The 57,671-nt window shown below is 39.0% G+C and carries 62 protein-coding genes, 1 tRNA gene and 1 pseudogene (2 of these 64 running past the window's edge); 20 read left to right on the top strand and 44 right to left on the bottom strand.

The window, feature by feature from the left end; translation table 11 throughout:
* The 5 genes from ACSAZL_RS06620 to ACSAZL_RS06600 all read right to left on the bottom strand — a co-directional run.
* Positions 1-1,340, bottom strand: the 5' end (the start) of a protein-coding gene (locus tag ACSAZL_RS06620; protein WP_440947915.1) for a DEAD/DEAH box helicase. Its footprint begins 1,387 nt before the window's first position; the window shows 1,340 of its 2,727 coding nt (coding positions 1-1,340); the start codon lies at positions 1,338-1,340; its stop codon lies off the left edge, out of view.
* A 221-nt stretch (positions 1,341-1,561) separates the two neighbouring features.
* The gene (locus tag ACSAZL_RS06615; RefSeq protein ID WP_440947914.1) at positions 1,562-1,861 is read right to left on the bottom strand and encodes a hypothetical protein; all 300 of its coding nucleotides are present in this window, start codon (positions 1,859-1,861) and stop codon (positions 1,562-1,564) included.
* Positions 1,862-2,319: 458 nt separating this feature from the next.
* Positions 2,320-2,535, bottom strand: a complete 216-nt coding sequence (locus ACSAZL_RS06610) for a type II toxin-antitoxin system HicA family toxin (protein WP_440947913.1) — start codon at positions 2,533-2,535, stop codon at positions 2,320-2,322.
* Positions 2,528-2,734, bottom strand: a complete 207-nt coding sequence (locus ACSAZL_RS06605; RefSeq protein WP_440947912.1) for a type II toxin-antitoxin system HicB family antitoxin — start codon at positions 2,732-2,734, stop codon at positions 2,528-2,530. The genes ACSAZL_RS06610 and ACSAZL_RS06605 overlap by 8 nt, the downstream gene beginning before the upstream one ends.
* Before the next feature lie 187 nt (positions 2,735-2,921).
* Positions 2,922-3,221, bottom strand: a complete 300-nt coding sequence (locus ACSAZL_RS06600; RefSeq protein ID WP_440947911.1) for a hypothetical protein — start codon at positions 3,219-3,221, stop codon at positions 2,922-2,924.
* 470 nt (positions 3,222-3,691) lie between these two features.
* Here ACSAZL_RS06600 and ACSAZL_RS06595 point away from each other — a divergent pair, with 470 nt between their 5' ends.
* Positions 3,692-3,850: a type II toxin-antitoxin system HicB family antitoxin gene (locus ACSAZL_RS06595; RefSeq protein WP_440947910.1), complete on the top strand. Its 159-nt coding sequence runs from the start codon at positions 3,692-3,694 to the stop codon at positions 3,848-3,850.
* A 79-nt stretch (positions 3,851-3,929) separates the two neighbouring features.
* On the opposite strand, the gene ACSAZL_RS06590 is transcribed toward ACSAZL_RS06595, so the two are convergent.
* Positions 3,930-4,082 carry a type II toxin-antitoxin system HicB family antitoxin gene (locus ACSAZL_RS06590; protein WP_440947909.1) on the bottom strand — a complete coding sequence of 51 codons (153 nt, stop codon included), beginning with the start codon at positions 4,080-4,082 and terminating at the stop codon, positions 3,930-3,932.
* Between the two features lie 393 nt (positions 4,083-4,475).
* Complete coding sequence (locus ACSAZL_RS06585) at positions 4,476-5,858, bottom strand: hypothetical protein (protein WP_440947908.1); 1,383 nt, start codon at positions 5,856-5,858, stop codon at positions 4,476-4,478.
* Positions 5,859-6,892: 1,034 nt separating this feature from the next.
* Between ACSAZL_RS06585 and ACSAZL_RS06580 the strand changes: the two genes are divergently transcribed.
* The 6 genes from ACSAZL_RS06580 to ACSAZL_RS06555 all read left to right on the top strand — a co-directional run bounded on the left by ACSAZL_RS06580 (position 6,893) and on the right by ACSAZL_RS06555 (position 9,274).
* Positions 6,893-7,195 (top strand): hypothetical protein, encoded by a 303-nt coding sequence (locus ACSAZL_RS06580; RefSeq protein WP_440947907.1) that lies wholly within the window; start codon positions 6,893-6,895, stop codon positions 7,193-7,195.
* Positions 7,180-7,359, top strand: a complete 180-nt coding sequence (locus ACSAZL_RS06575) for a PDDEXK nuclease domain-containing protein (RefSeq protein WP_440947906.1) — start codon at positions 7,180-7,182, stop codon at positions 7,357-7,359. The genes ACSAZL_RS06580 and ACSAZL_RS06575 overlap by 16 nt, the downstream gene beginning before the upstream one ends.
* Positions 7,334-7,567 carry a PDDEXK nuclease domain-containing protein gene (locus ACSAZL_RS06570; RefSeq protein ID WP_440947905.1) on the top strand — a complete coding sequence of 78 codons (234 nt, stop codon included), beginning with the start codon at positions 7,334-7,336 and terminating at the stop codon, positions 7,565-7,567. Before ACSAZL_RS06575 ends, ACSAZL_RS06570 begins: the two co-directional genes overlap by 26 nt.
* A 187-nt stretch (positions 7,568-7,754) precedes the next feature.
* The gene (locus ACSAZL_RS06565; protein ID WP_440947904.1) at positions 7,755-8,051 is read left to right on the top strand and encodes an AlbA family DNA-binding domain-containing protein; all 297 of its coding nucleotides are present in this window, start codon (positions 7,755-7,757) and stop codon (positions 8,049-8,051) included.
* Between the two features lie 92 nt (positions 8,052-8,143).
* A complete protein-coding gene (locus tag ACSAZL_RS06560; RefSeq protein ID WP_440947903.1) occupies positions 8,144-9,076 on the top strand; it encodes an SAM-dependent methyltransferase in 933 nt (310 codons plus the stop codon).
* Between the two features lie 39 nt (positions 9,077-9,115).
* Positions 9,116-9,274: a type II toxin-antitoxin system HicB family antitoxin gene (locus ACSAZL_RS06555; RefSeq protein WP_440947902.1), complete on the top strand. Its 159-nt coding sequence runs from the start codon at positions 9,116-9,118 to the stop codon at positions 9,272-9,274.
* 65 nt (positions 9,275-9,339) lie between these two features.
* Here the strand turns inward: ACSAZL_RS06555 and ACSAZL_RS06550 are convergent, their stop codons facing one another.
* From ACSAZL_RS06550 to ACSAZL_RS06535, 4 genes are all read right to left on the bottom strand, one after another.
* Complete coding sequence (locus ACSAZL_RS06550) at positions 9,340-9,963, bottom strand: type II toxin-antitoxin system VapC family toxin (RefSeq protein ID WP_440947901.1); 624 nt, start codon at positions 9,961-9,963, stop codon at positions 9,340-9,342.
* Complete coding sequence (locus tag ACSAZL_RS06545) at positions 9,956-10,327, bottom strand: STAS-like domain-containing protein (protein WP_440947900.1); 372 nt, start codon at positions 10,325-10,327, stop codon at positions 9,956-9,958. The genes ACSAZL_RS06550 and ACSAZL_RS06545 overlap by 8 nt, the downstream gene beginning before the upstream one ends.
* A gap of 267 nt (positions 10,328-10,594) precedes the next feature.
* Entirely contained in the window at positions 10,595-11,053 is a 459-nt protein-coding gene (locus tag ACSAZL_RS06540) for a DNA polymerase ligase N-terminal domain-containing protein (protein ID WP_440947899.1), read from the bottom strand.
* A 156-nt stretch (positions 11,054-11,209) separates the two neighbouring features.
* Positions 11,210-11,404 (bottom strand): ferritin family protein, encoded by a 195-nt coding sequence (locus ACSAZL_RS06535; protein ID WP_440947898.1) that lies wholly within the window; start codon positions 11,402-11,404, stop codon positions 11,210-11,212.
* A gap of 789 nt (positions 11,405-12,193) precedes the next feature.
* Here ACSAZL_RS06535 and ACSAZL_RS06530 point away from each other — a divergent pair.
* Positions 12,194-14,407 carry a lectin like domain-containing protein gene (locus tag ACSAZL_RS06530; protein ID WP_440947897.1) on the top strand — a complete coding sequence of 738 codons (2,214 nt, stop codon included), beginning with the start codon at positions 12,194-12,196 and terminating at the stop codon, positions 14,405-14,407.
* Positions 14,408-14,561: 154 nt separating this feature from the next.
* Here ACSAZL_RS06530 and ACSAZL_RS06525 read toward each other — a convergent pair whose 3' ends face one another.
* Positions 14,562-14,801, bottom strand: coding sequence for a KEOPS complex subunit Pcc1 (locus tag ACSAZL_RS06525; RefSeq protein ID WP_440947896.1), 240 nt, complete (start codon positions 14,799-14,801; stop codon positions 14,562-14,564).
* A 159-nt stretch (positions 14,802-14,960) separates the two neighbouring features.
* Positions 14,961-16,298 carry a DHHA1 domain-containing protein gene (locus ACSAZL_RS06520; RefSeq protein WP_440947895.1) on the bottom strand — a complete coding sequence of 446 codons (1,338 nt, stop codon included), beginning with the start codon at positions 16,296-16,298 and terminating at the stop codon, positions 14,961-14,963.
* A 173-nt stretch (positions 16,299-16,471) separates the two neighbouring features.
* Between ACSAZL_RS06520 and ACSAZL_RS06515 the strand changes: the two genes are divergently transcribed.
* Positions 16,472-17,746 carry a tyrosine-type recombinase/integrase gene (locus ACSAZL_RS06515; protein ID WP_440947894.1) on the top strand — a complete coding sequence of 425 codons (1,275 nt, stop codon included), beginning with the start codon at positions 16,472-16,474 and terminating at the stop codon, positions 17,744-17,746.
* Between the two features lie 384 nt (positions 17,747-18,130).
* Here the strand turns inward: ACSAZL_RS06515 and ACSAZL_RS06510 are convergent, their stop codons facing one another.
* From ACSAZL_RS06510 to ACSAZL_RS06475, 8 genes are all read right to left on the bottom strand, one after another.
* Positions 18,131-19,039, bottom strand: a complete 909-nt coding sequence (locus ACSAZL_RS06510) for a hypothetical protein (RefSeq protein WP_440947893.1) — start codon at positions 19,037-19,039, stop codon at positions 18,131-18,133.
* A gap of 95 nt (positions 19,040-19,134) precedes the next feature.
* The gene (locus ACSAZL_RS06505; RefSeq protein WP_440947892.1) at positions 19,135-19,293 is read right to left on the bottom strand and encodes a hypothetical protein; all 159 of its coding nucleotides are present in this window, start codon (positions 19,291-19,293) and stop codon (positions 19,135-19,137) included.
* Between the two features lie 375 nt (positions 19,294-19,668).
* Complete coding sequence (locus tag ACSAZL_RS06500; protein WP_440947891.1) at positions 19,669-20,088, bottom strand: hypothetical protein; 420 nt, start codon at positions 20,086-20,088, stop codon at positions 19,669-19,671.
* Between the two features lie 10 nt (positions 20,089-20,098).
* Positions 20,099-20,536 (bottom strand): hypothetical protein, encoded by a 438-nt coding sequence (locus ACSAZL_RS06495; RefSeq protein ID WP_440947890.1) that lies wholly within the window; start codon positions 20,534-20,536, stop codon positions 20,099-20,101.
* 12 nt (positions 20,537-20,548) lie between these two features.
* A complete protein-coding gene (locus ACSAZL_RS06490; RefSeq protein WP_440947889.1) occupies positions 20,549-21,559 on the bottom strand; it encodes a hypothetical protein in 1,011 nt (336 codons plus the stop codon).
* Entirely contained in the window at positions 21,560-23,611 is a 2,052-nt protein-coding gene (locus tag ACSAZL_RS06485; RefSeq protein WP_440947888.1) for a hypothetical protein, read from the bottom strand.
* A 16-nt stretch (positions 23,612-23,627) separates the two neighbouring features.
* On the bottom strand, positions 23,628-23,999 hold the full coding sequence (locus ACSAZL_RS06480) for a hypothetical protein (RefSeq protein WP_440947887.1): 372 nt from the start codon (positions 23,997-23,999) through the stop codon (positions 23,628-23,630).
* 11 nt (positions 24,000-24,010) lie between these two features.
* Positions 24,011-24,319 (bottom strand): hypothetical protein, encoded by a 309-nt coding sequence (locus tag ACSAZL_RS06475; RefSeq protein WP_440947886.1) that lies wholly within the window; start codon positions 24,317-24,319, stop codon positions 24,011-24,013.
* 281 nt (positions 24,320-24,600) lie between these two features.
* On the opposite strand from ACSAZL_RS06475, the gene ACSAZL_RS06470 reads away from it, so the two are divergent.
* On the top strand, positions 24,601-25,029 hold the full coding sequence (locus ACSAZL_RS06470; RefSeq protein WP_440947885.1) for a hypothetical protein: 429 nt from the start codon (positions 24,601-24,603) through the stop codon (positions 25,027-25,029).
* A gap of 462 nt (positions 25,030-25,491) precedes the next feature.
* On the opposite strand, the gene ACSAZL_RS06465 is transcribed toward ACSAZL_RS06470, so the two are convergent.
* Complete coding sequence (locus tag ACSAZL_RS06465; RefSeq protein ID WP_440947884.1) at positions 25,492-26,481, bottom strand: YVTN family beta-propeller repeat protein; 990 nt, start codon at positions 26,479-26,481, stop codon at positions 25,492-25,494.
* A gap of 215 nt (positions 26,482-26,696) precedes the next feature.
* The gene (locus ACSAZL_RS06460; RefSeq protein WP_440947883.1) at positions 26,697-27,377 is read right to left on the bottom strand and encodes a hypothetical protein; all 681 of its coding nucleotides are present in this window, start codon (positions 27,375-27,377) and stop codon (positions 26,697-26,699) included.
* A gap of 344 nt (positions 27,378-27,721) precedes the next feature.
* Here ACSAZL_RS06460 and ACSAZL_RS06455 point away from each other — a divergent pair, with 344 nt between their 5' ends.
* On the top strand, positions 27,722-28,645 hold the full coding sequence (locus ACSAZL_RS06455; protein WP_440947882.1) for a hypothetical protein: 924 nt from the start codon (positions 27,722-27,724) through the stop codon (positions 28,643-28,645).
* Positions 28,646-28,886: 241 nt separating this feature from the next.
* Here ACSAZL_RS06455 and ACSAZL_RS06450 read toward each other — a convergent pair whose 3' ends face one another.
* Positions 28,887-29,462, bottom strand: coding sequence for a tyrosine-type recombinase/integrase (locus ACSAZL_RS06450; protein ID WP_440947881.1), 576 nt, complete (start codon positions 29,460-29,462; stop codon positions 28,887-28,889).
* 600 nt (positions 29,463-30,062) lie between these two features.
* Here ACSAZL_RS06450 and ACSAZL_RS06445 point away from each other — a divergent pair.
* Positions 30,063-30,743 (top strand): hypothetical protein, encoded by a 681-nt coding sequence (locus tag ACSAZL_RS06445; protein WP_440947880.1) that lies wholly within the window; start codon positions 30,063-30,065, stop codon positions 30,741-30,743.
* Positions 30,744-31,156: 413 nt separating this feature from the next.
* The gene (locus ACSAZL_RS06440) at positions 31,157-31,894 is read left to right on the top strand and encodes a hypothetical protein (RefSeq protein ID WP_440947879.1); all 738 of its coding nucleotides are present in this window, start codon (positions 31,157-31,159) and stop codon (positions 31,892-31,894) included.
* Positions 31,895-32,081: 187 nt separating this feature from the next.
* On the opposite strand, the gene ACSAZL_RS06435 is transcribed toward ACSAZL_RS06440, so the two are convergent.
* A complete protein-coding gene (locus tag ACSAZL_RS06435) occupies positions 32,082-34,262 on the bottom strand; it encodes a tetratricopeptide repeat protein (protein WP_440947878.1) in 2,181 nt (726 codons plus the stop codon).
* 640 nt (positions 34,263-34,902) lie between these two features.
* Positions 34,903-36,021 carry an outer membrane lipoprotein-sorting protein gene (locus tag ACSAZL_RS06430; protein ID WP_440947877.1) on the bottom strand — a complete coding sequence of 373 codons (1,119 nt, stop codon included), beginning with the start codon at positions 36,019-36,021 and terminating at the stop codon, positions 34,903-34,905.
* Between the two features lie 383 nt (positions 36,022-36,404).
* Between ACSAZL_RS06430 and ACSAZL_RS06425 the strand changes: the two are divergent.
* Positions 36,405-36,734, top strand: a pseudogene (locus ACSAZL_RS06425) (IS701 family transposase); the annotation flags it as partial.
* A 432-nt stretch (positions 36,735-37,166) separates the two neighbouring features.
* Here the strand turns inward: ACSAZL_RS06425 and ACSAZL_RS06420 are convergent.
* The 12 genes from ACSAZL_RS06420 to ACSAZL_RS06365 all read right to left on the bottom strand — a co-directional run bounded on the left by ACSAZL_RS06420 (position 37,167) and on the right by ACSAZL_RS06365 (position 44,666).
* Complete coding sequence (locus ACSAZL_RS06420) at positions 37,167-38,591, bottom strand: S1 family peptidase (protein WP_440947876.1); 1,425 nt, start codon at positions 38,589-38,591, stop codon at positions 37,167-37,169.
* 1 nt (position 38,592) lies between these two features.
* The gene (locus tag ACSAZL_RS06415; protein WP_440947875.1) at positions 38,593-38,931 is read right to left on the bottom strand and encodes a CU044_2847 family protein; all 339 of its coding nucleotides are present in this window, start codon (positions 38,929-38,931) and stop codon (positions 38,593-38,595) included.
* A gap of 798 nt (positions 38,932-39,729) precedes the next feature.
* Entirely contained in the window at positions 39,730-40,359 is a 630-nt protein-coding gene (locus ACSAZL_RS06410; protein WP_440947874.1) for a DNA cytosine methyltransferase, read from the bottom strand.
* Between the two features lie 4 nt (positions 40,360-40,363).
* Positions 40,364-41,503, bottom strand: a complete 1,140-nt coding sequence (locus ACSAZL_RS06405) for a rolling circle replication-associated protein (RefSeq protein ID WP_440947873.1) — start codon at positions 41,501-41,503, stop codon at positions 40,364-40,366.
* A gap of 247 nt (positions 41,504-41,750) precedes the next feature.
* A complete protein-coding gene (locus tag ACSAZL_RS06400) occupies positions 41,751-42,185 on the bottom strand; it encodes a DUF6011 domain-containing protein (RefSeq protein WP_440944980.1) in 435 nt (144 codons plus the stop codon).
* A complete protein-coding gene (locus ACSAZL_RS06395; protein ID WP_440944981.1) occupies positions 42,182-42,673 on the bottom strand; it encodes a hypothetical protein in 492 nt (163 codons plus the stop codon). Before ACSAZL_RS06395 ends, ACSAZL_RS06400 begins: the two co-directional genes overlap by 4 nt.
* A 163-nt stretch (positions 42,674-42,836) precedes the next feature.
* Entirely contained in the window at positions 42,837-43,025 is a 189-nt protein-coding gene (locus tag ACSAZL_RS06390) for a hypothetical protein (protein WP_440944982.1), read from the bottom strand.
* Positions 43,026-43,406, bottom strand: a complete 381-nt coding sequence (locus tag ACSAZL_RS06385; protein ID WP_440947872.1) for a hypothetical protein — start codon at positions 43,404-43,406, stop codon at positions 43,026-43,028. It lies immediately after the preceding gene.
* 240 nt (positions 43,407-43,646) lie between these two features.
* The gene (locus tag ACSAZL_RS06380) at positions 43,647-43,832 is read right to left on the bottom strand and encodes a hypothetical protein (RefSeq protein WP_440947871.1); all 186 of its coding nucleotides are present in this window, start codon (positions 43,830-43,832) and stop codon (positions 43,647-43,649) included.
* Between the two features lie 106 nt (positions 43,833-43,938).
* Positions 43,939-44,115, bottom strand: a complete 177-nt coding sequence (locus ACSAZL_RS06375) for a hypothetical protein (protein WP_440947870.1) — start codon at positions 44,113-44,115, stop codon at positions 43,939-43,941.
* Positions 44,112-44,294, bottom strand: coding sequence for a hypothetical protein (locus tag ACSAZL_RS06370; RefSeq protein ID WP_440947869.1), 183 nt, complete (start codon positions 44,292-44,294; stop codon positions 44,112-44,114). Before ACSAZL_RS06370 ends, ACSAZL_RS06375 begins: the two co-directional genes overlap by 4 nt.
* 96 nt (positions 44,295-44,390) lie before the next feature.
* The gene (locus ACSAZL_RS06365) at positions 44,391-44,666 is read right to left on the bottom strand and encodes a hypothetical protein (protein WP_440947868.1); all 276 of its coding nucleotides are present in this window, start codon (positions 44,664-44,666) and stop codon (positions 44,391-44,393) included.
* Between the two features lie 275 nt (positions 44,667-44,941).
* Between ACSAZL_RS06365 and ACSAZL_RS06360 the strand changes: the two genes are divergently transcribed.
* Positions 44,942-45,259, top strand: coding sequence for a hypothetical protein (locus ACSAZL_RS06360; protein WP_440947867.1), 318 nt, complete (start codon positions 44,942-44,944; stop codon positions 45,257-45,259).
* A 439-nt stretch (positions 45,260-45,698) separates the two neighbouring features.
* Here ACSAZL_RS06360 and ACSAZL_RS06355 read toward each other — a convergent pair whose 3' ends face one another.
* Positions 45,699-46,139, bottom strand: a complete 441-nt coding sequence (locus tag ACSAZL_RS06355; RefSeq protein ID WP_440947866.1) for a very short patch repair endonuclease — start codon at positions 46,137-46,139, stop codon at positions 45,699-45,701.
* Between the two features lie 101 nt (positions 46,140-46,240).
* On the opposite strand from ACSAZL_RS06355, the gene ACSAZL_RS06350 reads away from it, so the two are divergent.
* From ACSAZL_RS06350 to ACSAZL_RS06340, 3 genes are read left to right on the top strand one after another with little or no spacing between them, the layout of a single operon-like run.
* On the top strand, positions 46,241-47,449 hold the full coding sequence (locus tag ACSAZL_RS06350) for a DNA cytosine methyltransferase (RefSeq protein ID WP_440947865.1): 1,209 nt from the start codon (positions 46,241-46,243) through the stop codon (positions 47,447-47,449).
* A 16-nt stretch (positions 47,450-47,465) separates the two neighbouring features.
* Positions 47,466-50,177 (top strand): ATP-binding protein, encoded by a 2,712-nt coding sequence (locus tag ACSAZL_RS06345; protein ID WP_440947864.1) that lies wholly within the window; start codon positions 47,466-47,468, stop codon positions 50,175-50,177.
* Positions 50,178-50,179: 2 nt separating this feature from the next.
* Positions 50,180-51,115, top strand: a complete 936-nt coding sequence (locus tag ACSAZL_RS06340; RefSeq protein WP_440947863.1) for a hypothetical protein — start codon at positions 50,180-50,182, stop codon at positions 51,113-51,115.
* Between the two features lie 397 nt (positions 51,116-51,512).
* On the opposite strand, the gene ACSAZL_RS06335 is transcribed toward ACSAZL_RS06340, so the two are convergent.
* Entirely contained in the window at positions 51,513-51,728 is a 216-nt protein-coding gene (locus ACSAZL_RS06335) for a hypothetical protein (protein ID WP_440947862.1), read from the bottom strand.
* A gap of 771 nt (positions 51,729-52,499) precedes the next feature.
* Between ACSAZL_RS06335 and ACSAZL_RS06330 the strand changes: the two genes are divergently transcribed.
* Positions 52,500-52,850: a hypothetical protein gene (locus ACSAZL_RS06330; RefSeq protein WP_440947861.1), complete on the top strand. Its 351-nt coding sequence runs from the start codon at positions 52,500-52,502 to the stop codon at positions 52,848-52,850.
* 209 nt (positions 52,851-53,059) lie between these two features.
* Here ACSAZL_RS06330 and ACSAZL_RS06325 read toward each other — a convergent pair whose 3' ends face one another.
* On the bottom strand, positions 53,060-53,788 hold the full coding sequence (locus ACSAZL_RS06325) for a class I SAM-dependent methyltransferase (RefSeq protein ID WP_440947860.1): 729 nt from the start codon (positions 53,786-53,788) through the stop codon (positions 53,060-53,062).
* A gap of 849 nt (positions 53,789-54,637) precedes the next feature.
* Here ACSAZL_RS06325 and ACSAZL_RS06320 point away from each other — a divergent pair.
* A tRNA-Gly gene (locus ACSAZL_RS06320) sits at positions 54,638-54,709 on the top strand.
* 806 nt (positions 54,710-55,515) lie between these two features.
* Here ACSAZL_RS06320 and ACSAZL_RS06315 read toward each other — a convergent pair.
* The 3 genes in view from ACSAZL_RS06315 to ACSAZL_RS06305 are tightly spaced (at most 54 nt apart) and all read right to left on the bottom strand, a layout consistent with a single transcriptional unit that may run on beyond the window.
* Complete coding sequence (locus ACSAZL_RS06315; RefSeq protein WP_440947859.1) at positions 55,516-56,634, bottom strand: PGF-pre-PGF domain-containing protein; 1,119 nt, start codon at positions 56,632-56,634, stop codon at positions 55,516-55,518.
* Positions 56,631-57,449, bottom strand: a complete 819-nt coding sequence (locus ACSAZL_RS06310; protein ID WP_440947858.1) for a hypothetical protein — start codon at positions 57,447-57,449, stop codon at positions 56,631-56,633. The genes ACSAZL_RS06315 and ACSAZL_RS06310 overlap by 4 nt, the downstream gene beginning before the upstream one ends.
* A 54-nt stretch (positions 57,450-57,503) precedes the next feature.
* A protein-coding gene (locus ACSAZL_RS06305; protein WP_440947857.1) for a hypothetical protein crosses the window boundary here: on the bottom strand, positions 57,504-57,671 show its end. The gene runs 525 nt beyond the window's last position; 168 of the gene's 693 nt are visible here — the last part of the coding sequence; its start codon lies beyond the right edge, outside the window; it ends in the stop codon at positions 57,504-57,506.

Raw genomic sequence — 57,671 nt, 5'->3', positions numbered from 1 at the left:
TCTTTTAAGGTAAGGTTGGTCTCATACTCCCCAAAGATTTCCTCAAGCTTTTTCTTATCAAGCCTTTCAGGCGTTGCAGTCAGGCCAAGAAGAGTGTTGGGATTAAAATACTGAATTACTTTTTTAATTGTGGGAGCAACAGAGTGATGGGCTTCGTCAATTGCAATATATTGAAAATGGTCCTGCCTGAACTTTTGGTATCTTCTTGCCATTCCTGCATATGTCTGAACCATTATTTTACAGTCTTCAGAATCCCCTATGCTAATTGAGTAAGTCTCTTTTTCCTCGGTCACCAGAACCTGCTCAGCCTTGTTTGTAGTTAAAAAAGGAGATGGAACAGTTAGGTTCTGTTTGTTCCAGTTCATATACCCCTTAAGAAAATTATCAATCGTTTGCTCCTTCAAGGAAATTGAAGGAGCAAGTACAAGTGCCTTTATGGACAGATCCTTCTCATATTCCCTGAAAAAATCCGATATAAGTATGTGCGTTTTCCCGGTCCCGGTTGGGAGGTGTACAAGAAATACCTTTTTCCCAGCCTTCCTTTCCTTTTCTATCGCTTCAAGCACATCTTCCTGGTGTTCAAAAAGCTCAAACTCTCTTTTTGCAAAGACGTGATGGGAATCGAGTATCTCTTCAGGAGCTGGAAAATACCTTTTAATCTCCTCACAAAAAACATCCCTGAACTGCATGGACCCAAGGGACCACCTGTAAACCTTTCCTCCCTGTGAGACTATGGAGTTTTGCTTCAAAAGCTGGTCTTTATACTTCTCTTTTCCGATAATTAGGGGATGATGGAAGCTTTCCCCATTTTTCTCGATTCCTATAAATCCGTCTTCAGTGTGGATAACATAATCGATCCATCTTATCCTCCCGTTTACATCGATCACGGAGTATTCCCTGCTTATCTGGAAGAGGATTTCCCTTCCGAAAACCTCGCAAAAGGCATCCTCAAAATAAGATTCAGGAACAGTAGGATCTATGCACCGGATCTCGCGATCCGGTCCTTTTAAAATTGGAACGGTGTCATCACAGAACTCGCCGGAAATCAGAAGAGGGAGAGTTTCCTTCATTTCAAGAAAATCAGCCTCATCGTCAATAACAAACCTGAAAACCCTGTCACAGGAAAAAACGATCTCATTTTGCTCTTTTGTGTATTCACTGTAGCTGAAGGGGTGTTCCCGATTGCAGATATCCTGGTCCACTATTACGGAAATTTCCATTTCAGCGGTTGAATACAGAAAACCTCTGAGGAGAGGCTTTGTTTTTGTAAGATTGAAGGTTGAGAGAAAATCGTCTATCAGGTTGGTAAGGTTGTTATTTTTGCAGAGAGATTCAGGCATACTCTTTTCTGTTAAGGGTTTGTAATTTAAAAACTTTTGTAAGTAAACCTATTGAATTCTTTCAATTAATTTTTACGCAGAACAGTTAAGAGTTAAAGAAAAAAACTATTTTTTAGTTAGAAATGGAAAAGGCAACTTAATCATTTTTTAAAAATAGGTTTGGAAAAACCTAATATCAGCTATCTTAACTTCCATCCTTTGCCCTGAAAAGCCAACCAATTTCACATCTTTTCTTTTTCTTTTTTCAATGCATCTATTTTTGCCTCTATCTCATCCTTCTGCTGTTTGTACCTGATTTTGATTTCTTTAACCTCTTTGTAGATAAACATGCTTTCGTCACTGATTCCTGTCATTGCCTCTATGTGTATTATGAGTTCATCTACCCCTTCATCCAGTCGCGGTTCTACTTTCCGCCATTCTGCGTATTTAATCTCTAACTCTTCTTTGCTTTTGTCTTCAAGGTCAAAGATCTCGTCCCAGAGGTCCATAATCTGGCTTTCTATCTCTTCTTTTGTAGGCATTATATTCTCCCCCTGTTCGTTAAATCATTTTATAAGGGTACTACTATTAATTTCTTTCAGCAACTTTTTTCTAAGCTGTCAAGCCGGCTTTTTCAACCATTGCCAGTATAATTAATAGTACTTTTATTTGTTCAAAAGATAAATTTATTGTGGGGAAGAATCTCAGAGTTAGAGATTGCCGGTCCTGTCAAGAATTATCTGTTCCGGAGTCATGCTTGAGGTTTTTATGATTTTGAGGATTTTGTCGCGGACCGGGTTGGTGCAGGATCAAAAAATAATAAAAGGTGGGTGGGGGAGAGCGAGGAGCAGTAGGCAAGGGAAATATATTTCTACAGAAATAATTAAGTATCTATTTAAAACATACTCTGCATTGTCTCGCCTGAAGTTAATTGAAGATTCCCTTGTCAGTTAATCAAATCTTATATTAGATTAAACTGTTTAAAAAAAGTCACCTAAACTTAAAGGTATTCAAGCAGTTCTTCAAGTGAAACGTCAGCCTGTTTCAGGATTGCGCTTAAAGTAGATTTTTTAATAGGGTCGTGAAGTGGGACAGTGACCAGATTTGATTCTCTTTGCAAAATTACGTGGCTTCCTCTCTGCCTTACAATAATAAAACCCAGTTTTCCTAGAGCTTTTATAACTTTTTTTCCGGAAACTGAAGGCAATTTAGCCAACTGAAACCTCCACCGTGGCAATTTCACCCAGCAACTGAGCCTGCTCTCTTGTTACTTCAAGGACAAGCTGAATAGCTTCCTTAATGTTTTCAAGCGCCTCTTCTTTAGTATCTCCTTCACTTATAGCGGCAGGAATTTCAAGGCACTGGGCAGTATAGCCTCCTTCCTCAGATTCTTCAAGTTTGATTGTGAACTGCATAGAGACTAATTGGTGATTTTGATATTTAATATACTCTGCCTCTGATGATTTTAGCGCTGTAAATAAACGGCAGGTGAGGTCAGAGGGAAGCAACAAGCACCGTATTTAATGAAAAACAGACCTAGGAAAACCCATTAGCAGCGATCTTAACTTCCACCCCTTTCCCCCTAAAAAAATCAAGACATCTTTACATCCTTGCTTTTTCCTTATTCAACGCATCTATTTTTGCCTCTATCTCATCCTTCTGCTGTTTGTACCTGATTTTGATTTCTTTAACCTCTTTGTAGATAAGCATGCTTCCGTCACTGATTCCTTTCATTGCCTCTATATGTATTACGAGTTCATCTACCCCTTCGTCCAATCGCGGTTCTACTTCCCGCCATTCTGCATACTTAGCCTCTAATTCTTCCTTACTTTTGTCGTCAAGATCAAAGATCTCGTCCCAGAGGTCCATAATCTGGCTCTCTATCCCTTCTTTTGTAGACATTATCTTCTCCCCCTGTTCGTTAGACTTTTTATAAGGGCACTACTAGTAATTTCTATCAGTAACTTATTTCTGTCAGCTGTCAGGCCGGCTTTTCAACCAGTGCCGATATAATTAATAGTAATTTTATTCACACAAATGATAAATTTGTTGTGGGAAAGAATCTCAGACATTGCCGGTCCTGTCAAGAATTATCTGTTCCGGAGTCATGCTTGAGGATTTTATGATTTCGAGGGTTTTGTTGCGGACCGGCTTGGTGCAGGATCAGAAACTAATAAAAGGTTGGGGAGAGAGGAGGAGCGCAGGTGCAGAAAATATATTTCTACAGAAATATATCTGAAGATCTCTTTGAAATCATCTTTTCTTATAATTTTCTTCCTGAAACGGACCTGCAAAGAGTAAACGAGAAAGTTAACACAAAAATAAATAAAATCATTGGAACATGATTTGTATCTGAAAGACGAGGACAACCAATGAGAGAATTTACTGTAGTTATTGAACAGGACGAAGATGGGGTTTACGTAGCTTCCGTGCCTGAACTTCCAGGATGCCATACCCAGGCAGAGACGCTTGACGAGTTAAAAAGGAGAATAAAAGAAGCAATTGATCTTTACCTTGAGGTCGAAGCCTAATAATTTAAAAAAGACTTTAAGATTTAATGATATCAAACAAAAGAACCATAGATAGTATTTTTCTTTGACCTGTACTTTTTTAACCTGTTACTTCCAGAACAAGCTGAATAGCTTCCTTAATGTTTTCAAGTGCCTCTTCTTTAGTATCTCCTTCACTTATAGCGGCAGGAATTTCAAGGCACTGGGCAGTATAGCCTTCTTCCTCATCTTCAAGTTTGATTGTAAACCGCATAAAGAATAGCAGATACAACAGATTTTTTACTTCATTATCTGCAACCAACATATGCTTAACAACATCGTCTTCGATATGCCAAACGGCAGTGGAATCCGATTTTTTGCGGGATTTTTCCCGAATAAGTATTCATCATAAATTTATAAGAAATACGCAGGGAAAACTAAAAACATTATCACAAGACTTTTTTTCACTGTTTTTTTTGTAGTTTTTCCATGCTTTCCAGGACTGGACGAATACTGAAACAATATTGTTTTTAAAAAAAGCCTTCTTTAGTGTAAAAAAATAAGGAAATTCAAAAGTTGCCTGCAGAGCAGGCAACTGCGCAAGTCACATTAACAACATTGTACCGATACAATGTGTTTTTATGTGCGTTTTTGTTTTTAGTTATACTCATTCTTCGGTGTCCTCTTCATCGCTTCCGGTGTCCTCTTCATCGCTTCCGGTGTCCTCTTCATCGCTTCCGGTGTCCTCTTCATCGTCCCCTTCATTTATGGTTATATTATTGGTTATGCTACTTCCTGCATTCTCCCCATTATTTATGGTGTTTCCTGAACCATCATCATAATCTCTGGAGCCTGCATTTTCCCCATTATTTGTGGTGCTTCCGGCATTTTCCCCGTTATTTACGGTGCTTCCTGCACAATCTCCATTATTTACGGTGTTTCCTGAACACTCATCATAAGTTCTGGAGCCTGCACAACCCCCATTATTTATGGTGTCTCCTGCACAATCCCCATTATTTATGGTGCTTCCTGATACTGCCCCATTATTTTGGGTGTTTCCTGAAGCCACATCATAATTTCTGGAGCCAGAACAATCCCCGTTATTAAGGGTGCCGCCTGCTAGATCTCCATAATTATTGCTGGTTCCGGAACAATCCCCGTAATTATAGGTGTTTCCTGAATCCTCTCCATAATTTCTGGAGCCGGAGTCATCCCCATTATTAATGTATCCGCCTGATCCATCTCCATAATTAAAGTTGCTTCCTGCATCCTCCCCAATATTATCGTAACTTCCTGCTTCAACCCCATTATAATTTTTGGCACCTGATCCATCCCCATTATTAATGTAGGCGTATGCTGAGTCCCCAATATTATTGTAGGCGCCTGCATTGTCCCCATTATTTATGGTGCTTCCTGATGCTGACCCTTCATAATATCTGGAGCCTGTATCCTCCGCATTATTTTGGGTGCTTCCTGCATACTCCCCGTTATTTACGGTGTTTCCTGCACACTCCCCATTATTTATGGTGTATCCTGCTTCTTCCCCATAAATTCTGGAGCCTGCGTATGTCCCATAATTAAAGATTGCTCCTGCGTAAAGCCCATTATTAATGGTTGCTCCTGCATAGGTTCCATTATTTTCAGTGGTTCCTGCACCGGTTCCATTGTATGCTTTACTTCCTGAATAATCTCCACTATTTACGGTACTCCCTGATTCGGCGCTCGCTGCTGCGGTACTCCTCTGATCAGGGTTGTACTCCGACAATTGACGGGTAACTTTAGGAGTCTCTACGGTGTTTACGGTGTTCCCTGCATCCGGTCCATTGCTAACTGTGAGATTGTTAACTATGAGAGTGTTAACTGAGACATTGACGAATGTGACATTGTTAAATACGACATTGTTAAATTCGACATTTTCCAATGAGATAGTGTCAAACGTGTTCCCTGAAATCGTCGCATCGTTATATGTAATTTTGTCTAATAGGCCCTCTTGATCGGCTGTGTTGTCCTCTGCTGCCACTACAGTTGTCAACAAAATTAAGATTACCATAAAATGATAACCTATCTTTTTTAGAGTGTCAAATCCTGTTTTTCCATTTGTTCTCATTCCCCACTTACCCATTTGTTCTCATTCCTCACTTTCATTAAACATACATGCTGCGTAAACGCTACGTTTTGCAATTAATACTCTGATTTTTTTTCAAAGAAACGTTTTTCAGATATTATCATAAGGTACGAAAATAAATATGTATGTATTGCACACATTAATATTAATACAGTTTTAATTATTTAATTATTAATTGATATATATTTGTACAGAGTTATAATTAGAGATTCCTCCGAAATGAGTGTATAAATCAAGGATTTAAACTGCTTATTCTTGCTAATAAATGCACATATGAAACGATTAATGAAAAAACAGAAATTATTACCCCAGATATGAAAAAATAACTCTTATTCCTCATTAAAAGTAATAATAAAGTTGAATAAAACCATAATATCTAATAAATTATATTTATTTGTAACTATGGCATTCAGCTTTATTATTAGTTATACTAAATTAAATATCCAAAATAAAGATTAAAAATCTTTGAAATATGAAGTTAACAATCTTTACTCCTTTTAAGGGCAAATAATTCCATCAAAATGTATATTTTTATTGAAAGATAGCTAAAACCACACTTAATTTCCTAAATCCGGTTCAATAACTCTTAAAAAATGAATTATTTTCTGGAGATCCAGTATATAATACATAGAACTTTATAATTATGTTTTATCCCAAAATTATTTCACGTAACTACGTTAGTTGTAATCCGTTATCTTTTGTGAAACTTAACGGGAAAAAGATCCGTTGGATCATTGCTCAAAAGTTGAAAGGTGAATCGTTTTTGGACGGTTTCGAAGAACTAAAGAAGAAACAATCTTCCTGTCCGAAAGCAATGATGAGTTAAATTCTCAAAAATGTAAGCAAAAAGGACTTTCATTTTTTTGGGCTTGTTATTCGAAGAATATCATGTGAGTTTTTGTCCTCAAGATCAAAGATCCCCTCCCATAGGTCCATAATCTGGCCGTCTATCTCTTCTTTTGCAGGCATTATCTTTCTCCCCTGTTATCTATTGTACAACCCGGAAATTCGGGTGGACCAAAAACGTTCTGATAGTTCAGATTGAAAATGATACATACGAAAAGACCCTGCTCGACCAGACGAATTTTGAGATAACCCTCCCGGCAGAAATTAAATCTCAGGCAAAACTCGCAATCAAAGACGAATATACCTTCTATTTCCTTGAACTTGGAGACCGATACTCAGAAAAAGAATTGGAGAAGGAAATTTTCTTAAAACCGGAGCTTTCCTGCGTGAAATGTGAGGAATGTTCGCCTTTATAGCCAGTCAGTACCGCATTCGGGTAAAAGACGAAGAATACTTCATCGATCTCCTTCTCTTCCACCGGGCTATAAATTGTCTCATCGCAGTAGAACTTAAAATTGGCAAATTCCTCCCAGAATACATAGGGAAAACGCAGTTTGTTTTATCTGGCCCTTCTGGATAATTTCGTAAAGCAGCCCCACGAAAACCCTTCGGTTGGCATCATTCTCTGCAAATCCAGAAACAAAACCATTGTAGAATACGCTCATCGCGAATCAAACAAGCCAATTGGTGCTGCTGAGTACAGAATAGTTTCTACCCTGCCAGAAAAACTCAAAGGAAAATTACCCTCTCCTGAAGGAATTGCAAAATTATTGGAGGGAATAAAGTAAAGACTTGAATTACGTGACTTCCTCTCTGCCTTACAACAACAAAACCCAGTTTTCCGAGGGCTCTTAAAGTTTGATTGCGAAATATATAGAGATTAATTGGTGATTCTGGCATTTAATATACTCTGCTTCTGAAAATTTTCTTGATACAAGTCTTATTTCTGAGTTTATCACTGTAAATCTTTCGTTAATGAAAAAAAGCACAATCCTGATAGAAATTTCGGATAAAAGAGTCATAAAGGGCACAGTTCTCGGAAAAGAGACTCTTACTCAATGGGCAAACCAGATTTACAGCAAAACAGAACCTCAACTCATCCCTCTGATTGAAACTCATGAACCGGAAGGAAAAAAGATCGTTGAAGTAAAAATTCTCGAATACCCGTTAAAGCCTGTTTCTGTTCGGGGAAAATGTTTCAGGAGGATGAAGAATAGCAACCGGGTCATGAACGCACAGGAAATTTCAGAGACGTTTGGTTTATTAAATTAACCATTTAATCCTGAACAAAAGATAGCTTTTAAATTTGAAAACTTGATTAACATTGACATTAAATGAGCAGATAATAAGGGAGAATGTTATTTATGGAAATATCTGAGAATGCGGAGAAAGAGTTCAACAATATGAACAAAATATTTAAGGAAATAGCAGGACCAGGCAGCAAGACAGCCATGGGAGTTTTACTTGCCAGATCTTTTGAATCGCAGAAGCCCGAAGACGAACGAATCTGTTATGACCCGTATGCAGTTTATTTCATCAACCCGGAGATTTTGAAGTGGGGAGCTAACCATCCAGACGAAGCAAGAATAATGCAGGAGCAGATGGACAGATTTTTTCCGGGAAGAAATAACTCAATCGTTGCTAGAGTCAGATTTTTTGACGATTTTGTGAAAAAGTCAATCGATGAAGGTATCGAGCAACTGGTTATATTAGGTGCAGGATATGATTCACGTGCCTATCGGATTGAAGGATTGAAGAAGATCAAAACTTTTGAGGTAGACCATCCTGCTACACAAAATATAAAAATGGAAAAAATAAAAATGATCTTTGGCAGTTTGCCGGATCATGTTGTCTATGTCCCTTGCAATTTGGAAACCGAAGACTTTAGTCAAAGGTTGATAGATATGGGATATAACCGAGACGTTAAGACTCTCTTCCTGATGGAAGGGCTCTTAATGTACCTTCAGCCAGAGGTGGTAGACGAGATCCTATCCTTTATTGTAAAGGACTCAGGGAAGAACAGTAGCATTCTCTTCGATTATTTTCCCCAATCTGCAGTTGACGGAAGTTCCAGGCTTGAGGCTGGGAGGAATATTCGGGATCAAGTATCACAGCTGGGAGAACCGTTTAAGTTCGGTATCAAGGAAGGAACTGTTGAGACATTCCTTACGCAGCGTGGATTTACACAAGCATGCAATGTGACGATGGAAGATTGTAAAAAAGCCTATTTTCAAGGAATAAATAAAAACAGAATAGTTGATAGCTTGAAGTCTTTCGTCCACGCCGTTGTTCAATAAATTTATTGAACCGGCTAAAAAGAGGCAGCGACCGAACTCGTGGTTATCATCGGACAGGACGAAGACAGAATTCACTTAGCTTCTGCGCCCGAACTTCCGGGTTGCCACACGCAGGCAGAAACACTTGATGAACTGAACACGAGAATAAAAGAAGCAATCGACCTTTATCTTGAAGTCAAAGCCGAAAAAGAGAATTAAGGAATCTACCTCCTCCCATTCTTCAAGCAGGATTGAAGCCACCAAAAGAAGCTTAAATTTTCTGTTCACCTGTGCAACAGCTTCTCGTTTGCGGTCAGGATCTCGACCCCGAGTTCGCTGAAGTCCTTATCATGGGTTACGAAGACCAGGCCTTTGGCGCGGCAGATCTCTGCAAAGAGGAGGTCGTTGAAGTCGTATTTTCCCTGCTCAAAGAAGCGCAGGATTTCAGGCAGGTCTATGACTTTTAAGTCGGGGTCGCAGGCAAGGGTGTTTCGGAGAATTTTTTTCACGTTAGAGGTAATGTCTACGGCAACCGGACGGAAGCTGAGCGAGTTTCTGAAATCCTTGAATCTTGAATAATCCGTCTGCTGTTTGAACTCGATTCTAGAAAAGGCATTGATAAATTCCGAGATTATCATGCAGTTTATGTAGATCGTACCGTTTGAGTTCCGGATTTCTCGTAAGGTTCTGGAATATATGGCAGACCTCTGATCAGGCCAGCCTATGGGGCCGTAGATGTAGAGCCAGATATTGGTATCAAAAAAATAACTCTGTTCGGGAGGAAAATCATAAGTCTCTGTGGAATGGATAGGTGCCGGGCTGGGTTTTACAGGCAGGGTTTTTCCAGGGCGAAGCCTCACACTGCGCTTTAACGGGTATACTACTGCGCGGTGAACGCTCTTATGCATCTTCGCCTCCTATCACATCCCTGAGAGCCTTTCTACAGGAATATGCATGTTCAAAATAGCCTTTTGCCCTCTCCATGACCCTCTTGAGAACAGCCTCGTCTTCAGGGTCAAGGTCCGTAAAAGAAAGGTTTTTTTCAATCAGTTCAGCCGGAAAAGTCCCGTAAAGCTGCCCCACAGCCGAATTCAAAAAGGCAGGCGTAAGTTCGTCATTCTCTGCAAAAGAGAGTTCAACCTTCCTGTTTTTGCGGAAAGAGTTTGCAATTATATCGTGCACTTTTTGCCCATCGCAGGCTGCAACACAGAAATTGCTGCCTGCAGCCTCAATAATTCTTACTTTCACCCTCTCTTCCTTAACCTTCCCCATTCAGTCACTCCCATCCTGCGTACCAAGAAGCACAATTAGAAGCATAATTTTGAGCCGGGCGCCTTAAACCAAAAACCTGCACCCTTTTTACCAGTTTTCTCTTCAGCGTCTTTTGCCAATTCTTCTTTCCTTCAATACCTTTACCGATTATTCTTACCTTCAATGCCTTTTACCGATTATTCTTTAATCCCTTTTCCTGTTATCTTCAATAACTTTACCGGTTTACCTTTCAGTTGACTGAAATAACCCCCTGCTCCCAATAGCTGTTTAATCGGTTTTTTTCTTGAAAAAAAGCCATCCTTTCCCTTCTTTCCCGTACTTTGTCCTTATCAATACATAATCACCTTCGAGTTTTTCCCCGTGAAGTGTCATGGCAATTTCTTTCTCGTTATGTTTCTGAAGCTCGAAGATCCCCTTATCCCAGATCTCAACCTTCCCGGCTCCGTACTCTCCTTTGGGGATTTCTCCCTCAAAATCGGCATACTCGAGCGGATGATCTTCAGTCTGGATGGCAAGCCTCTTAATGCCGGCACTATCAGGCGGCTCCTTGGGGACTGCCCAACTTTTCAGGACCCCATCCAGTTCCAGGCGAAAATCATAATGAAGGTTAGTTGCATCATGGCGCTGGACCACAAAAACAGGCTTATCCGAACTTTTTTCGACCCCTCTCGCGGGAGGTTCGGAGGTCTTTTCAAAATCTCTCTTCTTCGCATATTCCTCAAGCATGGAAGATCAATAGAAAATATGGATGCGCCGGATATAAATGATTATGCAGTAAGGTTTGAAAAAGAAGCTTACGAAGAAGATAATATTATGTCTGCCGAAAGTCTGTAGAAGAAATTCCTGAAAAATATAAAAAAGCATCCGAAAACAGCTCTTCTTTCACATTCTGGCAAGTGAGTAATCAGAGTAAATCTGTAAGAATTCACTGTCAGTCTGCAGGAGCACGGTCTCAAACATCGCTAAATGGACTTTTTCCTCCCTGGCGATATCAAGAAGAATTGTACGGATTTCCTCATTTTTTGTCAGGTTTGCCATCTGTTCGTATACGTTGATGGCATCCAGTTCTGCGATCATTGCAGCTCTCAGGATTTCTTTATCAAGGTCTTCCTGGTTGGTATTCTCAAGGTCTGCAATTGTTTCCGAAAACAGACTCTTACCTCCTGTAAGTATTCCCTGTAAAGATATGCAAAGGCAAACTTAATGTCTCTTTCTATCGGGAACCCTCATTAGAAACAGATCCGTATTCAGTGTAAAAATAATTGAACAAAAGACCGGATTAAAGATTAGACTAAAGCCTGAAATAAGGTATGAAATAAGATATGGAATAAGGCATGAAATAAGGTATGAAATAAGATTTGAAATAAGGTATGAAATAAGATTTGAAATAAAGGAGATAACTGTATCTATAAATTAATCCATTTCCTTTCTCAATACAATGAAAATAATTTTAGATTAATAAAAGTTATGTTGATAAAATATTTTACTTTAATTTTTTTATAAATTATTATATGTTTGTCAACTTATTAGCCCTGGATATACGGGTAATATACGACCCCAAACTCTAATTTTCGAAAACACATTCGCATTGAAAGGCTATTTAATACATCAGTAACTTAATTACATTTCATAAAAAAATATGTTTTGTTAGAAAAGAACTTATACATAAATTTCATAAACTAATTATATGAATTCTTATTTATGATGGATCTACTGAAGAATATTAATTATATTGAATGTTGCTGAAAATCTGCTTACAATTTGTGTGGTCCAGAAATAATAATCCCAAAAACCCTCCGGTACCGTTTCCTCCGTACCATCTCAGTCAGCTAACCAGAAATTGATCCTATCCGAGGCCGAGAATTCTTGAAGAAAATAAATTCCCTTCTGCTTGCATTTATGATCTTATTTTCGTGTTTTTCTGGCAGCGTGAGCTTTGCCGCCGGAAGTACCGAAAACTCCGAGCTGCCCCTGAACAATACATCCCTTTCAGAACCTGTGATTGAAACGGCTCCTCTGAACCCCGAGTTTCTGGAGTCAGGGCAGTCAGATCCGATTGACCCTCTCTCGTCTTCTGATTACGGGTATTCTCCAGGCACTGGATATACTCCTTCTCCGGTAAACCTGTCAGGGCTCTCAAGACCTGCAGAAAGGCTGTTGCTCAGGGCATCAGGTTCGGAACTCCCTGCAACCTACGACCTGCGAGAAGAAGGACAGGTCACCTCTGTGCAGGACCAGGGAGAGACCGGAAGCTGCTGGGCTTTTTCGAGCCTCGAATCCCTTGAATCTTACATCTTGGGGACAGAAGGAGAATATCGGGATTTTTCCGAAAATAACATGAAAAATCTTGTTACAAAATATTATTCCGACGGTTTTGACCTTACCGTCAATGACGGCGGGAATGCATTCATGTCTATGGCATACCTTGCCCGCTGGTCCGGGCCAGTAAACGACTCCGAAGATCCTTTTAGCGAAACTTCTACCTACTCTCCGACAGGACTTCCCGTGCAAAAACATATCCAGGAAGCGCTTATACTGCCCGAGAGAACCGGCCCTCTGGACAATGAGGTGATCAAGGAAGCACTTATGGATTACGGGGCCGTGTACTCCACAATGTACTGGAGCTCGCTCTATTACCAGGAAAACAGCTGCACTTATCGATACACAGGTTCGGGCGATGTCAATCACGCAATAACTATCGTAGGCTGGAACGATTCTTTTGATAGGAATATGTTCAAACGGGTACCCTCCGGGGACGGAGCTTTTATTGTAAAGAACAGCTGGGGAGAAGCCTGGGGAGAAGAAGGATACTTCTATATTTCCTACTATGACACCAGGCTCGCATACGTAGAAAATGCCGTGTTTACGGCTGCAGAGAAGGAAAACTTTGACTGCATTTACCAGTATGATCCACTCGGATGGATAACCTCTTTTGGGTACCCTGGATCTGGATATTTAACCGCCTGGGGAGGCAATGTATTTTCTTCGGGAGGAAACGAAAAACTTGAAGCCATAGGATTCTATACTACGGATCTTGATACGGCTTATGAGATATATGTTTACAAAAACCCGACAAATGGTCCAATTAATCAGGAAGAAAATTTTGTTTTAAAAGAGACCGGAACATGTGCTTTCCCTGGTTACCATACCCACCCGCTGAATTCGCCAGTAAACCTGACTTCCGGAGAGAAATTTTCAGTGGTTATGAAGTTCAGCAATCCTTCCTTATCGTACCCTCTTGCAATTGAGCTTCCCCTTTCCGGTTATAGCAGCAAGGCACAGGCTAATTCCGGAGAAAGCTATGTAAGTTCGAATGGAGTCAACTGGCGAGACCTTACATCAGAGGCCGGATGTTCAGGAGCAAACCTCTGTATAAAAGCTTTCACTATTGTTAACGGCCTCCCTGAGGCTGACTTCTCTTCAAATATCACCAGCTGGGTTTCTCCTCTCACAGTCCAGTTTACCGACCTCTCGCAGGGTGCCTTTTCCCGGGAGTGGGACTTCAACGGAGACGGAACTGTAGACTCAACAGCCCAGAATCCGGTCTACACCTATAGCTCCCAAGGAACTTATACTGTCTCGCTGAATGCCAGCAACAGGAACGGGCTTGACTCCGAGACAAAGAGCAATTACATAACAGTGGCTCCACTCTCAATTCTCTCTTCAAGCCCCGAGGGAGATCTCACGATTTTTGAAGGAGAGGAGCAGACGTTCAGTATTAGCACAAACCATAACAGTACTGTAAGCTGGTACCTTAACGGAGTGGTAAAGCTTTCTGAATCCGGTGTTAAAAACAGTTCCTATTCCAACAGTGCTCTCTCTCCCGGAAATTATACTGTTACCGCCCGAGCCGTAACAGGGAGCGAAACGGTTGTACACACCTGGAACCGGACAGTCCTCGACTGGAACCCCTGGGACGATTCGACCTCTGAGGGAGGGGCCAGCATAAGCACAGGAGAGCTTCAGGAGGCGATACATGTATATAAAAACGGTCTTTCGATCCCGAACACAGGAGTGGAACTAACTAGCTCCAGGCTCGAGGAACTTATAAGGCTCTGGAGCGAAGGGTCTGCAAATTGAAAAACAGTATAACGACAACCGGGAAACATAATCAGGTTTCCCGTTTCTTTTCTTAATTTTTTTCTAATTTCTTTTAAATCTTTTTTAAATCTCTTTTTTAATTTATGTTCTTATTTTTCTTTAATTTTCTTTCCCAATTTTTACTTTTCCCTGCTTATTTTTCTTTTTCCAGAGTCTGTTCGACTCCTTCCCCGATTTTAACATTCATAAGAAAATCATCAACAGTTGCAAGAAGAGAACCAATTTTCTCGGAATGAAAATGCACAGCAACCCTTTCATCACTGATTTCACTTTCCATACTTCTCAGGTTGTCCGGGGAAAGAGCTTTCAGGATTCTGGCTGCAGACCGTCTTGACTTTGGGTCAGGGAACTCAATTATACCTGTGATTTTCATAAATATGCCTCGTGCGTTTTTATGCTAATCCCGTGCTTTCTTTTCTTTTTACTTCGCTTTTGCTGCTTACTTAGCTTTCCGCTGCTTCATTTTCCTGCTCAATTCCATTTTTTACATTTCCTGCTTAATTTCCTTTTTTACATTTTCTTATATTTTCTTTTACTTTACCTTCCCACTGGCATTTTTCCTTAGCTGGTCTCCTACGATCTGGTCTACGATGCTCAGGAACTCCTCCATACTTCCGAAGGGAATTGAGGCTCCGGATGCGACACTGTGTCCGCCTCCGTTTCCACCGACCGCGCCTGCAGCTTCCCTGAGGGCAAAGGCAAGATCAAGCCCTTTTGATACAAGTTCGCGGGTACCCCTGGCAGAAACCTTCAGAATTCCCTCGGACTCGTTTACACAGATGAAAGGGAGTTCGGGGTGGAGGTATCTGACCACGGTTGTGGCGAGGCTTCCTGTAGAAAGGGCATCAACCGTATTGATATACCAGATGTTCTCCCCTTTACGAATTTTTTCCACGCTTTCCCGGATATCCACAGCAAGGTTCTTTTCATGATCTTTTGTAAGGGAGAGGGCTTCCCCAACAATGGTCGGATCCTTCAGGCAGAGCGCCAGGGCAAGCCCGTAAACCTTCTGCTTGCCGCAGGTATTGAGAATGGAGATGAAATCATAGACATTATGCACCAGTTCCCGGTTCAGCAGAAATATGTCTCCTATGACGGCTTCAATTGCCTCAGGACTTGCCTGCCTGACAAGTTTCAGGGCGATGGCGCTGGCAAGTTTTGAGGTCTCTTCTTCGGATAGGTTTTCAATGTTTCCGGAGAGTCCCAGCTGGTTTAAGAATTCCGCTGCTTTTTCGGGATAGCCGGTTACATCCAGAAAAGGTTCCGTGCTGTATGCAAGCACATCCGCAATTGCTCCGTCACCTACTTTCAACCCTTTCCTGATGGACACAACTCCCGCTTTTAAGGCTTCCTCCAGAATAAAGGCATTTGCAGTCCGGAAAAGCTGCCTGTCTCCGACTGCTCCTGCAATTGCCAGCCCTGCAAGGTCGATGTTTCCTGTCCCTAGTTCTCTGGCAACAAGATAGCAGGTACCTGAAGCCGAGATATCCGTTGCCCCGTCGATTCCTACCATATGGGCGTTTACCACGGCTTTTGCAGGAGACTGCCCTACCGGCTGGTGGTGGTCAAGCACCACGACATCAGCTGCAACCTTACCTATCAGTTCCGGTTGCCCGCTGCCCATATCACAGAAAATAACCAGGTCTCCTTTAGATATGGTATTATTCACTTCTTCGATTACAGCCTCATCCAGTTTTCCTGCTATTGAAAGCTGGAAACCTATACCTGCCCGTAACAGAGCCAGGGCCATGATCCCGGCTGAAGTCAGCCCGTCAGCATCATTATGTGAAACTATACGCACAAATTTATGCTTCCGGACTTTATCGGCTGCATTTTTTGCAAGATTTATCAGTTTTTCAAGCTCGCTCAAAACCCATCACTCATAAAAATTCAATATCAAAGTCAGAAGCCCGGTACAGAGACCGATATATTTTCGAGAGATATAATACTTAGTTGCTAACTCACGAAAGATGCCAATCTATACTGGCTTGATAATATAAAACACTTATATTCCAGAGGCAACATATCAAGGGAAAGAGTATTATGAAACTTAGTGAGTTAAGGCAGGACACTACCGTAAAACGTTGGTTAAATAATTTGAAACCAAAGAGAAACACTGAGTTAGCATATTTACAGGCTCTATCCGCGTACACCGGTTATTACAATGTGACACCATATGAATTAATCGATGAGGCAGACAAGGAAGAGATAAATCAGGTCAGGATAAGAGACCGGAAGATAAAAGATCGTTTAATTAATTTTAGAAGTTACCTTATTGACCAGGGTTTAGCTGATTTCACGGTAAGAGGAAGGATGGCAGGCATCCGTAGTTTCTACGCATCATTTGATATAGAAATACCTAAGCTTCAAGGAGAAAGGAGAAGAGCAAGGGTAAAGGAAGAGAATAGGGAGATACCAACTAAAGAAGATCTACAGGCAGCACTTAAAGTATGTGATCCACTGGAGAAGGCTTTGGTTTTGACTGGGGTAAGTAGTGGTCTATCATCAGTTGAAATTCAAAATCTCACAATTAACGACTTCAAAAAGGGGTATGATCCGGAAACAGAGATTACAACTTTGAAACTCAGAAGAGTAAAAACCGGAGTGGAATTCACCACCTTTTTGAGTCCAGAAGCTTCCAAGGCAATATTAGAATATCTTGATTTCAGAAACCGAGATGTTAAGGCAGCAACACCCAAACGGGCACAACAGATTGAGAAACAAAAAGTAGTCTCTGATAGTGGTTACCTCTTCATCTTAAGACAAGTCGAAAGTAAGTATCTGGATACTCATGACGAGGAAATTAGAAAGCTTAGTGAAAACGCGGTTCAAAAAATGTATAGGGCAATCTCAGATAAAGCCCGGAAAAACACAAGTGAAGGGGCCTATAATACAATCAGATCCCACAACATGAGGAAATACTTTAATTCTGCTCTTCTCAATGCAGGATGCGACTCTTTTATGGTTGAATATTGGATGGGTCATGAGTTGGATGATACAAGGGCAGCATATTTCCGGGCGAGTCCGGAGAAACTCCGAGACATATACAAAAAGTATATTCCATACCTGACGGTCCAGAAAGAACTTGATATCTCAGAAAGCCCCGAATATCAACAAATTAAAAATGAAAATATGATTCTACAGGCAGAGACCGCCCGGCATATTGTGGAAAGGTCTGAGCTTCAAGACCTGAGAAAAGAAATGCAAGAACTCAAAGAACTTGAGAAAAATATACCAACGTTACTACAAATAGTAATGCAAAGCCCGGAAGCCATGGAAATTATGAAAAACATGAAGTCACAGCAAAAATCAACATAAAATGCCTTAAGACTGTGAAATACTTTCTTCTAGTTTAGAAACTAGAAGATATGTGCTTTTTTTGTGGAGTTGTACAGCGGTTGAATCTATCCCATATTCGAATATTTGTTTTTCTATGGAAGAACAAGATTCAAGAGTTTGCATTGTTTCAGATGTAAGGTATTGTTTTTCTCGCAGGTAGTTTTCGACAGCAACGTTTATTGTGTTACTGAGGTCCAGGCCATAAAAGTCTATAATCTGTTTCAGAAATTTTTCTATAGACGGACGAATTTGGACCCGATCTTTTTTCCCTAACCCGAGGTTTCGAGCGACTACAATTGAGCATTTTTCCATACAACACCCTCTAAAATAAAAAGAGAATTACTATGGTATTTATATCTTGGCTTAAGGATGAGATGCAGGAACAATCGATTTTAATGCTACTACCAGATCTTCTAAGGAAACGCTTGATTTTGCATTTCTAGATTTACGTTCTTCCGGTTCCAGATGGCCTATGTACCTGATATAGCCGAGATCTTCACCTTTTCCATACCAAGGGATTCTTATTTTGTCTGTAAAGGTTTTAGTCGGAAAGGCTATTATCGCCTGGCCAGGTTCGAGCTTTTCAAATAGCCTGTTAAAGCGGTATAGTTTCGGCTGTTCACTGCTGGGATAATTGGCACCTCTCAGGGAGATTAGGAACTGAAAAGAGGTTCTTATGCCTGGCCTGAGTTTTCGCCAGCCGTGAGAGGAAGCTACAAGGCGAACGTTTTGACTTCTTAGCTGTTCTGCGTTGTGCTGCAGGATTGCACCGGCATGCTGATCCCCTGAGAAGCCCTGTCCCCTGCTGGGTGCAATGTTGTTAAGTTCATCCAGAAAGAGAGCAACCCGGGGATTCTTCCCTTTCATGTGAGAATATGGGTATCCTGAAGGTTTAAGGTCGTAGTTCATGGCTTTCAGGATCAAAGACTCAAAAAGCTTTGCCGTTGTTGGAGCTACGAGGGAGGGGTGAAGTATGAAACGCTGTAAGCAGAGTACGTTTATGTGGTCACGGTCCAGGAGGTTCCAGACTTCTTTGGGATCCTGGAAGTATTTTTTCTCTATTTCGTAGTGCTGGACCTCTTCCCCGTTTTCATCTTCAAAAAAGTTAATATCAACGTCGCAGGACTCGGGTATAAGGAGCCTTACAGGGGCCATTCTTGTAAGCTGCAGGATTTCGGAGGATTTCCCACGGTCAAACCAGACCAGAGTTTCCCAGAGATCCGGGGAAAGTTGGGTACGGGCTTTAAGGAAGCCTTCCAGCAGCCAGAACATTAAGGTAGTTTTCCCGGCTCCGGTGTTTCCTACTTCTAAACCGTGCTGACCTGGTGAAAGGATAAATTCCTTGTAAAGCTTTTCTTCCCAGCTGTTCAGTTTTTCGCCTCCTTTGTTTCAAAAATGAATTTGAGAAAAGAAATTATCTGATCCTGGGAGTATTTCCCCATCAGATAGCCGAGTGTACAGGATACTAAGCCCACCAGAAGGCAGAGCTTTTGTATTTCGAAAGAGTCAACGGTCCAGAGTACCATTATAACCACCTGCTGCCCTGAATTTCTTTGATCATTGATTCAGTGATTAATTCATGTTTGTGTATTAGGGTCATAAGTTGAAGCCGGGTAATGTCCAGGGATTCATCTATTGATTTTCTTCTTTCGTCTGAAAGCTGGACGTATTCCGGATCATCCAGAATTGGCTCATAGATTCCCCTTACAGTACTGATATCTGTTTTGATTTCATCGAGTAACTTTTTATCTTCGTCTTTGATGCCTTCTTTTTCTGATACTGCTGCAGTGATTGTATAGATTAGAGCTACTAAGGATATTTTGGCTCTGAGGCTGGAGTCTATGTTATAGATCTGGGAGCGCAGAGCCTCAGCGAGCAGGTAAGGAAGGCCTAAGAATTTTTTATCGTTCTGCAGCCTGGTCGCCTCCTGCTGCCTGCTGAGAGTTACGTTTTTTCAGGAAGGAGAAAAGGGATTTTTTAGGGGCCTGATTTGAGTCTATCTGAGGGTAGAGGGTAGGGACTACAGGCCGGGGTATTATTGTGTTTACGGCTTCCTGCCTTCCTAAGCGGTCCCTGGATGCAGAGAGAGAGGCGGCCCGGTTCATGAAGCATAAAACACCAGGAAGGGGTATAACAAATTGATCAACAGCCCCATAAAGAGACATAGCCGTTATTTGCTGCTGGCTCAGGTCATACATTGCGTCAGTTGTGGGATTGATAAGGGCCTGAACAGTGGACCGTTTAAGAGCTATGTCTGAATTATCGCTTACTTTGCTGCTGTTTTCTTTTTCTCTTAGCTTTTCTGCTATTTCGTTTACCATCTGGACCACCTCAGAACATTAGACCGAAGACGAAACCGAAGAGTAAACCAAAGAAAACGCTTGCTAAAAGCTGTCTGGCTTCGGGCTTGATCTTAAAGGCTTCCTGCAGTATTGCCCCCTGGGTAATGTCGCACATCAAAGCCGGGTTAGTTTTGATGTACATGCTTACTTTGCCTTTTGGGGTTTCTACTTCGGTTATGTATGAGTTTTCATCCCGGTAGATGTCCAGATCTACCACACAGCCGCGTTCCTGGTCTACTGCATAGAGGTCGGTTTTTTTGCCGCGTTCCTCCAGCTGCACGGGTCTGGCTGAGACTGTATATTTACTGTCTTCTAATTTGCCATGTAACATGTTATCCTTCAGGATCATGTTTTTTAATTCAAGGTTTGAGGTTCCGGGTATGATTTTAAGGACTTTTACTTTGTTTCCACGTCTGAAAAGGCTCATAGGATCACCTGTTTAGATTGGTTTTAAACCCAGTACGCAATTAGCGACTGCGACGATTATTGAAAGAACTAAATTTATGGCCATTAAGGCAATGCCTATAATGAATGACCAGGCTGCCATGTGATATTCTACAACGGCTTTTACAATGTTTACAGGTTGTCTTCTTTTGTTATTGATTATCGCATAAGAGAAAATGAAAAACTCAAGTGTTAATAATGTAGCTTCAACATACTCTATGAAAAGTAAATTAAAGTAAAAGAAAACCTCGTCTATTATGTAACTGGCTATAAGCATAGCGGTTACCAGGTCATCACCTACATACGGTATGAGTTCAACGAAGGAAAGGATCGCGTCCCATGTCCAATCAAAATAATTACCAGCTAATTCTTTAGCATATGCTGTGATATCCTCATTGACCTGGTCTTGAAACTCTTCATCTGTAGAGCAATAGATTGTCAAGTCTGCAGGGGAGTCGCAGGTATAAGTGATATGTGAAAATTTCAATCTGGTATAGTAATATTCATCATCGAAAATACCTGCCAGTGATGAGTTTATATCTCCAGATACTGGGTTTGTGAAAGATGCAGTTAAAGGAAGCAACCCGACATATACATCAACATTAGCCCATTCTAAATCAGAATAGTACTCGGTATTAGATAATGCATATTGAACTGAGATATCACATGTACGAGAAGCAATTGCAGTTGTGGAGAGAGATTTATTTACTGTTGTACCATTCGGATAAAGCATAGAGATGTCAAAATACCAACGTCCATACCAGTTTTTATACCCTGTAATGTTTAGAGTATAGATTTCACCGTATGAATTCATTACAGTTGAATAATTAAAGTCTGGGCTGATGTGGTCGGCATCGAATCCGGAGATACAAAGCCCGTCAGGAGCATCTAAAGAGAAATATTCTGAATCTTCCACTTCAATTTCTTGGACTGCTGAAGCTGTGGGGAGTGCAGCAGCTAAGAGAATGAAGAGAATGAGGCAGAAAAATAAAGGCCTTCTGGCCATTTAGAATTTCACCCCTACAAGAGCACATATAAAAATTACTACTACGAGTTTGATGAGACCGGGCATTGTTTCTTCTAGCCAGGTTAGAGATTCTTTTGCAGCTTCACGGCTTGGCCTGTCTGTGCTATCCGTGCTGCTTGTGCTGCTGTCGTCATCGTCTCCGGAAGTGCTGCTGCTGTCCTGAGAGACTAATTTTATTAATTGAAATGTGGAGCCGTTAACCGTTATCTCTTTCTGGTAATTATCGTACCCTGTTTTGCTTGCGCTTAAGGTCCATACCGAACCGTTCTGAAGGCCTTCAAAGATGTAAGCCCCTGTAGAGGACCGGCCCAGGGTTGAGTATGTTATTGAACCGTTCGAGATCTGGATATAGGCCGTTTCTACTGCCTGGCCTGTGTCATAATCCGCACAGGCCCCGTATATTATCCCTGTTTCCCCTTCCGAGGCTGTGATAGGGACCAGATAGATGTTTTTCAGGGTGCTTACTGAAACAATGTCTATTGTAGTTGAAAGGATGTTATAGCCGTCTGCACCTACTACCAAGTTTTTAGTCCCTGCACTTACGGACATATCATAACGGCCTGCATCATTCGTATACTGAACTGTCCCTCCAACAGCTACCGAGGCCCCTTCTATGGCTGTAAGGGTGTTCGCATCGTAGACAGTACCGTATATTACATAGTCGTCTCCGCTTGCTATGGTTGCGGAATCACTATCCAGTAATTCCCCATCATAGGCAGCCACAACATAGAGAGATGAAATATCTTCCCCTGACAGCTGATAATAAAAGACTCCTGAACCGGTTTTCGTATATATTTCAGATATTACTTTTGTGCTGCTGCCTGCTTTAGTGCCTGTTAGCTGCACCTGGCAGCCTGCAGGGAGATCTGAATAAGTGATAGCTACTTTATCAGTGTTGGTATATGCCGATTTATCAAAGCTTATTTCTGAATCTCCCCCGACTCCTCCAACCACTTCAAAGTATTCATACGCAACTTTTCCCCCTGAAGGATTCCTAAGGATCACAACACCAGTACCTGATACCGAATCCGAAGGTATTGGATAATTAACCATTTGTTCGTCAGTAGTTATGGAATATGTTTCAGAATCATCTGATCCGGGACCATCCGCCACAAGAGAGAAGCCTGATGCGTTGTAACAGTAGACGTTTAGATTTTCCCCCGGTTCGACTTCTGGGTTTTCAACTGATATTGAGTAGCCAGCTGGCCCCACATATTCAAAATATCTGGTGTTTGAGAAGTGGGTTGAACCGTCATAAATATAATATAATTTTATTGAGTACAGGCCAGATTCGGTGAATAATCCAACAGGTAAAGATTTTTCTGATAGATTAGTGATAATGGTATCTGATACCAGAATATCCATATCCATGTTATAAACCCTATAAAACCAGTTATATCCTGGTTTTGAATATGGGCAACCTATTGTAAAATATTGGTCTGTTTCTTGATATGTGATTTCATCATCACACCCTATCATTGAAAATTCGTTTGTTAAATCATCAATTATGAGCCCTAAGTTCATACCCTGGGGGGTGAAAACTACGCTAATTGTCTCTATTTCGTCAAAGTCGTCAATTATATAAGCAGTGGATTCTTTTAACTCGCCGTCACGGTAACATTCGATACCTGCTCCGCTAGTTGTTTCAATGAATTCTATTCTTCTCGGATCGTATGTGTCTCCTGAAATTGATGGCATAGTACACATTGTAAGATCTTCGAATACAATTTGGCCCTCGGAATCATAAAGCCGAAGACCTACATTAGACGCTGCGGTCGCCGTATAAAAAGTTGTATCAGATGTAAAAGCTAAATAACCATCAAAATCCCTAGAGATATTAAATGTTCTTGTTGCATTTATGTAGGTTTTCATTGCGTACCCATGATCATTATTTATTTCAAAAAATCCTCCGGTTGTATCTGAAAAACCTGTGTCGAATGGATGATTTTCAAATGATTCCTCCCAAGCAGAGACAGGGAACGAGAGTAGGCAAAGAGCCAGTAGAGAGAGAATAATAATTTTCTTCTTCAATTTCCAAACCCCCCTATTATCTGAAAATTAGCCTGACTATTCCAACAAATACCAGGGCGCCACCGAAGAAAGATATTGTTTGTCCTGCGGCTGTGTCTATAAAATACGTTAAAGCGTTACGCGGATCGTCTATCCATGTAAATTCAGAGGGTTCAACTACTATCTGATATGAATAGTCCGGATTTAATGAGATGGAGGCATTTTCAGTGGACCCTGAATATATTACTGATACGCCTGTTTCTGAGACCTGATATACAGAAATATCACGCTCTACAATGTTCAGGTCATTGAAATTTATAGATACGTTAGAGGCTGCGGCTGGCAGGCAGAGCGAAGAGAGAAGCAAGAAAAAAGAAATTGTAATCTGGAAAAATGATATGGGGCGCATTTATGCCCCCCTTATACAAGCTTGTCAATCATGGCAAGTATTTTATCAAAGAATTTGAGAATGAACCCGACTACTGCTAGGGTCATGATTGTAGGAACGATTGCAACAACCAGATCCCCGAAGGATGGGAATATAAGGCCCATGTCTGAGAGGATACCAGTAATCTGAGATACGTTAATAACGCTTGCAGATGCCCCACCCGTGAGGACGGAGAGACTTAAACCTCCTGTGGTTGCTGCGATTGCAGCAGATATATTTCTCTGAGAACATTTGTTCTTAAGAGAAAGAGCTTTTTCTTTAATGGACTTGTTTGTGATCATATTATTTGGTAGAATTTATTCATATATAAAACACACAAAAATCTAAGGAAATTAATTTTTAATTAAAAAAATTAGAATTTTTGGAAATATGATTTGTATGTACTAACATACAAGATGAAATTTTTTCCCTCGGTAAAAAAAATCGATAGCGGTAAAAAATAAACTGGTTTTTTATCCTGGGGGCTGCCCGGATCCAGAGGCCTGCAGGAAATCTCGGAACAGATCAAGTAACAAGAAAAGTAATGAAAACTCTTTGCTAAATAAAATGGAGTTAAAATAGAATGATTAAGAAGGTTACAAATTTTATAATATCATTAGTTATTACAACTATCATTTTATTGGTATATTTTTATCTCGTACATGGTTTACCCATTGCTCACGAACTGGAACAAACAAATATCGTATCTGTGCAAATTATGCAGGGAAACGAAACCATTACTCTCACTGATGACAAAGACATTGAGAATGCTGTCAATTTTGTAAATGTCTTAAGTTTTCGATTTGGAGAAGCTAACGGTGGACCTGCAGATACTACATGTACATTTTATCTGAGAGATGGTTCCAAAATAGAAATAGGAGCAAACAATGATACCATTTTTAAGAATGGCAAGCAGTATGTTGGTGTGAATGAATCATGTCGATTTTTTGGAAACGTAATTCAAGGTTTTTTCTTCTCGGAAACACTACAGGATGGAAGACTGTATGATTAACTCATAATAATTACTTACTTCGTGCAGGTTCAAACATTGATTAATCACAAGGTTATAGAAGCACCAGGGAATAAAAGAAATGATGGCAGCATTTTTTGGGAGAGTCTTCAAGATCTCCTGTGTAATCAATTATTAAATGCTCAGATTACATGATATTCCAATATCCTAAGTGAAACCTAAAAAATAAAGAGGAGATACTTAACTCCTCAATTTTGGCTATTATTAAATATGTTAAGCAAACATTCCCAGTCATGCTTACTTAATTATTACATTAATTACAGAGTGTTGCATCGATCAATGCCTTTCCCTCTGTTTACATAAATTTTGTCAGTATTTCCTCCGTTAATAAAAGTATTAATTTCATTAATTGTTACCCATGTATTTCCAGCATTCAGTTCTTCTATTGCAGCGTCTAGTTTAGAAATCAATGCATTACCTTGACCCTAATTCAACTAGCCTGAGTCAACTAGATCTTGTACAGGCTGGCATTTGCTGGATTTCATCCGTAGAGGTCATATTGGGACCTATAAACTGTCCGAAGGCTACAGGCTGCAATCCTACAGTCACATTGTCTATAACAGTGTTTGTAGCGGTGTCAATTACAGAAACAGTACTGTTGCCCTGATTCGCTACATATACCTTTTTCCCATCTGGGTTAACTGCAACTCCAAAAGGAAGGTCACCTACAGTCACATTGTCTATAACAGTGTTTGTAGCGGTGTCAATTACAGAAACAGTATTGTTGCCCCGATTCGCTACATATACCTTTTTCCCATCTGGGTTAACTGCAACTCCTTGAGGATAATCACCTACAATCACATTGTCTGTAACAGTGTTTGTAGCGGTGTCAATTACAGAAACATTTTTGCTGTAAAAGTTCGTCACATATACCTTTTTTCCATCCGGTGTGACTGCAACTCCCCAAGGGCTGCTTCCAACAGTCACGGTGGCTGTAACATCGTTTGTTGTTGTATCAATTACAGAGACACTATTGCCAGGAAAACTACGGGTCCCGGCGTTTGCCACATATACTTTAGTTTCCGAAACTGCAATTCCCATTGGCTGTTTTCCTACAGGCACTGTGGCTGTAACATTATTTGTGGCTGTGTCAATTACAGATACATTGTTACTGCCATATAGCGCCACATACACCTTTGTTCCTACTTTGTTGACTGCTACTCCACTAGGCCTTTTCCTCCCTCCTAAAAGTACCTCGTCTATAGAGGTATTTGTGGCTGTATCAATTATAGAGATATTGTAGTCCCGAAAGTTTGCCACATAGACCTTTTTTCCATCCGGCGTGACTGCAACTCCCAAAGGATCGAATCCTACAGACACGTTGGCTACAACAGTGTCTGTGGCTGTATCAATTACGGAGACATTACGGGTTTCGGCACGAGTAATATATGCATATGGAGCGGCGGCTATGATACTCACCAACGTAACGATCATGAATAATGAAGCTAAGAATATAAAACTCAAGTTATTTTTATTATTCATTTATCTCCCCCACACAGTATTTATCTCTCAAAACTAATTTGTCGTCATAATGTCTACATTTATTCTTTTTTAAATTAGAATAAATTAAAGAAAAAAAATGTTATCTATTTACTTTCAAAGATAACACTTATTTGTTGTGTTTTTCTTATATGTTGTGCTTTTTATTATCATGTGGAAACATTGTCAGGTCTTTCAATATCGGAAACAGTACTAATGTAGCCATTTTTGACGGTCACTATAACGTTTTTCTGTTCCCAATAGGCAGAATTTAACATAGTTAACATGTTAATCGCTTGGAGTTGTGAAGTTGGATTAAACTGCACCCAAATGCTGGACTTCAAGGTATCGCCGTTGCTGTTAAGATAAGCATAATTGCGACCATCGTTAGTAGAATACACAGCACCTATAGTTGTATTATATATATTATCAGGTAAATCTCTAACGACAGGAGATGGAGCAGTTTTTGCTGTAATTTCGGTGGATAGGCCAGTGAAAACATTGCTTTCGACAACGGCGGAGATATAACCATCTATAATGTATACACTAACTTTTTCTTTCCCCCAATAAATAGAATTTAAAATAGTTAACATGTTAATAGTTTGAACTTGTGAAGTTGGATTTATCTGCATCGAAATGAGGGAATCATTGTCAAATTTAAGGGTAGCATAACTACGGCCACTGGCGAAAGTACTCACAGTATCTATAGTCACATTATATTGGCCAGTTAGTAAATCACTGTCAGACAATGGAAGATCTTCTGTGCTGTTTGTGCGCCCTGTTGCATTTAAACTTGTTCCAAAAAGCAAAAAAATTGCTAAAGCCAAAGCTATAAGTCGATTTTTTGGCATTTTTTCACCTCAGTCTTTTCTGTTATTACTTCTTTATTTAATGCAGACAGTTCCCCTCTATAGGCAACTCCCCTCTAGAGATAATAAGCGATTATATAATTCGTTTAATATAAAATTATATGGAATAATTGTTTCTAAATCTTAATTAGAAAAAAGATTTCTACTTCATAAATAAGCATATTTTCCAGCTATAGTTCCTGCCGCAATATTTCACACTAATGCTATTCTCTTGGTGGGAAAGAATAAGATCCTTTTTTATATTTGGTATTTTATAATGAAATGCTTATAATACATGAAGTAGAAGTCAGTTATACATCGCTTTGAAAATAGTAGTGGGGGAGAAAATGAAAAGTAAAATTATACTTGCTTTGAACTGTTTGATGAGTTCAATACCAGTTTCATTGGCTGGAAAAGAAACTCAACTTACAAGTGGTGAGCGATTAACAATTAGCACATCAATATATGGTAACCTAGTTACGTGGTTAGAGACTTCTGGGAATGGTGTACATGTGTACGATCTAACTACCGGAAAAGAACTAAATATTGAAGGGGGTACAAATAGCAATATTAAGGTATATGAAAATAAGGTTGTATGGAGTGATCCAGGTAACGATATCTTTATGTACGATATTTCTACCGGCAAAGAAACTAAGATAGCATCGGAAGGGTATTCCCCTGATATTTTCGGGGACTACATAGTATACAACAGTGAACAAAATGATATTTATCTGTATGATCTCAAAACTCACAATGTAACTAAAATCGCTTCCAATGCTATTCCTTTCAGTTCTCCTTCGATATATGGCAAAAAAGTAGTGTGGTCACAAGATGGTAGCAACAGTGGTGGGGGTATCTACATATATGATATATCTACTCACCAAAAAAGCATAATAAGAAATCAAGGGGGCTCTCCCTATATACATGGAAATGTCGTCGTGTGGATAGAATCATCAAACAACGGAAAAGCCGACGTATATATGCGTGATATTAGTAAACACAAAACAACTCAGGTTACAACTAGCGGAATGGCAAGTGAGCCTGCGATCTACGGTAGCCGGATAGTGTATACAAATTCGTATAATACGGGCGGTAGTGACATCTATCTTTATGAAATATCTACTGCCGAGATAAAACGCATAACTACCAGCAAGAGTGCATTTGGTCCATCAATTTTTGGTGATAAAATCATATATGCAGATAGTCGCAATGATCCGGAATTAGGTGAAGTGAGAGACATCTATATGTACGATCTCGGACCCAAACCCTAAATGTGAACTCAGAAGCTGCAGACATGTTGGATGAAGTTGTCTATTTGTACAATCTTGTAGCCAAAACTTCAAAAGATTTTACACCATTACCTAGACGAAAGAAGGCTGGACATGGACTCGTAAACCTCCAAAAGAAGCAGGTGGCCAATCTCCAGCCGGCTTTCTCTCTGATTATCTTGAAAAAATCAATATTTCCCAGTTCCGGAGCTCTATATTGGGCTTTTAATATTCAGTTCTATACTCATATTATCGCCTTCTTCCTTATTGCATCCTGCATTTCCCCGGGTGTAGGCGTACTATAATGCTCTTGAATGACTGCAATAGTATCCCCTGTCAACTTAGCCACTTCTTCAACTTTCCAATCAGCTTTCTGACAGAGCTTAATACAAGTGGCTCTCAAAGCGTGGAACGGTCTTTCTTCAAGGCCTGCCTTCCTGCAATATTCTTGTAGTCTTCTATGGCAAGTTCTCCCAGAATACGTGATCAAGAACTTTTCTTTTTTATCACGAGAATTTACAAGGAGTTTGATAAGTCTCATCATCTCTTTAGAGAGAGGGACTTCGTGAATTCTGTTTTTCTTGTGTTCAAAGAACTGCATCTTTCCGGTGCCGTCTGATAACTCAGTAATATCTGAAATTCTGATTCCTGAATTGTGTTTGGCACTGTAGCCTAAGTCTTCCCTGCGGATTCCTGTGGAAATTGCAAGCTTTAGCATGACTTCATCTTCAAGGTTATCTATTACTTCTTGGAGTTTAGCCCATTCTTCAGGGAGAAGGGCTTTTTCTCCGGTTGTGTAGCGAGTTCTTTTTTGAAGCATGTTACCTCAGCACAATAGTGTTTGATTCCTCAAGTCGTGGGTTTGACTACATTCTTTCCCGCTTAAGTACCGTCAAATCTGTCCTATATTACAAACATATAGGACAGAAAATTATTAAAAACTTTCTTCTTTATATATTATTCAAGATTTTCAGGAACCAAGGTTTAATTTTTGTCCTTATCTATGGGGAGTCGGACACAGAAAAAAAGAAAAGAAACTTAATAGTTTTCAACGGGTCCACAGAAGGCCCGAACTTGCAGAACAAAAAAGAGAAAAAATTAATATCAAAGGATTATTAAAAGAAATTGTAGTTAAAACAATAACATGTTATTATAAATAAATTAATATCCTTACTAAGAATTCTATATGTTATTTATTAGTTGAAATTATAATTATACTCAATGAAATATAAAGTCATGTGCTTTTACGAAGAGTGCAATCAAGAATTCGAAATTGATATTGATACTCCACCAGATAATGTATTATATAATATTTTAACGAAACATCCATTAATAATTGTGGAAGAATGCCCTTACTGTCATAAAATGAATACCTTCGTAATATACTAGACTTAAATGAGACTTGAGGAGTATATATATCTTGAATAACAATACTGCATCAGGACAAGCTCCTAAAATTATAAAAGGGCGTAAGCCAACTACTCGAGAGTTAAGATTGTTTAAACTAGGGTTTGATATTTTCAAGCAGTCTCCTGATCATGCTGACAATATTGCAAAAACTCTTATTACTCTGATTACAACTTTAATAACAATATATATAAGTATTTTAGCGTTTTTACAAGTATCCGAAAGGGCATCCACTATTCAACCTTTATGGGTATATGCAATGCTTATTCCTATCTTTTTCTGGATATTCAGTATATATTTTAATGTAAAAGTGTATTTGCCAGATTTAACTGAACTCCATTTGAACCGGCCAGAAAGCATTCAAGATTACATGAATATTGTTATTAAAGACAAGAGTAAACATCTAACAATGGGTGGAGTACTTTTTTTCGTTGGGTTACTTTCTGTAGTTTTTATCGTACTGTATAGTAGTCACTTAGCTAGTAGTGACTTAGACAGTTCAGTTCAGTTTGTTATTAACGAAGATTACTTACCTACTTTTGAGAATATATCAATTGACACTAATAATCAGACTAGGATTACTACATCCCTAACTCTAGTTGAAGAAGGAGATAGTTTTTATAAAGTTCGTCTAGAAAATGGGAAAATTATTAAGTTTAACAAAAATATGGTTGAAGGAGTCATATACGATTGATATGTTGAAAATGGGTTTGTTGAGTTAAATAAGAGCTTGAAAAAGTGATTGAAAATCAAGAATGTGCTCAAGAATCCCAGAAAAAGGCATTAGAGTCTGACCTATGGGAAATTCTGTACCCGGTTATTTTGCTGACTACACCTTTCAAGAAATGTTTTTTCTGGCCTTTCTTATTGTTACCCTATTGAAAAACCCTAAAGGTTATTACATACCCATAGATAATAACCTTAAGCAGTCCGTAAGGAGTAGGTTTTTACATGAGCCCCTGCGCCGGATGGTGTGAATATCAAGGATTTCTTTTATTTTAAGAACAAATCTACAAAAGTGCACAGCTTTTATCTTAAAACCTGCGCATTTATTAATAACTAATTTTTTTCAAAATCATTTTATAGATTTGAAAATTAGTTTAACTCATGGATACAATACAAACAAATACAAAGCGAGAATTAGCTTTCCATTACGTTTTGATTTCTACCGCATTAATTCTACTGTATACAGGCTTCTATTTTTCTCAACCTATCATAACAACTATCGGAGGAGCATTTATAGGTGCCAGTATAAGCTCTGTGTATAGTAGATTTGCTGATAAAGACATAATAAACAGCTTTGGTTTATTATCTCAACCACAAAAGTTTACGTCAGAAGAATCTGCTATTAAGGAATTTAGACGAAAATGGCACATGTATTATGTCAATAGAAATAAAGGAAGCTATGTGTGGAGACATATAGTTGTTGATTTTTCAAAAGCAACAATTCCAGGATATCTAAATACAAATGAGAAAAATGAAAATCCGGGTGGAAAAGAGTATGAATTCAATGTAGAGGCAGGCGTCAGGGGTAATAAGCTAATAACGATACACACCATTAAAGGTAAAGAAAATTTAATTCGTATTTTTCCTTCAATCAATAATGAGGCGATGGACGGTTATTATTTTGGTTTTGTATGCTTAACAACCTTAGATAATACTCGTTTACTTGGAGCAACAATATTAGCTGATAATTCATTAGAATTTGGAGAAGCTCCCTTAATAAATGATCCGGAACTAATGAAAAAATTGGATAAACGTTGGTACGAAGGAATTAAAAAACTTAATTTTGATTTGATGGCGACACCTTCAGGATTGTTACAAGTTAATGTTAATGATGAATGAAAGGTTCTGCAAAATTGCAATAAAGCTAAACTCAAAAAAATACACAGGTTTTACATTAAAACCTATGTATGAACAAAAACTGCAAATGTGTTTTTTGTAGTGGAGAAAAGGAATAATAGTAATTGTTTAGAATTCCTAAACAGAAGTTTCGATACGCTTTCTCTGGGTCAAAGGAATCTCGAACCTTTCATGGAAAGTATTTTTTTTGTATGAAGATCACTATGATGCCTCCCACTACTGTAACAATAATACCTGCAATAATTGGTTCTTCACGGATTAATTTTAATATTCTGAAAAAAGGATTTGGGTTGGAACCACTATCATGTTTCAACTCAATCGGAGGCCTAGATTCTAAGTCTGAAGATGTATCTTTTATCATAAAAGGTTTAGTCTTAGTACCCATATAGAGAGTTTCGCTCTTACAGTGATCCATTTGTTTTGTAGCCTCCTCAATCACTTTCTGAAGAGGTCCTTCTATGTTTTTAGCAATTTCAATTAAATCATCAGTACATTCCTTTAAATCTCTCTTTTCCACCCATGTGTTATATTGTTTATATTCCTCAAAATTTTCTATGCACACTATCATTTTATTCAGAGATTGTACGAACTTTTTCCCTTTATCACTCTCATCGTATGCACTCTTACAAATCTCAAGATTTTTTTCCCATTCCTTAACTTTAACTTTTAATTTCTGAACTTTTTCTTGCTTGGTTACTGCAAGCATATAATTCAATATTTCTGAAAGGCATTTCATTGAAAGTGAGCATGCATTACACATTTGATTATCTTTTGGAGATGCTTCAGCTGCTTTTTGATAGCATTTTGATGCAGCATATATACCATCCATGATTTTCTCATAGATTTTTTCGTCGTAAGGTGGTTGAAGATTGAGTTTTCGAATATAAGCTCTCCCTTTAAGCATATAGCCTTTGGTTACAAAAGTTTCCTTGGATTTTGTTCCGTCCTGTTCGCTTGCTTTAACATACTCAATTCCCGACAATTCAGCATATTTTCCGCTTTCAAAGTATTTTTTTAGATTATAATATGTGTTGGCCAATTCCTCGTAAAGCCATGCAAGAACTAGATGTTCCTTTATACGATCTCCTTTTTCTCCAAATAATCTGGATGCGATCTTCATTTCTTCCATGGCATCCTCTTCTTTTTCCAAACCCAAAGAAAGAAGTAATAAGCTGTAAGCACCATGAGCATTTGGACTCTTAGGATCTAATTCTATTGCAAGCTTATACTGTTCTTCGGCTTCTGAAGGACGGCCCATTTCGGATAGAAGAATTCCATAATTTGAGTGTGTGTCTACGTTATTGGGGTCTGATTCAATAGCAAGCTTATACTGTTCTTCGGCTTCTGAAGGACGGCCCATTTGCTTCAGAAGAATTCCATAATTATAGTGTGTGTCTACGTTATTGGGGTCTGATTCAATAGCAAGCTTATACTGTTCTTCGGCTTCTGAAGGACGGCCCATTTGCTTCAGAAGAATTCCATAATTTGAGTGTGTGTCTACGTCATTTGGGTCTGATTCAATAGCAAGCTTATACTGTTCTTCGGTTTCTGAAGGACGGCCCATTTGCTTCAGAAGAATTCCATAATTATAGTGTGTGTCTACGTCATTTGGGCCTGATTCAATAGCAAGCTTATACTGTTCTTCGGCTTCTGAAGGACGGCCCATTTCGGATAGAAGATTTCCATAATTTGAGTGTGTGTCTACGTTATTGGGGTCTGATTCAATAGCAAGCTTATACTGTTCTTCGGCTTCTGAAGGACGGCCCATTTGCTTCAGAAGAATTCCATAATTATAGTGTGTGTCTACGTTATTGGGGTCTGATTCAATAGCAAGCTTATACTGTTCTTCGGCTTCTGAAGGACGGCCCATTTCGGATAGAAGATTTCCATAATTTGAGTGTGTGTCTACGTTATTGGGGTCTGATTCAATAGCAAGCTTATACTGTTCTTCGGCTTCTGAAGGACGGCCCATTTCGGATAGAAAAATTCCATAATTTGAGTGTGTGTCTACGTCATTTGGGTCTGATTCAATAGCAAGCTTATACTGTTCTTCGGCTTCTGAATTACGACCCATGAAATAAGAAGCAACACCCGAAATATTATAAGCAGTTGCTTTTTTTGTATCTTCTGTTGATAAAATTACGCCTGCTTTTGCAAATATATAGGCTAATGAATACGATTCTCTTGATATATATAAACGGGCTTTTTCAAGAAAAGAGTCATCAGAAATCGAGTTTTCTATTGAAAATATAGTGGCAAGTTTAACTGCTTCATCAAAGTTTTCTTTATTAGATTCTAAATATTCAGTTACAACTTTTTGGAGTTTCTCTATTGCTTGTTTTTCGTTCATAAGCAAAATCAAACCCTTGAGATTAATTCTCTCTATACACTATCTAATCGCTAAATTAATACTTTTTTAAGGTTTCGAAAAAAATCAACGGTTATACAGAATACTACCTTATTTACATACACATGTTTTACGTTAAAAGCTGTGCACTTTTGCAGATTTGCTCTTAAAATAAAAGAAATCCTTGATATTCACACTATCCGGCGCAGGGGGCTCATGTAAAAACCTACTCGTATTTTTTTGCTTAGAGTTCTTGAATATCTTTATTCAATAACTTATAGTGTTTTTATTACTGCAGTAAGTAAAAAAAGTAGTCTTTTTTTTCAATTTTATCAAAATCAGTATTAATTTGAGTCGCAATCATTTTTAAAGTCGAGATATACTTTAAAATGCGTTGTTGCCCCAACCCTTCAACAAAACAGTTTTCAACAAAATCTAAAATCAATTGCTTATTAACTCCAGATATGTTTGAATTTTTTAAGAACGCAAGCCTTTTACTGAGGTTCGAATTGTAGAAATCTTTGTCCACATGTAGCCACTTCATGAGGGAGGGCATTAAGCAAAAAAAATTAGGAAGTCGCCGGGGGGACTTGAACCCCCGACCTGCCGAATGTAAGTTTATAGCTTTTCTGAAATTGATTCTTTATAGCTTTTCTGAAATTGATTCCGCTATTTTCAGTGTTTCATTCTTTTCCAGGGGTGTACCAAGTAAAAGATTAACATCTCCTAACCTCCAAATCAGCCTTGTCGTATCTTCCTCAGAGAAACATTTTCCTTCTATCCCATTAATTTTAATGTCAGTACCGTTAATAATTGGATAGAAAGACAAGTTCTCATATACGGTTTCGGTGAGAATTATATTGGTTCTCTTGCTGGCTCCTTCTTTCGCATATACCAGTTCAACTGTTTCGTAATGGCTTTCTGGATCTGGGGAATATTTACTGTTGTTGGTGATTATTGAATAATTGAATTTATAGCCGTCAGGCAAGTATTCAGGAGTAAGGATTTTAAAACTTGCATTATTTCTGGCTTCTTCAAGGCTCAATTCTTCATATGGTGGTATCATTCCTAAATCAACTATTTTTGCACCATCCGGAATTTCGAATTTAAACTCAGAGTCTGGAATTCCAGTATTAACTTTCAGGTCTCGAATTTCGTTTTTATCAGTTAGATTCCCATCAGCGTTATAATACTCCCACCTAAGAGGCATCCATGTTTCCTCATCTACCCAGATTTTTATTATTTTAGATTTCAGATCATCATCTGTATGTATTTCTTTTGGGGTTATATTCAGCAGATAAGTAGCTCTTCCATCTACATTTTCTGCGCCAAGTAGTGTTACATTATTATCGTTCAGGAAATCATTTATAGCATAGATGTAGTCACCTTTCTGAGCGCCAGGATCTTCCGAGGGTTTCATTTTTATGACCGTATTTGCATCCGGGTTGTAACTCCAAGAGATCTCCCCATCCGATACAGTGATCTGACTATCTTTCCCGGATTCAGTCATAATTTCTTTGAATTTGTTAGGTTTTTTGAACATAAATTTTGATTCGATTTCTTCAACCTGTCCTTCAGTGTAAGAGGTCATGTACATTGTATATGAATAATCTTGAATGCTGTTCTGTTTATCTATCATCTGGGTAGCAATTTCTTCTGCACTTAGGTTTTCTTCCGTGCAGCCTGAGGCAAAGAGTGTTATAGCTATGAATGCCAACACGAGTATTGATTTAAGCTCTTTTGTTGTTATCACTCTACTCATCCTTCAATAAGTTCATTTATTGTTACAATTACTCCTATCGCTCATGTTTTTCCAAGAAATTATGATAAAAAACTTAAATATCTTTAAAACTAAACTTTTTAATTCTTATTTTTGGAGTCACATGAGTTTAAAAAGAATATTTAAGCTTAACAAACTACCTCTTGACGATTCTTATTAATTTATTGGAAAAAAAGATCTAGCTATACCTTATATTTATTAAAATTTTATATAATAACTCATCTTCTCTGATTGTTTGAAGCTTTGGACATAAAATATAAATATTAATAGGACTTACGCGGTTGAATTGTTTTCTGCAGATCACATTGAAATAATATTGTTTCCATTATAATAATTGTAATATATTCAAAAAAAAAATCTTTGAGATGAATGCAATAAATCCCCCAAAATGTACTGATCTTGATTACATTAACTTTCTCATTGCTTCTTCGCGTGTATTTAGCTGTACCGAAGCTTCTAAGTGTAGTTCTATTTTTATAGATTCTAATAGTCCAGCTCACGACTCTTTTACTCGCCTTCTTCTAAGACAGCCTCTGGACACGGAGGCTTTATGGGAAGAGGTCAAGGACCTTGTCACTCCAGAAGTTGGTTTTCTTATTATCGATGATACTGTTCTCGATAAACCTTATTCCAAACACATAGATCTTGTTTACAGGCAATGGAGTGGCAAACATCATCAGATCGTAAATGGCATCAAAGAACTCATAAAATCCAAAAAAAGTAAAGAGAATTTCGATAAACCAAGTTTTTTGGCTGAGTATTTATAATGAGTATATAAGCAATTTGTTGAAACTTGAGGTAAATCGAAACTCTCTAAATTAAGTTATAAGTCGAAAATTTGAACCCTCATTATTAATCTCAAAATCGGGTCGTTCCTCCATGACGCTCTTAAAGAATTCTTTTATGGATCCAGAGAAAATAATTTTTCCTGCTTTTTTCTCCCTCCTCTAATGCACAGGTTTTAATGTAAAACCTGTGTATCACGAAAATGAATGGTCCATTTTTTGCAGTGAAGAAAACGAAAACAGAGTTGTACAAATTTACAGAATTTTTGACATATTGCCTTAACAAGGCCTTCTGATCTTTACATAAATAATAATCTGTTAATCTATTTTTTAGGTTTCCCACTACACCAAAAAATATTCACCAATGCTACTTTGTTCAAGCTCAGTCAGCAATTCATTTGCTAAAACTTTACAGAATTCTTCCATTTTGTCCGGTTTTTTTGCTTTAAGTGCGCTAATTGCTTCTGCCCTTAAACTTGCTGAATCTGTATTCCACATCTTATCACTTGTTTGCATAAGTAGCATAGCTGGATTCTTTTTGCCAGTAAAGATGAGAGCAGTTCCAGTAGCGAAGCTCAAAACTGCCATTGTTTTCATCAATGCCTCTTTGCCTGCATAGCTTTTTTTATTCAAAGAATTTAATTCTTTATTTTCCCATAAATTCACTCTTTTTACAACTTCAGCAGATAAACATGAATCATAAAATTCAGGCAATAATTTTGTGCGTGAAAACTGTGGAGAAAGTTCATATGCTTGTAAAATATGTTTGAGTGAAATTGTATCATCATTTCGGAAGTAGCAAATGATACTTAAACCATAGTGAGAAAGAGCCATTAAGTCTAAGCTTGAGTGTTTGCGAAATTTTAAATTGGTATCAACATGTGAATTTTTCAAAAACCGTTCTTCGGCGAAATTCAAGCGATTATTTTTTGTTTCCCTATTTGTTGTAAGATAGGCATCAGTTAAGGATTCAAAAGCATCTTTAATCTCTTTAATGAATACTTGTCCTACCTTTTCATTAGAAGGGTTAAGTTCCAAAATTATGCAGTTCAATCTTTTGCGATTTTCCCTAGTACTCAAACAAGATATCCCCCATTCTAAGGCATTGATGAGTTGGGTACTGAATGGATTTGGAATATTTTTCCCAAATACTTTATGTTCAATTAAATGTTTTTTGCAGAGATTTATTATTTTAACAACAGGAATAAAACCACCTGATAATATGCCTGCAGCTTTCTCTTTATATACGACTATCCCTACAATGTTGTTTAATTTAGTGTCGAAAACAGGGGTACCGCTAAATCCTCCTACTATTTTGTATGCAGAATCCTGAGAAATATCTATCTGAACGTGATTAAGATTTGATCGTCCCCTCCCAACTACTGAAACCCATTCTGCTTTGTCTCCAGATGGAAAGCCGCACACCTTGAGTTCAAGGTTCCAGAAATCATATCTTATTGCTAGTTTCCCAGCACTAGCACATCTAGGAACTTCATCCTCAAGCTTAAGAATAGCAATGTCAGGTTCTTTTTCATTTGACAAAAAAAAAACACGAGATTTTAGACTTTGCTTGACCTCATCAAGATAAAATGTAAGATAGATTGTATCAGAGGGTAAAAGAGAGATTTTATCAGAGGGTAAAATGCTTTCAACTACATGCCTACAAGTGACGACCCATTTGTTTCCTACAAGAAATCCAGCACCAGCAGCTTCTCCTTCTTCTCCATATAAAACTTTTACTATTGAGGATTCTGGTAACCCACTCATTTCAACAACCCCCCGTCTTATTCCAAGAAAGAGTTATCTTAAAGTTTGCTTCTACACTAGAAGCAGCAATAAATGCTCCTATTTGTCCATTCATTTTAATTCCAAATTCCACGTCCATGCTATCGGGTTTAGTATTAAGACCCCTAAACTTATCGACAATTGTATCTGCAATAGGCAAGACTTTATTTATATCTTCTCCAAATTTTTTTGTTGCTTTTTCTAGTTCTCCTGGTTTTTTTGCTACAAGGGTCATTCCTTTTTCTAATTCTAGTTCCTCTACCTCAATTAAAATAGACCCATCGTGTTCAAGTTTATATTCCACAAGTTTCTTATCAACCATATTTTCTCCCTCCACAAATACATGTAATAACCTTTTATGCCCACTCGAAACTCAAAATCTGCTTTTAAATCTCGGATTTAGAACAGTCAATCGAATGTATGATCATAAAAAGTGGTCCTGAAAGCTCATAATGATTCAGAATAAAATGGATTTTGGGATGATTTATCAAAAATCACTCAAGGCTGAAGTAAATAGATCTATTATGATTAATATTTGCACTTTTGTATATAAATCCATTACTCTGTAGAAATCCTAAATTCTATTTTCAACCCAAAAATTTATAAAAATAATATTGTGAAAATGCCCCATATTTTTTGTCCCTATAAAATACGAGGAGCATTCTCTATTGTCATCAAATAAGTATATTACAGTAATTCTAATTTACTATAGTTCCAAATCAAAGTTGCGATAGCGTACCTTGCTGTAAGCAATGGGTAGTACTTTCCATGCCATCGTAACTTATATTTTAAAAATTGTAAAGTGGCTTGATTCAGAACTACCTCATAATCCTTCCATGTCAATATTTCTGAGTAGAGAAATCAAGATCATCAAGCAGAATGGAAAAATCTGCTTTAGGTCAAAAACATGAATAATTGGAATTTTGAAATCAGCTAAAAACCAAAATTCGTTTTATAAATTATCTAAAGCTCTAAAAAACAATAATATTTATATTTTTCAGTAGTATTGCGTTTTTTGATTTACCTATATTCCGTAAATTTAGTGCGCTGATCTATGAGAAAACCTATATCCGGTTATTTTGCTGATGACACCTTTCAAAAAATTGCTTTCTCCGGACCCTCATAAAAAGGGGATTTGCCAGAGAAGATGTTTCCCTATATACTCTGTATAAGCTGGTGGTATTGCCTGAGTGAGTTCTTTTTTAGTCATCCAGGTAATACCCATTGCCTTTTCCCAAACTTCCTTTCTTCCGCAACCATCGCCCCCATGCCCTGCTACAGTAACATATTGACCCCCGGAAACTGTCCCTGCAGGTTTAACCCGGGCAGGCTGGGGAATCATCAGATTAGACTCAAAAAGTCTTCTCCTGATTACTCGTAGTCCGAACATAGGACCTTCAAGGTAAACAGGATATAATAGAGGGGCGTTCTGAACATTTTCAATTACAAAGGGCTTTCCTGATTTTAGAAGGAGATTCCGGATAGGGTCCAGCAGGTCAGGATATTCTTTGCCTTGATTCCTCCACCTGGCAGAGGCAATAGAATAAGCCTGACATGGGGGAGAGGCATGAATAAAATCAAACTGTTTGAGGAATTTAGTATCTTGAAGGATTTCCAAAGCGTCAGCCTGTATAAACTCAAAAGGATAATTTGGTTGGGGTTCAATATCCACGCCTACCATCTGGAGACCTGCCTGAGAATATCCCATAGAGCAGCCTCCGGCTTTACAGCAGAGATCTAAGCCTTTCAAAAAATCACCCCTGCATGAATAGCTCAGAAGCCCGTCTAAAGCTCACAGAAGGCTCTTCTTTTTCCTTCGGCTTATCCGGCTTAGGTTCTGATCTCTTGCGAGTTCGCAGGAGAGCACCCGAGAAAAAGGCTTTAGCTGTATCATTGCCTTTCTGGAAAATTCGTTTTCCTTCTTTTGAGAGTACCCCGACTTTCGCCCATATTCCTTTTGATTCGTACCGCTCCGGAGCCTGCTTGATGTCCTGGCTGGCAGTCCAGAACTGAATATTATAAATCCAGTAGTTCAGGCCGGATTTGGGACTCATGCTCTTTTCCAGATAGTCTGAAAGGTACCCTGCAGGAGCTTTCCCGGCTGCATCCCTCGGGGATCTGCGGGCCCAGGTCCAGCCCTCCGGAGTCTGACGAAGGGCGCAAATATCCATTACAGGACCTCCCCCATAGCTGACCCAGATTTTTTTAAGGGCTTTAATTGGCAGGAGCCAGTTTGTCCCGAAAATGATAATATGAAAGTGGAGCCTGCCGTTCTGCTGGAATTCCCGGACGCAGATATATGTCAAGCCCCGGGCAAGGAAAGAATCAAGGAAACGGCGGAGCTTCCCCCAGGCTTTCAACATGTTGATATTTGTATCCCAGAGGGACCCGGCCCGAGGGGGAGCGGTAAGAGTCAAGAAAACGGCTTTCATATGGCGCTTGCTGGCTGTTGTCCAGGTTGACCGGTATGCCTCTTTGATTTCGTTTTGACGGTCCATGGAGGTAAACCGGGTTTTGTAAGGAAGAGCCACCGAGCGAGCAAAGACAGGATCCCCATCCATGCTATAAGCCATTTCTATATTTTCGGTCCTGATCCGGCTTATATAGTCTGAAAATAACTGGATACATTCAAAATAAATACTATTAGTGTAAATAAAATCCCCTGTTTCGCGATCAGTATAACCGAACCCGTTACAGCGGCTCACTTTATGCGCTGCTTTCCAGCGTTCCGGGCTTGCGTTTTTAAGCCCCTCCAAATCATCAAAATTTTTATAAGTTTTACCCTGTTCTCCGCTTTTGATTTTGGTCTCTGCACTAATTTGCTTATCAAAGATCAAGGTAAGTGGTTTTTGGGGATTGGCCCGGATCCATAAGATAGAATCTTCCTTTTTCATAAGGAAATGGAGTTTTCCCGCTTGCGTTTTAAAGAAATTATACACTTTCATATAAATTTTTTTAATAGGTTCTGTTAAAGAGTACTTTTCCTTTAGATATTCCGCTAATTGCCCCACATTACAAGGGCTTTCGCTAGTTATTTCATAGAAATCTGATACTTGCCTCTGAGTGAGCCCTAGCATAATCTCCCCCCGGTAGAATACGGTATAGTTTGGTCTCAAAAAAATTGAAAAAAAATAAGAGGAGTTATACCCCGAGAGCCTCAGCTATCGAAACCTGACGGTAATGCTTACAGAGATCTCCGCAGCTGTCCCGCGTGAGCTTATGCAGGGCAATGTCTACCCCGCAACGAGGACAGGACAGATATACCCATTGAGGCTGCAGGAACCCGCGAAGGTTCAGCCCGTCTTCATGGTCGTAACTGTGGACCCCTGCAGAGCCCAGGAGAGCACCGCAGGAAGGGCAGGAATGAGAAGAGACACGGACCCGGAGAGAGTCATAAACTGCGTTAGCATTGAAAATATTTTCAATACTCCGGGTTTCGGTTAATGGGGCTCCCTGTGGGGGTATTGCGTGTTTTACCTTTTGCCAGCACTCCGGACCATAGCCCCGGGTTTTGCTCTTGTGATCCCTGAGAGCCCGCCCGCAGCGCAGGCAGCGAGTATAAAGGGGAGTGTTCACAGGTCCACCCCCTGAGCCCTGAGAGTTTCTGCAGGAATAGAGGACCAGACCATAGAGCCCGAGAACTTAAATTTTATTAGATTGTCAAGGTGATAAAGGGGTCTTATATTGCAGAGTCCCCATAGATGCGACTTACCGAGCACATACCAAGAAAGAGGGTTCGCATGAGTGAGATAGCTAGAATTAAACTCCTCTCTGCTTACTCTACGGCTGTTTTTTAGGGTTGCAACTGCGACAATGTAACCGCGTGGTTTTAGCTGCAAGTCCCACCGTTCAGCTCGCCCTTCACTGTAATTTACATTAAAAAAATCTTTTATTGCCTGAATTTCTTCTTTTTTTGGTGCTGTCAGGCTGGCGTATATTGCAATATCCTTCCCGATATACTTAGTAGGAGCAGGATATAGGCGGTGTTCGTCAGTTTTGTAAGAAGTAGCTATTAAGTGTGCCCATTCCTGCCGGACTGCGAGAACAGGGATATTTAGAGGCATTATACCCGGCCCCCTGTTAAATTTTGACAGTGGCGTCTAGTACCTGGCCGCAGTGTGCGCCCACATGTGCAACCGCGAGCGAACCAGAGACGAGAGGCTTTATCATATCTGGAGTATTGCCGGTATAATTGCCCCTGCCGGTTTCGTTCTATTCGAGATATACTCATGCGAACCAGCCCCCTGCCCTGTAGACCTGCTGATAGAATTCTTCAACCTCATAGTAAGGGGTTGATGGATTACGCTTATTGTACGCAGCCATAGCAGCCCTTACTGCTGCCTGTTCAGTCTTGGAAAGGGACGCATATAATGAAGGATGGAACCCGGAACGCTGGCGAGATTTGGAGCGAGCCATTCAGACCGCCCCCCTGATTATTGTTTTCCAGCAAACGGCTTTTACTCCGGTAAACTTCCCGAGCTTGAGCTTAACGGCAGGAATCCGGGCATAAAAAATAGGAACCCCTCCCCGGTGAACAATGAAAATATATTCCCCGTTATTCTCTATGAGGGTCTGCTGCTGAATATCTTTAAAGCAGAACCTACCGGACCTTATACCGTCATGGCTTCCGCTTGCGTTGATTAATTCCTGGCAGCTTTTGACCTCAACCCGTACCCCATCTATTGAAAAGTCAATTACTCCTTTGTAATGAAATTCAGCCCCCGGATAGAGGGCTTTAATTATGTTTTCCATTTCGCAACCGTTAGAGGCTGCGAGTTGATTAGATTCAGGGCTCACTGCTTCACCCCCAGCATAAGAGCTCCGGCAGCCAAGACGCCCCCGAAGAGGACAAAACAACAGAAGCCAAGAGGAAAGAGAACAGCTTTTAATATGCTCACAGACTCACCTCCTGAACAGTGGATACAGGGAAAGAGGCCTGGAAGATAGTTTCACGGCAGTGAGGGCAACATGCTATCTTTTCTACTGCTGTATATTGCCGAGTTGGTTCTCCACGGAAACCGCAAACAGGACAGATAATCATAGTCTCACCCTCTGAGAATAGAAGGTTTCCAGGTCCGGAGCTACAAACCTACTCCGAATATTTTCTTTTTGAGAGGGGGAAATTCTCCCAAGGAATTGGTCCTGGAGTTCTTCTCTATAGGAGTGGAGTTCTTCTTTTCTGGTTCTATGAACCGGAACCCTGGCGGGTACTATGCCCTTCACATACCCACCCCCGAGAGGATAGAGAGGCAGAATACAAGCATTGCCAGGCCAAAGAGGGCACAGGTTCCAAAAACAACGAAGCAAAGACCCATACCGGAAATTACCCTCATGCTTGAACCCCCTGGACCATTCTCCTGAAATAGGTCAGTGCGGTTCTTTCGTTCTTGATTCTGGCACGCTCTTTAGGGGCGCAGTTTGAGCAAAGGCGTTTTCCATTGACTTTATGCCAGGAGGCTGGGACAAACGTTAGCCGGCAGTCTTCGCACAGTTCATGTTTTGTCATGACTGCTCACCCCCTTCACAGATCACTTTACAGAAATCTGAAATAAATTGGACTGCTGGCAGGAGGGCAGCCTTTTTAGGGTCAATAGCTGCAAACTGCAGAACATACGGGTTTTGTCTCAGATCCTCAAGGCTGAGGGGTTCAGAGGCAGATCCAGAAAAAGAAAGTTCTGCGCTCATGCCTTCACTTCCTTAAAGTGTAAATAGGTGAAGAGCATATAGTTCTCCGAGGGGTGAATCGTCGGCTCTTTGCTTGGCGGCTGGTGCTCGATCTTCTCACTCCTCATCCTTGCTCACCTCCGGACTCGAGGCGAGTTTTTCTTTCTTTTCAGGCTTCACCTTAACAGGCCTCCATGAGTTTGTTATTGGTCTCGAGTTTGAGGTTATCTGCGAGGCAGCGAAAGCATAGTATTTTTGGGAGTGAATCGTCGGCTCTTTGCTTGGCGGCTGGTGCTTGATTTTCTCACTCCCGATAACCCCGGTCCTTTTCCCGAAATTAAGGTCTTTTGGGGCAGGTTCGTGCGTTGATTTTATTGTTTTTTCTCCGGTCATGCAAGCACCTCAAGCGCATACCCTCTCGACTACAACTTTATCGTCTTGGTCTGCGAATTTGATGTAGTCACCAGGTCTCAACGCTAATCTCTCGCACAATTCAGGAGGCAATAGAATCTGCCAGTTTCTCCATACTTTTGATTTGGTCGGTTCCATAAGCATCGTTCCCCTTATTTGATGTAGTAATTACTATATTGTATAGTAGAAACCATACTATGTTATTTATACACTTCTACAGAAACTTAGTAACAAAGTCTAATAACCGGAGACTATGAATGGCTGGAGTCGTAAAGAAAAAGGAGCAGATTAACGCAACTGTGTCTCCTTGGATCAAAAAACGATGTTTAGAGTTAGCTGAAACTCCTGAGTTTTCCAGTGTTTCTGATGTAGTATCTCAAGCACTATCCGAGTTCTTCGGGAAGTACGATTACATAAAAGCCAAAGAATCAAAGGAACGCGAAGATAGAATTCCTGATTTGCTTGATGCTCTTATGAAAACAAAAGAAGGACAAGAATGGCTTCAATCAGCTTTTAAGGTTGAAAAAGAGCCGGAGAATAAAGAGGATAAGTCCCGGAAGGTAATTATTGATTAATACTTATACTCATAGAGAAAAAAACTCTCTGTCTAACTACTGCGGCAACTTTTTTAGATTAATTATACAAAACGAGACAAATTTGTTTTTTGATACAAAACTTTATTTATTAAAGAGTTGGCTTCTTTGTGCAAAAATGAACCTCAGAAGGCACAAAAGGAAGGATAAGAATTTACACGGAAGGTTATTATTGATTAAATAGTGCGGTAACTGTAGAAACTAATTTTATATTCCCACAGCTTACAGTTGATATCTCTAAGTTTGGACCACATTTGATCAAACCGGTCCGTAAATCAGGGGATATCTATGTAGGTCATGAGCATGTTGGAAAAACTGCTTATGTTTATTAAGGGAAACTAATATCTAATGCAAAAAAGCCACTTTTTTTAACAATTTCCGAAAACTGTCTTGAAATAGAAAACCAAGTAATTCATACAACCTAATTATCTGAAGAAGTGCTTTTTTGCTTATAACCCTTTTTCAGGAGAGTATCCAAGATTTCCTGTTTGCATTTATCACCATCTTCTAGTATTTCCCATTCCCAAAAATGAAGAACTTCCCATCCTCTACCGATTAGTATTTGGTCATTTTTTCTATCACGTTCAATATTCCTTTTTATTTTTTCGTGCCAAAAAGGAGAGAGACGTGATTCCCATTCTGAAAAATTATAACCATGCCAGAAATCACCATCACAAAATATTGCAACTTTATATTTAGGGAAAACAATATCTGGTTTACCAGGCAATTTAAAGTGTACCCTATAACCTCTGATACCATTATGCCATAATTTTTTTCTCAGAATTATTTCAATTTTGGTATCTTTTCCTTTTATTGAGGACATTATTTTACTTCTTTTTTCAGGGGAAAAAATGTCTGTCAAGCTTTACACCACGCTAACAAAAATATTTATTAATTGGTTGTTCCTATTAAATAAAAATACCATCGTAAGGTATATCATAAAATAAGTTATATAGAAAAAGTGTGAAAGAGATAGCTATGCCAAACTATATTGATATTTTTGCAGGGTGTGGCGGTCTTTCCCTTGGGTTATATAATTCTGGTTGGAAAGGAATATTTGCAATTGAAAAAAGCGAGTATGCATTTGAAACTTTAAAATATAACCTAATTGAAAATAAAAATCATTTTGATTGGCCACCATGGCTTGCTGAAAAAGAACACGATATAAACAATGTTCTGCAAAAAAATAAAGCTGAATTAAAAAAACTAAGGGGAACCATCGATATGGTTGCCGGTGGCCCTCCATGCCAGGGATTTTCTACAGCTGGAAGGCGAAATAGAGATGATGAAAGAAATAAGCTCGTTGATTCTTATGTTAGTTTCATCGAACTGATACGTCCCCAAATACTTTTTTTCGAAAATGTCAGGGGTTTTGCAGCGGGCTTTTTAGATGAAAATAACAATAGGGGAGAACCTATTTCCAAAAAAGTCATTACCCAATTAACTGGTTTAGGATATACTGTTAAGCATCGGATTATAGATTTTTCAGATTTTGGCATACCACAAAAAAGAATGAGATTCATTATAATAGGTATGTTGCATCATGATCCTGATCATTTTTTCAAAGATGTTTATAGCTCAAGACATGATTTCCTCAAAGAAAAAGGTCTTGGGATTTCAACTACATTAGAAGAAGCTATATCTGACTTAAGAAGAGTCCATGGGGAAACGAAATGTCCGGATTTCCTTACGTTCCAAAGTGGGATTTATGGCAAAAAAGAGAGTAATTACCAAAAATATTTAAGAGATGGATATATAAAGGAAGTTCCTGATAGTCATAGGTTTGCTAAACACAAAGAAGCTACTGTTGGCAAGTTCCAGTATATCTTGGATAACTGTGAAAAGAACAAGATTATTGATAAGAAGATCAGGGAATTATATGATACGAATAAGCACTGTATCACTTTGCTGGATGGTGGGTCATATTGTCCTACTTTGACAACATTACCGGATGATTATGTCCATTATTGTGAACCTAGGATCCTAACTGTAAGGGAATATGCCAGGATCCAGTCATTCAATGATTGGTTTGAGTTTAAAGGCAAATATACCACAGGTGGTAAAAACCGCGTAAAGGAAGTTCCGCGTTATTCACAAGTGGGAAATGCAATCCCTCCCTTGTTTGTTGAACATGTGGGGAACGTTTTGAAAAAATATATATGTTATAATTAATATCCATTTTGTTACTATGGATAATCCTTCTGAAGCTCCTGATGGCACAGTATCCCATTTTAAAACAAATGTCCTTTTGAAAAGTATTCTTGGTAAAGACCTTATCAATGATGATAATATCGCAGTAATTGAACTTGTCAAAAATTCGATTGATGCGGGGTCCCCAGTAATTAATGTTGAGTTCCGTAACCTAAAAAATTGTATAGTTGATGATTTTGGTTTTTTTGATTCAGGTTCTGAAATTGGTTCTGAAATTGGTCTTTCGGAAGCTCCAAAATTAATAATCACTGATTTTGGAATTGGGATGGATGCTAAAGATATTGAGACCAAATGGCTAAATATTGCCTATTCTGAAAAGAAAAACAGTAAAGGAGAAGATGGGAGACTGTATGCAGGCGCCAAAGGGGTTGGTAGGTTTTCCTGCGACAGGCTGGGGGAATATCTTGATCTTTATTCCAGGAAAAAGGATAAAAAAATAAGGCATTTGCATATCAAGTGGAGTGATTTTGAAGTCGATAACGAAGGTGATCTGGAAATACAGGATGTAGGCATATTACATCATGATATTTCAGATGAGGAGTTTTATGATCACACTGGTCTTGGTTCATTTGATCAAGGTACAATTGTGGAAATTAGCAAGCTAAGAAGTTATTGGGCTCATTACCATCCCCGAAAAGACGAGTGGGACCTTTCCAAGATCTTAAAACTCAAGAAGTATTTGGAGAAACTTGTAAATCCGCATTACAATATAAGTGGGAAAGGCATTAAGATCTATCTGGTAGCTAAGGAGTTTGTAGACCAAGAAAAAAAATCACCTACGCATGAAAAAGTGAATGGGCTCATTGAAAACAAAATATTTGAAAGGCTAGAATTCAAAACAACATCAATTGAATCTTTTATTTCTCCAGATGGTAAGGAAACTACTACAATTCTTCGGGATAAAGGTAGGATAATATTCTGCCTAAGGGAAAAAAATGTCAAGTTCCCTTTGCTGAAAAACATAAGAATTGTGCTGTTTTTCCTCAATCAGTATTCGAAAATATTTTTTACAAAGCAAGTAGGCGTACGACCTGTAGAATTCGGGTCAATACATTTATTCATTAATGGTTTCCGTGTTCCACCTTTCGGGGATGAGGGAAATGACTGGTTGGGATTGGAAATACGGAAAGGTCAAGGTTATGCTCGTTTCCTAGGAACGAGAGACTTGATAGGTTGGGTGGAAATTACAGATGAATCTAACGATTTCCAAATAATTTCAAGTCGAGAGGGATTAGTTAAAAACCAAAAATATTTGCAACTAACTGATGGTTCAAATAGCTATTTTTATGATGTTTTCAGAAAAATAGAAAAGTATGTTGTTGAAGGCCTCGATTGGGACCGGATCTCTAAGAAATCCCCGGGTGAAGAAATTGATGATGATTTTAGTGAGTTAAGGAATCCGGAAGTCAAGAAATATATTAAGATGGCTGAAGACAAGGTCTTAAAAAAAGGTTTAGAACTAGGGGAAGATGAAATTTATGGGGAAACCCAAGGAGAAAAAGACCTAAGGGTAATCCAATTAATATATTCTATATTAAGTACTAAACCGGATCATATTTTGGAACTTTATATTAATGAGGATCTTATTAGGCTATTAGCTGTAGAAAACAAGGAAAAAGTGCAGAATATATTTAAAGATTTCTCAAAAATAAAACCACATTTACTCAATAGTAGTACTAGCAAAGTCATCAATGACGTGAATTTGCTATTTGAAAATCAGGAAAAGGAATTACATGAAAAATCTCAGAGATTGAGAGAAGAACTTGAAGAAAAGAAAAAAATAGAAAATGAATTGAAAAATGCAAGAATTGAAGCATTCAGGGCTAAAGAACAAGCAAGAAAAGAAGAAATTGAACGGAAAAGGGCTCAGAGACAAGCAGATATTGAGAAAAAAGAAAAAGAAAAAGCAGTATTAAGGGCAGAACAAGAAATAGATAAAAGGGAAATTGCAGAAAAAGAGGCAAATGAAGCGAAATTCCAAATTAAGACACTCTCGTCACAGAATTACTTTTTGAAAAACTCAAAAGAACAGAGTAAAGATCAACTTATTAGTTACTTACATATTATTGGTACGAAGTCATTGACATTAGAAAGCCATATTCGTTCGATATTGTCTATCCTTGAACAGAAGGAACCTGACATTCAGAAAGCCGTTGAAAAAATTTATAAATTAAACCGTGTAAACAATCAAATATATACTATTTCAAATGTCGGTTCGAAAGGCGGCATTAATGAAAATGAATTCAAGAAAAAGGAGAATGACATTATTGGTTTTATTCATGAGTATCTTATAAACATCAGTATTCCCTATACCGAAGGAATAAAAGTACATCCTTTTGAGAAACCTAACTTTAATCTTGTGAAAGAATTTGAACCTTTTAGCATAAGCTATGTCATTGATAGCTTTATAGACAATGCTTTAAAAGCAAATTCGAACAACATTTATTTTTCGGCTAGTATCATCAATGGAAGCTTCAAGTTGGATATAGAGGATGACGGTGATGGTATTCCTCAAGAAGTGATTGATATCCAATCTATTTTTGAACCCGGTGTAAGATATTCCAAAAAAAGGGGTAGCGGTCTCGGCTTATATGATGTAAAATCTTTCTTGGAAAAAATAGGTGGTTCGGTAGTCGTTTATAGGAGTAAACCAAAAGGTGTTAAATTTGAGGTAGTGATTAAAAAATGAGGTTGAGATATAAAATTCTTATTTTTGATGATGATGAAGAATGGATAGATGGAACAAAAGATGATTTTGTCAGCATTGTGGAAAACGAAGGATTTATGATTGACCCAGATGAAGATATTGATTATTTTACGAATTCAACGGGTTTCTCTGGAAATTTTGATACTTATGACATGATCCTAGTTGATTTTGATCTTCGATCCGAGCACGGAAACGAAATAATAGAACGTATAAGGAAACATCAACATTATACCGACGTAATTTTCTATACTCAAGGGGATGAAGAATTAAGTACCTTCCTTTCTCCAGAGGTACAAGGTATTTATTGGACGCATCGAAGGCAACTAATTGATAAATTCACAAAAATATTTTATAACTCCATTAAAAAAATACTTGACTTAAACAATCTACGAGGGCTTGTCATGGCTGAAGTATCAGAATTAGACAAGCTTAAAGGAGATATTGTTGCTTTGGCAATGAAACAAGAATTAATTAATGAGTCATTCTTTAGAAGTAATTTATATCCTATAGTCATTGGTTTTTGTAAAGCCAATCACAAGAAAGCTAATAAGTATGCAGGTAAAGACGTAAACTTTTCATATACTGATAGAACATATGAACAATACAACTGTGAACATTTCATTAATAACCATAATTTTTTTAATGTTGAGTTGAAAAAGAAGGCTTTGGCAAAATTGTTCGATGCACTTGATCCAGCTATCACTTTTGATGAAACTGAGTATCAGGAAAAGATTCAACAAAAAAGAAACAGGCTGGCTCATGAACCTGAATACTGGGAAGATGACAAGCAATGTTTTGGTGAATACGTGTTCACTCACGAAGAAGCAAAAACTATTTTCAAAGATATTGCTATGTATAAAAACATATTTCAAGGTGCAATCAGAGGGTTGCAGTCAGGTGAATATCAAATTCATAGATAATTATTTTTATCAATGAATTGCTTGTAACAAATATGTAAACTGTATTCCTTAATTTTGATAACTTTTAAGGATAATGTATTCAAATAGTTAACTCCACTCTCCCATCTTCTCCGGATTACCACCTTCTCACATGTGTGAAGTATACTTTTTACTTCTAAAAAATACCTGTTCAAATTAAGGCCCTTAATTTGACAAATTCTATTAATCGGTACAGTAGTTACGTACAGAAAAACAGATCACTAAGACATCGAATTTGTTAGGAAAATGGGAAATCTCAAAAATTAAAGGACACTATATAAAACTCAAGATTGTTAGAGGAAACAGAAGCATGAAGCCCATTTTTCATCATTAAATTTATACTTCTGTCAAATTAGGGTTATGAGTCTTGAATAATGGATTATAAATTAGCAGCCTGAAGGTCTTGAGCTTCTCCTGTAACTGCCCGGCTTGGCCTGGCTGCCCCCATTCTAAAAACAGTCTTCAGATTTGCCCTACATTCGCTTTTTTTGAATGGGTGCGTTGTTTTTTCTTCATGCTCCTTTGACTCAGCTCTCAGGGGCTTTCGGGAGAAAGGCAGCAGCCAGATCGGAGGAACCTTCTCCGGGAGCTGCAAAGGCCTAGCCTCAGGAAGTTCAGGCGAGTCAGGTTGATGGGTTCAAAAACTTATATCCAGTTCCCCAAAGGTAAGAAATGAAGAAAAAGGAGGCAGGGGCAGGGAAACAAACTTGTATTATACATATATAGACCCCTCAAAAAATGATTAGTTTTTTAAGGGCTATTAAGCCTTATTTGCTCTATTAAATATAGTTCCAATTCTTCCCCAATTAAAGTACATTAATTAAATGGTCTATTTGTTATTTAAAGGGTTTAAATACTTCAATTAGTTGATTAAAAATCGTTTTATCCTTACTTTTATCACTGAATTTTGTGTGGACGAAAATGATATCAGAAGCCTTAGTTATAAATAAACATAACTTGTGATAAGATAAAGGTTTTATATTGATTATTTATAGATTTTAGTGAGTATTTGAGATTATTTTCCCAAATAATTGATTTTTAGAGTGTATTTTTGTAGGAGAGATTCTAAATGCGTATTTATTACCCAAAATAAGCATTTTATATCCTTATTTCTAATACTGATTTAGAAGGACCCTAATACATATAAGATAGTCTCCATTTAATTCGAAAATTCTTTAATAAGTAAGCTGTGCTATTTGATAGATCAGTTTCAGAACTGAATAGCTCATAATTTCTTTAAACATCTTCTGCGTTCTTTTTTGGGGAAGCTGGTCTTATTCTGGATATTTACGGATTACTTTCAGTTAGCTTGACTACTTCTTATATATTTAGGGTGTTTTTAACTCTTCAAAAAATGGGGGTAAAAATGTTTATAAAAGCACATTGCCCGGTTTGTGGTACTGATGTTTACCATAATATAAGGTTGCACGCTCTTGAGCATCTGAGTTTTGAAGGGGAGAAAGAGGTTTGCAGGTATGCGGTTGAAAATGTTGAGGTGGTTGATACTCTTACAGAGGGGGACCTGATAAGGGATGTGTTACAGAGACTACACAGGATCATTCATGATGGGATTGAGGTAGAGGTTCTGGCCGGGATCCTGAAGGAGAATTACGGGATTACAGGGATTTGCTGTAGAGGGCTTATTGAGAGAATTCAGCTTGAGCTTGATATGTATTGTCCGGACAGGAAGAGGCTTTATTTTGTAGAGTCAAATTAAAAAAAACGTTTACGAAAAGTTTCATGTTTGAATAGTAAGATTTGCTACACTACTGACACTAAAAAAATATATTAGGTTATCAGTTTATATAAGATCTATGCTTGATGAAACTGATTCAAAAATCTCCTCAATACATTCCAATAGAAGTGGCGGCGTAAACCATTATTAATTTACATCTTTTTCCCAATATAAAATACATATCCATAATACTATTTGTATTTTGAATATAGGTCTGCCTCACGCCTCATAAGTGCAATCATATCCTCAACGGTTTTATTTCCCGCATGTTTTTTCAAAAATTCCTCTTGCCTTGCTTTTTGTGGAATAAGATAATTGTCTATCCAACAATTCTCAGGCAGCGTAAATGCGGCAACAGGGATATAACCTGTTTTTTGCATGATGGAAATATTATGCCCTATTGTGCTAATTTCAGGAACTGCGTCTAACCACCACTTCTCAATTTCAGCTGGGCGCTCATCAGTAAACCATGACTCATATGTTACGGCAACATAACCATCTTTTTTGAGGAACCCCTTCCAGTGATTCAAGCCTTTTTCAAAACCGATATTGGCAATAGCCCCCTCAGACCATATAAGGTCAAATTCGTCATTCTGAAACGGCAAATTATCCATTGAACCGACAATACCTTTTACCCTGTTCTGCAAACCAAGTTTTCCGGCTGTTACGTTAAGTTTATCAATCGAGCCGGCGTAAAGGTCGAGGGCGGTGATGGTTGCTTCTGTATTTTGTGCCAGAACCATTGTCTGAGCGCCTGTGCCGCAACCTAAATCGGCAATTTTTGTTTTGTTTGAAAGATTGTCGATAAAACCTAATGCCCTGATGGTTTCTTCGGGGCTGCCGGGTCCCTGCCGTTCAAGCTCTGTAAAAAATTCATTGATGAGGGCAAAATCAAATTCGTGGATTGTTATTTCTTCCATTGTTCCTACCTTATCTTCTAATTATACCTTTGGTTTTACTCCTTTATTAGGAAGAATAACTTATCTAATGATCGGTTTTTGTTTAATAATAATCAGTTTTTGGTTACTAAAAGATAATACAGTAGTGTTATCAGGATTAATAGTCTTCTTCGTAACAGGTTTTTGTTTAACATGGTATCGGAAAATATTGGAAAGAATGAAGCTTACCCTGCTGAAATCTAAGAGGCTGTAAATCTCAATAAATCAACTTTTAAAGCCTTTTAACCAGACAAAAATAGACTTAATTTAGCATTAGTTTTAGAAAGTGGATAGGAAAATACTGTGATCTCTGATTCTCACAAAGCTATATATTACCTTTTAACATAAAATATACTGTAATGTCTGATTTTTAGAAAAAAGATATCAGGCTGTCAGGATAGGAAGAAACTTTATTTTGTGAAGTAAAATTAAATAATTTCTTTTCATTTCATACTAATACGGTGTAAGCCCTAATCATAGCATTACTCTATTCTCCAACTAGCTATAATTTCTTTCAATTAGAGCTTTCAGAAGGAAAAATATATATCATGCCTCCAGACGTAACGTGATATAAAACACAATGCCACAAAAAATGGACAGGGAATAGACTATGATCAAAGAATGAAGGCTAAAAACCGAGAATAAAGAACAAGGAAAAGATAAGCATTAAAGGCGAGAAATACGGTTCTGATCGGCATATCAAAAACCTCTTCAATCTGAACTAAAGCGTGTTTTATCCGGGTCCGGACCTGCAAAATCTCACCGGGGGTCAACTTAATTAATAAGGAAGTATATAGTTAGAAAAGCGGCAGGGCGCCCTGCCAGCTTCGCACATCAGTAGTGTAGCGGTCATCACCGGGCGTTGCCAACGCTCGAACCCGGGTTCGAATCCCGGCTGGTGTATATTCTTTTAACTCCGTTTCTACTATCATGAATTGTGCCTATCTTTTTTCTTTCCTTTTCTCTGTCTTTCCGGTCTTTTGCTGATTTTTGGGTTTAATCTAATCGGTTATTTATTCAGAATACCCGAAGCTGGAATCTTTTATTTTCTCTCTTCTACTCTTTGCAGCCCTGAAATTGTCTCATCTACCACGAAAGAAAAAAATAACATGTAAATTCTGCTGGTATTAAGAGAAAACGAGAATTATAGCGAAATGCCTTCCGGGTCCAAAAAATGCTTCCCTTGACCCCGAAAACCACATTTCTATCCAACTTTCAGATGGAGACTCGCCAGTTTTTCCTGGTGACCTGCAAAAAGAAGAAACAAATGAAAAGAAAAAAGAAGCCTGAATGAAAAAGACTCAAAAAATGTATTTTCAGCCAGAATTTGATTTGTTCTTTTCTGTTGGTGTCTTACAGGCTTTCTCGATAGTTTCTGCTTACTGGTTTTTTTTCTCTTCTTTTCTTCTTCTTTTCTGTTTTTTGGGAAATACCGCTCTCCTGCGTCGGGCGTGACAAGAACGACATGATAAAGCGAATAAGGTTACATGGATCAGATGGATCTGTTCTTTAGTCTACTTGAGCGAAGCTCACTTCTTAACCCATAAATGGTCTGCTTGAGCGCAGCGAAACAGACCGCGTACTCCCGAGGCGCAATTCGGGAAGGACAGCGTACTGCAGAGCCGCAACTCTGCCGAGGCAAAATTCGGATGAAAAATAAGAAATAAGCAGCTTTTGGTGCTGCTTCAACATGGAATTCATTCAGGCATTTAGAACTTTCTTCTCATGACGCAGTATGCGGCTCCAACTGTTCCCAGAAAAGCTGCGGATTCAAAGCCAGGCATAGAACGCCAGCCTGAAGGTTTTTCGGGTTCAGATGCCACATCACCCGTAGTTTCGGTCGGAATAGGCTCGACCTCTATTGGACCAGATTCGGCTTCATTGGCTGCAACAATTACAAAGGGCCCGAAACCCGGGGTCTTGGCTTCGAAGTATACGTAAGTGTTGCTGTCCTCATCTAATTTCTCGGTATCAAGTTTGCTCCATGAATTGTCATAGTACCAGAGATTTAACGAACCTGCATCAATCTCGTTTTCTTCGAGCCAGTCCTTATCGACTCTGAAACCGACAACTGCATTTTCGATGTTATCAGAGTTTGCGATTCCTCCTGAACCCACCCAGATGTTCACGTTCTTATAGACCGTGCCATCAGGCAGATTCGGAACCAGATTGGATTGGCCTTTCAGCATTTCGACAACAGTAGTGATTTTTCCGAGAGTTTTCTTGGCATCAAACTCCACATACCTTATGCAGGTTACACCATTTGGAAAATCGAACCTTACGTGCGTTCCGTTGGTAACAAATGCCTGGGAAAGCTCTTTAGCCTCTACATTGTTCTGGGGTTCGGGGGAACCTCCAGCTCCGCCACCTGAACTGCTGCCGCTTGAGCTCTTATGTGAACCGCCGCCCGAACTTCCGCTGGAGGTTGACCCGACCTGGATGGAAGAACTGGCAGGAAGCACAGAGAATTCGGTTTTGTCGATATCCCTTAAAAGACCCACGAACTGGTATGTACCGGTTGACTCAGGAGCTTTAAGGGTATAGCTGAAACTTTTGTCATTTATCAGCAGGAAGGAAATCTTGTTACCATTTACAGTTACAGCTTCTTCCGGAAGGGTCGAGCTGACGTATGTGAAACCTGCAGGAATCTTTTCCAGGACCTGTCCGGCTGCCCCATAATCAGCTACATTGATCGTTACTTCAAACACCTCACTGGTGCTAACGGAAGAAGGAAGAGTCCTTTCTGCACTGCCTGCAGAAGCCGGTACTGCACATAAAACCAGGGTCATGAGCAGCACAAAAGCGATTTTAAACTCATGCAGTTTCATATCCGATCCCACCCGTCAGCAAAGTAAATTGCCAGAATTGCATATTTGATCCTGCTGGAGATCTCATTATTATTTACAATGTTTTTGATTTCTTCGGCAGAGAAACTCTTATCAGCGCCTCCAAACCTTGTCGTGAGCTCATCTTCCGAAACTACAATGATCGAGATGCTGCTATCATCTATAACTTCATTCCCGAAGTAATCCGTAGCTGTAAGAGGGAATTTAAACTCTCCTGCCAGAGTACTGCCTACATCGCAGGTATAAATACCTCCGTCTTCGAGTGTCAATGGAACCACTCCTCCGCTTATGGGGGTGAGATCGATGGTTACTGACAGAACCCCGGACAAGTCATCTGAGACTTCTGCCCCGATAGCTGAGCAATCTTCTCCGTCATTCAGGATGTACACAGGAGATGCAGAGCAGCTTTCTATGACTGGAGGTACAAAATCTCCTTCAAAAGTAAGATCGAGTTCCACTGGCGCAGCTCCGTGCTGGTAGGTCACGGAAACAGGCTCTGATTCAACGAGGCCCAGCTTGAAGATAATTTCCTTTCCATTATCTTCTTCTGTACCTGAGACGTCCAGCTTGTACTCTCCTGGCTTCACGATAGTTTTAGAGCCAGCAAGCTCGGAATCTATATAAGCTGAAATTATCGTCCCTGCGGGTACATCTGCATCGCCTGTAATCAGTTTTCCTTCAAACACGTTGGGAATCGAAGGAATATCGCTGGCAGATGCAACCGGAACAAGGGACATGCCCAGTACCAGAATAACCAGGCACAATAATGTTCCTAAGTATTTGTCCTTGATGGTCACCTTATCACCTTGAGATTTTCATGTTACCCGTGCAGATCCTTATAGAAAAATCCGTCAGGGTTTCCTTCTTGCCCCCCCGAGCTTTGAGCCGAAAGTGAGTAGAATGAGGCCTGCAACCGCATAAATAATCTGGAAACCCGGAGTACTGCTTGTTTCAGTGGATTCTTCCGAAGGTTCCGTACTCTGTTCGGCTCCAGCATTTTCACCTGAATCAGCAACTGT

This window comes from Methanosarcina mangrovi, from assembly GCF_052057765.1.
In the GTDB taxonomy this organism is placed as follows: Archaea; Halobacteriota; Methanosarcinia; order Methanosarcinales; family Methanosarcinaceae; genus Methanosarcina.
Note: the sequence above shows the minus strand (reverse complement) of the source record. Positions and strands in the feature narration are given on the sequence as shown.

Coding starts and splice junctions, on each gene's coding strand:
- ACSAZL_RS06575 (WP_440947906.1), top strand. CDS start 7,180: ATGTTCGCCTTTATAGCCAGTCAGTACCGCATTCGGGTAAAAGACGAA.
- ACSAZL_RS06420 (WP_440947876.1), bottom strand. CDS start 38,591: ATGAGTGGGTTACCAGAATCCTCAATAGTAAAAGTTTTATATGGAGAA.
- ACSAZL_RS06415 (WP_440947875.1), bottom strand. CDS start 38,931: ATGGTTGATAAGAAACTTGTGGAATATAAACTTGAACACGATGGGTCT.
- ACSAZL_RS06360 (WP_440947867.1), top strand. CDS start 44,942: ATGGCTGGAGTCGTAAAGAAAAAGGAGCAGATTAACGCAACTGTGTCT.
- ACSAZL_RS06365 (WP_440947868.1), bottom strand. CDS start 44,666: ATGACCGGAGAAAAAACAATAAAATCAACGCACGAACCTGCCCCAAAA.
- ACSAZL_RS06405 (WP_440947873.1), bottom strand. CDS start 41,503: ATGAAAAAGGAAGATTCTATCTTATGGATCCGGGCCAATCCCCAAAAA.
- ACSAZL_RS06480 (WP_440947887.1), bottom strand. CDS start 23,999: ATGCGCCCCATATCATTTTTCCAGATTACAATTTCTTTTTTCTTGCTT.
- ACSAZL_RS06330 (WP_440947861.1), top strand. CDS start 52,500: ATGTTTATAAAAGCACATTGCCCGGTTTGTGGTACTGATGTTTACCAT.
- ACSAZL_RS06435 (WP_440947878.1), bottom strand. CDS start 34,262: ATGAACGAAAAACAAGCAATAGAGAAACTCCAAAAAGTTGTAACTGAA.
- ACSAZL_RS06500 (WP_440947891.1), bottom strand. CDS start 20,088: ATGGTAAACGAAATAGCAGAAAAGCTAAGAGAAAAAGAAAACAGCAGC.
- ACSAZL_RS06455 (WP_440947882.1), top strand. CDS start 27,722: ATGAAAAGTAAAATTATACTTGCTTTGAACTGTTTGATGAGTTCAATA.
- ACSAZL_RS06510 (WP_440947893.1), bottom strand. CDS start 19,039: ATGTTCTGGCTGCTGGAAGGCTTCCTTAAAGCCCGTACCCAACTTTCC.
- ACSAZL_RS06495 (WP_440947890.1), bottom strand. CDS start 20,536: ATGAGCCTTTTCAGACGTGGAAACAAAGTAAAAGTCCTTAAAATCATA.
- ACSAZL_RS06585 (WP_440947908.1), bottom strand. CDS start 5,858: ATGGTAATCTTAATTTTGTTGACAACTGTAGTGGCAGCAGAGGACAAC.
- ACSAZL_RS06390 (WP_440944982.1), bottom strand. CDS start 43,025: ATGGCTCGCTCCAAATCTCGCCAGCGTTCCGGGTTCCATCCTTCATTA.
- ACSAZL_RS06370 (WP_440947869.1), bottom strand. CDS start 44,294: ATGAGCGCAGAACTTTCTTTTTCTGGATCTGCCTCTGAACCCCTCAGC.
- ACSAZL_RS06490 (WP_440947889.1), bottom strand. CDS start 21,559: ATGGCCAGAAGGCCTTTATTTTTCTGCCTCATTCTCTTCATTCTCTTA.
- ACSAZL_RS06345 (WP_440947864.1), top strand. CDS start 47,466: ATGGATAATCCTTCTGAAGCTCCTGATGGCACAGTATCCCATTTTAAA.
- ACSAZL_RS06375 (WP_440947870.1), bottom strand. CDS start 44,115: ATGACAAAACATGAACTGTGCGAAGACTGCCGGCTAACGTTTGTCCCA.
- ACSAZL_RS06595 (WP_440947910.1), top strand. CDS start 3,692: ATGAGAGAATTTACTGTAGTTATTGAACAGGACGAAGATGGGGTTTAC.
- ACSAZL_RS06540 (WP_440947899.1), bottom strand. CDS start 11,053: ATGCTTGAGGAATATGCGAAGAAGAGAGATTTTGAAAAGACCTCCGAA.
- ACSAZL_RS06475 (WP_440947886.1), bottom strand. CDS start 24,319: ATGATCACAAACAAGTCCATTAAAGAAAAAGCTCTTTCTCTTAAGAAC.
- ACSAZL_RS06315 (WP_440947859.1), bottom strand. CDS start 56,634: ATGAAACTGCATGAGTTTAAAATCGCTTTTGTGCTGCTCATGACCCTG.
- ACSAZL_RS06600 (WP_440947911.1), bottom strand. CDS start 3,221: ATGTCTACAAAAGAAGGGATAGAGAGCCAGATTATGGACCTCTGGGAC.
- ACSAZL_RS06465 (WP_440947884.1), bottom strand. CDS start 26,481: ATGATCGTTACGTTGGTGAGTATCATAGCCGCCGCTCCATATGCATAT.
- ACSAZL_RS06450 (WP_440947881.1), bottom strand. CDS start 29,462: ATGCTTCAAAAAAGAACTCGCTACACAACCGGAGAAAAAGCCCTTCTC.
- ACSAZL_RS06515 (WP_440947894.1), top strand. CDS start 16,472: ATGAAACTTAGTGAGTTAAGGCAGGACACTACCGTAAAACGTTGGTTA.
- ACSAZL_RS06440 (WP_440947879.1), top strand. CDS start 31,157: ATGGATACAATACAAACAAATACAAAGCGAGAATTAGCTTTCCATTAC.
- ACSAZL_RS06565 (WP_440947904.1), top strand. CDS start 7,755: ATGAAAAAAAGCACAATCCTGATAGAAATTTCGGATAAAAGAGTCATA.
- ACSAZL_RS06615 (WP_440947914.1), bottom strand. CDS start 1,861: ATGCCTACAAAAGAAGAGATAGAAAGCCAGATTATGGACCTCTGGGAC.
- ACSAZL_RS06430 (WP_440947877.1), bottom strand. CDS start 36,021: ATGAGTAGAGTGATAACAACAAAAGAGCTTAAATCAATACTCGTGTTG.
- ACSAZL_RS06460 (WP_440947883.1), bottom strand. CDS start 27,377: ATGCCAAAAAATCGACTTATAGCTTTGGCTTTAGCAATTTTTTTGCTT.
- ACSAZL_RS06395 (WP_440944981.1), bottom strand. CDS start 42,673: ATGCCTCTAAATATCCCTGTTCTCGCAGTCCGGCAGGAATGGGCACAC.
- ACSAZL_RS06560 (WP_440947903.1), top strand. CDS start 8,144: ATGGAAATATCTGAGAATGCGGAGAAAGAGTTCAACAATATGAACAAA.
- ACSAZL_RS06545 (WP_440947900.1), bottom strand. CDS start 10,327: ATGGGGAAGGTTAAGGAAGAGAGGGTGAAAGTAAGAATTATTGAGGCT.
- ACSAZL_RS06550 (WP_440947901.1), bottom strand. CDS start 9,963: ATGCATAAGAGCGTTCACCGCGCAGTAGTATACCCGTTAAAGCGCAGT.
- ACSAZL_RS06525 (WP_440947896.1), bottom strand. CDS start 14,801: ATGAAAATCACAGGTATAATTGAGTTCCCTGACCCAAAGTCAAGACGG.
- ACSAZL_RS06505 (WP_440947892.1), bottom strand. CDS start 19,293: ATGGTACTCTGGACCGTTGACTCTTTCGAAATACAAAAGCTCTGCCTT.
- ACSAZL_RS06470 (WP_440947885.1), top strand. CDS start 24,601: ATGATTAAGAAGGTTACAAATTTTATAATATCATTAGTTATTACAACT.
- ACSAZL_RS06325 (WP_440947860.1), bottom strand. CDS start 53,788: ATGGAAGAAATAACAATCCACGAATTTGATTTTGCCCTCATCAATGAA.
- ACSAZL_RS06590 (WP_440947909.1), bottom strand. CDS start 4,082: ATGCGGTTTACAATCAAACTTGAAGATGAGGAAGAAGGCTATACTGCC.
- ACSAZL_RS06605 (WP_440947912.1), bottom strand. CDS start 2,734: ATGCAGTTCACAATCAAACTTGAAGAATCTGAGGAAGGAGGCTATACT.
- ACSAZL_RS06535 (WP_440947898.1), bottom strand. CDS start 11,404: ATGATCGCAGAACTGGATGCCATCAACGTATACGAACAGATGGCAAAC.